The sequence below is a fragment of the Burkholderia sp. Ed8 genome, from assembly GCF_040761425.1.
Classification (GTDB): Bacteria; Pseudomonadota; Gammaproteobacteria; order Burkholderiales; family Burkholderiaceae; genus Burkholderia; species Burkholderia seminalis.
The window spans coordinates 1-56,022 of record NZ_CP142887.1; the positions used below are offsets into that span (position 1 = coordinate 1).

Consider the following 56,022-nt stretch of genomic DNA (forward strand, 5'->3'; position numbering starts at 1 on the left):
CCCATGTTTCGAACCGTTCACTTCCGCTATGCAGCATTTGCGTTGAGTATCGGATGGATACCGCCCGCCGTTGCGCAAAGCAGCGTGTCGATCTCCGGTGTGCTCGGCGAGGGCGTTGCGTACACCAGCAACGTGGGCGGCCATTCGAGCGTCTACGCACTGCCGGCCGGGGTGCTACGCCCGAACTCGCTGATATTCAGCGGCCAGGAAGACCTGGGCGGCGGATACAAATCGCTGTTCATGCTCGGCACGCTATTCGGCATGAACAACGGCGCCGTACTGGGCGCGTCGGGCAGCCTGTTCTCGCGCGAATCGTATGTCGGCCTCGTAACTCCATACGGCACGCTGACCTTCGGACAACAGCGGGACTTCATGTTCGATACGCTCACGCTCCAGCAGTACTCCGGTGCGTTCTATCAGGGCATCTGGGGCGCGCACATGGGGCCGTTCGCCTCCTTCGGCGTGCCTTACGTCGTCCGGCAGGCGTACGACTTCGACCGACTCAACGGAGAAGCCCTCAACAACACGGTGAAATTCAAGAGCATGCCCTTCGACGGATGGACGTTCGGCGCGATGTACAGCTTCGGCGGCGTGCCAGGGCAATTCGCGAATTCGAGCGGTTCGAGCTTCAGCGTGGCTTATCAGTTTGCGAACGGCAGCATCGGCGCAGCGTATACGTACGCCCGCTCGCCGCTCATCGAGCACGGCAACGCGGGCATCCGAAATACCGGCATCGGCGGACGCTACCGGTTCGGGCGCACCCAGGTCGCGCTGCTCGGCACCGTTTCGCGCGACACGAGCACCGGGGCGCAGATCGACAGCGTGGACACGAGCATCAGCTACGCAATTTCGCCGTTCTGGAACATCGCCGGCACCTACACGTACATGGGCGGCAATGCACCGCTCGACAACAACCACGCGAACCAGCTGGCCGGAACGCTGACATACAACCTGTCGAAGCGCACGTCCGTCTACGCGACACTCGCATGGCAGCGCGCCTCCGGGCGCAGTGCGTTGGCTCGCATCAACTCCACACTGGCCGAGCCGTCCGGTTCCGCCGTGCAAACGTCCGCTGCGCTAAGCATTCAACACGCCTTCTGAGCCTGACATGACCCACCCTCTTTCCGCATCGCCAGGCGCCACGGATAACATCCGCGGTCCGCGCAGAACGTGGCTCGCCGGCATCACGGCCTTTTCGATCATGGCTGTCGACGGTTTCGATACCGCCGCGATCTCGTACGTGGCCCCGACGGTCGCCGCAAGATGGAGCCTTCCGCCTGCTGCACTGACTCCCGCGTTCATGATGACGAGCCTCGGCGCGGTGATCGGCTATCTGCTGAGCGGGCGAGCGGTCACCCGGTTCGGCCGCCATCGGCTCGTGACCGCATCGATGATCGGCTTCGCGCTGCTTTCGCTGGCGAGTGCCGCTGCGGGATCGATCGTGGAAATGTCCGTGCTGCGGCTCCTGACGGCGCTGTTTCTCGGTCTCGCGGTGCCCGCCACCATTGCGGGCGCCACCGGGCACGCGAGCGCGGGCCGCCGCTCCGCGGTGGCGGCCGCCGTGGCGACGGGGATTTCGGCGGGAGGCGCCATCGGTGGCGGCATGGCAGCGCTCCTGATTGCGCATTTCGGCTGGCAGGCCATCTTCATCGTCGGGGGTATCCTGCCGTTGCTGCTCTTGCGCGCTGCGCACGTGCTGCTGCGGGATCCGCCGAATGCGATGCCCGCCACGCGCGCTGCGACCGTCGTCTGCAACGGCCGCGCAGATGGGCAACCGTTTCTGCGAGCGATGGTGCGTACGCCGTACACGCTATCGAGCTATCTCCTCTTCGCTCTTGCATGCCTGGGCTTTCTCCTTGCCTATGCGTTACTGTTCTGGATTCCGACCTTCCTCGTATCTTTCGGATTCGCGCCCGCCACGGCAGCGCTTGGCGCGATGGCAGCGTCGGCGGGCGGCATGGTTGGCAGTGTCGCGCTGGTTGCGTCGGCCGGGCGCATAGCCGAGGAAACGGTGCTTATGTCGCTGACGGCTCTCGGCATTGCGTGCGTGGCGGGGCTGACATTGGGCGGACTCCACGGCGAAGTGGCCGCGCTGCTGTTCGTCGCCGGCATCGGCGCCGCGACGGGAGCCATCTGCGTTGGACAAGCCGCGCTTGCCGTGCGCATCTATCCCACCGAATTGCGTACGGCCGGCATCGGATATGCCGCCGCATGCGGGCGAGCCGGCTCCGTGATCGGGCCAGCCGTCGTAGGTGCGTTGCTTGCCCGCGGTTGCAATGCGCTGACCATCCTCGGATGGGCGACGATGCCGATGATTGCGCTATTCGTCTTGCTCGCGATGCTCAAAAGGCGGGGCGCGCCCTTTCCGCGCTAACGAACTCCGTTGGCCGCGCCGTCAGTCACGGATGTGCCGGGCGGCATCCTGGTCCGCATCGCTTTGCGATGCCGATTCGCGGTCCAGGCCGAGCTTGGCCAGAACCACCTTCATGAACTGGGCGAGCGCGGGCGTCGGCGGCTTGTCGGCCCTCGTGACGGCAACGAGCGGCCCCAGGTGAAAAGGCAATCGGCAGTCGACGGGACGCAGACCGTAGGAGTCGGCCAGATCGGTCGATACGCATCCCGGCACAAGCAGCAGCGCATCGCTTTCCCCAACGGTCCTGAGCATGAGGTGGGAGATGTGCGATGAAACGATGTCGGCTTTCACGCGCATCCCCATTTCCCGTACCGCGAACTCCAACTGTTGGCGAACGATGTTGGGCTGCGCGGGCAATATCAGCGGAAAATCCAGCAGATTTTCAAGCGTGGCGGGCCCGTCCAGAAGACGATGCTCCTTGCGGGCAACGAAGCAGGGATGGTCGTCGCGCAGTTTCGCAGCCTGATAGTTGTCGCTGAAGTGTCCGCTTGCAAGTCGCCCGATGACGACGTCCAGCGTGTCCTGATCGAGGCGTTCGATCATATTTTCCATCGCATCCTCGCGTAACGACACGCGTACACGAGGGAACGCCGCGCGAAACGCATTGACGCAATCGGCAAGCGCGCCCCACCAGCCGAGCGGCAGGAATACACCGACAGAGATCGCACCGGTATCGCCGTTGAGAAGCGCTTCCAGTTCTTCCTGCGCGCGCTGAACGTCTCCCAGAATCAGATGGCCGTGACGGACCAGCACCTGGCCGAATGACGTCGCACGCATGCCGGACGGCGTGCGCTCGAACAACTGCGCACCGATGATGGATTCCGTTTCCGCCAGCGATTTCGACACCGCCGACTGGCTAACCGAAAGCACATCCGCCGCTTTGAGCAGGCTGCCTTGGCGGGCGACCTCGATAATAATCGCGACGTGTCGCAGCTTCAGTCGATGATGTAACGGTGTCATGGAAGAAGGATGGCGTGCCCGAAACGATGTGATTAGCCAGACCGATGGCCGCGCTACGGAGTCTCGCGGCGGACCGAAGTAAGCCGCAGTCTAATAGGGCCATTAAAATGGCGGCATCGGTAAAAGCCCCTCATGGTAAAACGCGTCGATAGAGTGATCTAGCAAATCCGGACAGCGAGACCACCTCTAGCCGACCGAGCATCGCGCCTGAGAAGCTGGTGCGGGCGATGTTGCTGCAAGTGCTGTACAGCATCCGTAGCGAGCGGCAACTGGCTGAGCAGATCTCGTACAACCTGCTGTTCCGTTGGTTCGTCGGCCTGCCGATCGAGGAAACGGTATGGAATCACTCGGTGTTCATCAAGAACCGGGATCGGCTACTGGACGTGGCTGCTTCGAATGGCGGTAGGGGAAAGGCGTCAGGCTGAGAGGTATTTCAACGGCCTGCAAAATACCGACAGCTGTACCGTGCCGTCGAGCCCGTGCGTCGTTATTACGACGTCCGCTCCGGGTCGCCCATGATCGATTGCGTTTTCCAGCAGGTTTGTTAGCAATTGGCTACACGAAACGTCAGGTCAGACATACGAACGGTTGATTTTTGAGACGAATGGTCTATTATTCGAACATGGACGTTCGAACTGATCCGCCTCGCCGCCGCGGCAGGCCCCCGAAGCAGCACGAAGACCTCGTCGCCACGCGCGACATGCTGTTGCGCACCGGGCTCGAGATCCTCACCGAAAAAGGCTTTTCCGCCACCGGGCTCGACGAGATCCTTGGGCGCGCCGGCGTGCCGAAGGGCTCCTTCTATCACTACTTCGACAGCAAGGAAGCGTTCGGTCTCGAACTGATCGACCACTACGCCGAGTTCTTCGCCCGCAAGCTCGACCGCCATTTCAGCCAGCTGGACCGCTCGCCACTAGCGCGCGTGCGCGCGTTCGTCGACGACGCCCGCGACGGTATGGCCCGCCATGCGTACAACCGCGGCTGCCTGATCGGCAACCTCGGCCAGGAAATGGGCACGCTACCGGAAAGCTTCCGCGCCCGTCTGCGCGCGACGTTCGAAGACTGGCAGCGCCGTCTGACCGAATGCCTGGACGCCGCGCAGCAGGCGGGCGAACTGGCGGAGTCCGCCGACCCCGCCGCGCTGGCCGCGTTCTTCTGGATCGGCTGGGAAGGTGCGGTGCTGCGCGCGAAGCTCGAACGCAGCGACGGGCCGCTCGCGCTGTTCGCGCAGTTTTTCTTCAATGGATTGCCTCGCCGCTGAATTTTTTTACGATTAATTAGACGATCAGTCTAGAAAGGAGGACGCATGTTCCAGGGCATCGTGATCGACAAGGACGAAACCGGCCAGCACGCACGGCTGCACACGCTGGACGACGCGCAGTTGCCCGCCGGCAACGTGACGATCCGCGTGGGCTATTCGACGCTGAACTACAAGGACGGGCTGGCGATCACCGGCAAGAGCCCGGTCGTGCGCAAGTTCCCGATGGTGCCGGGCATCGACCTCGTGGGCGAAGTCGAAGCGAGCACGCACCCGGATTACCGCGCCGGCGATCAGGTCGTGCTCAACGGCTGGGGCGTCGGCGAAACGCACTGGGGCGGCCTCGCGCAGAAGGCGCGGGTCGACGGCGACTGGCTGGTGCCGTTGCCGTCCGCGTTTTCGCCGCAACAGGCCATGGCCATCGGCACGGCCGGCTACACCGCGATGCTGTGCGTGATGGCGCTGGAACGGCACGGGGTGCGCCCTGGCGACGGCGAGATCGTGGTGACGGGCGCGGCCGGCGGCGTGGGCAGCGTCGCGACGGCCCTCCTCGCGCGGCTCGGGTATCGCGTCGTCGCCGTGACGGGCCGCCCGGCCGATGCCGACTACCTGCGGCAACTCGGTGCGGCGGAGATCCTGGATCGCGGTCAATTCAGCGCACCCGGCAAGCCGCTCGGCAAGGAACGCTGGGCCGGCGCCGTCGACGTGGCCGGCAGCCACGTCCTCGCCAACGTGTGCGCGGCCACGCGCTATCGCGGCGTAGTGACGGCCTGCGGCTTGGCCGCCGGCATGGACTTCCCGGCCACCGTCGCGCCGTTCATCCTTCGTGGCGTGACGCTCGTCGGCATCGACAGTGTGATGTGCCCGCGCGCCGACCGGCTGGAAGCATGGCGCCGGCTCGCATCCGACCTCGATGTGGAGAAGCTCGGCACGATCAGCCACCAGGTCGGCCTCGGGGATGTCATCCCGCTCGCCGAAGAACTGATCGGCGGCAAGGTGCGCGGGCGCATCGTCGTGGATGTCGGCGCATGAATCCAGCAACAGTACTCGGTCGCCCCACGTCGTTCATCGATGCCGACGAGGTGAAACCAGTTCTTGCCGAGATCAAGCCGATGACGCGGACGCGGTGATCGGTCGCGGCAGTCCGCAGGACATCTTCGATGCCCAGCTGGACGTGCGCGAGTTGCTGCGCAGTCAGCACGAGACCGAGTGAGTCATCATCTCGACCGGCATGTCCACGGTCTACCTGTTCGAACCGGACTTCGGTGCCATTGATCTTCAAAACGACGCAGTCCACGCGCTGGGCAGCCTCGACACCGCCGTGACGCTGACAACGCCCGAGGATATCGGAGCGCTGACTGCCGCGATCGTGTTTGCCAAACCCCGCATCCGGAACGAGATCGTCTATCTGGCCGGCGACACCGTGACTGACGGGGAGGTCGCAGACAAGCTGCAAGCGGCCCTCGGCCGCCCTTTCTGTCGTTCGGAGTGGACCGTGCAGTATTTGTTCGATGAGCTGGCGCGCGACCGGCACAACATGAGGCGGAAGTATCGTGCGGCGTTTGCTTTAGGACGGGGGGGCGCATGGGACAAGAGTGGGACGTTCAATCAACACCACGCCATTCCGGTCACCGACGTGACATCGTGGACCAATGCAAACCTTATTTCGGGCCGCAGCGAGTAATCGCAAATCCAACCTGGCTCACATCTCGACGCTCTCAGGAGTGCTGGTCACCGCTTATGAACGACCGAATCGAGCACGAAGCTGGTCGTCATATTCTGCACACCATCCATCGCACTGATCGTCGCCCAGATATCGCTGATGCGCTCGTGCGTGGACGCCTCTATCTGCACCAGCAAATCGACCTCGCCGCTGAGGACCGCGCAATCGCGCACCTCGGCGATCCGCTCGAGTGCGGCCAGCACGTCCGCGCCGCGCATCCGGTCCTTGCGATACACAAGCATCACGGCGCGCACCGGCACGACATCGTCGGGCAATGCGAGCCGCACCGTATAGCCTGAAATGATGTTCAGCGCTTCGAGCCGGTCGATCCGGTTCCGGACCGCCTGCCTGGACAGACCGATCCTGTCGGCCAGCACCGCGAGCGGAATCCGCGCATCGGCACACAACGCGTCGATTATCTTCTGGTCCAGGCCGTCGATCTTCATTCGCCGAACCCGGTATGCCGGGCACCGCGTGCATCGACCGCGTCGCGTAATGCCGCGATGTGGTCGGGGCCGATTCCGCAGCATCCGCCGACGATCTGCGCGCCCAGCGCAAGCCACTGCTCCGCCCATCTTGCATAGCCGGGCGGATCGATGTCGCCGCGCAAGCCGTGGAGTTCCTCGTTCGCACGCGCATCGGCGCGCTGAGGCGGAAACGCGTTCGCATAGGCACCGATCACGAGCGACGTCCCCGTTCGCGCAAGCTTGCGCTGCACCGTCTCGATCGCCGCACCCATCGTCTCCGGCTGGCTGCAATTGAACAGCAGCGCGGTCGCGCGCGCGGACACGGCGGCGTCGATCGCTTCGTCGAGCGTCTGCCCCGATCGCAATACCGGCGTGGCGCCTGCTTCGACGTCATCGCGCAGCGTGAACGAGACCCAGAGCGGCTTCGGATTCTCACCCAGCGCCCGCCGAACCGCGCCGATCTCGTCGGTCAGGCTCTGCGTCTCGGCCAGCCAAAGGTCGACGTACGGATCAAGCCCATCGACGAGCGTCGCCAAGATGGCATCGGCGCGCGCCGCGTCGAACAGGTCGGGGCGGTAGGAGCCGCCCGTCGGCGGAAGCGATCCTGCTACGCGCACGGGCCGCCCTGCACGGTCCGCCGCTTGCCGCGCGAGTTGCCCGGCAAGGGCCGCGAGCGCGGCTCCGTCGCGACGGAACCGCTCGTCGCCGATATGGAACGGCACGACCGCATAGCTGTTCGCGGTGATCACGTCGGCACCCGCCGCGACGAATGCGTCGTGCGCAAGGCCGACGTAATGCGGCGCTTCCATCAGCGCGAGTGCCGACCACTCCGGCTGCCTGAACGGCGCCCCCATCCGCGCCAGTTCGCGCCCCATGCCGCCGTCGAGTACTGTGATGTCATGCATAGTCCGTGCTCCGTCGTTGCAATCCGCGCATCTCGTGCCCGAATCGATTCAAAGGTCGGCGCGACGCGCGCGAGTCGTCGATCGAGCGTGCGCGCTGGTCCGTGTCAGATCTGCTCCAATGCTTGCGCGATATCGCTTTTCAGGTCGTCGATGTGCTCGATGCCGACCGAATAGCGGATGAAATTGAGCGGAATGTCGGCAGCACGCATTTGCTCCGCCGACATCGTGCCGGCCCACATGGATGCCGTATGAATCGCGAGCGAATCGACGCCACCCAGATTGCCCGCATTCAGCGGCAAGCGCAGCGCCTCGACAAAGCGCTGTGCTTCGCCGTAGCTTCCGCGTACACCGAACGCAACCACGCCGCCAAAACCGCGCATCTGCCGGCACGCCAGCCCATGCTGCGGATGGCTGCGCAGGCCCGGATAGAACACGCGCTCGATCTTCGCGTGCGCTTCCAGGAATTCGGCGAGCGCCTGAGCGTTCGCGTTGATCCGCTCGACCCGCATCGGCAGGGTGCGCAGCCCGCGCAGCAGCAGCCACGCGTCCATCGGGGACAGCACGGAGCCGAGCGTGATGTGCGTATGCCAGATCTGCTCGGCGAGCACGCGGCTCGTACAGATCACGCCGCCGGTCAGGTCGTGATGGCCGCCCAGATACTTGGTCGCGCTATGCACGACGATGTCGACACCGAGCCGGTGCGGCTGCTGGTTGACCGGCGATGCGAACGTGTTGTCCGCGAGCGTCAGGATGCCGCGCGCCCTTGCGATTTCCGTCACCGCGGCGATGTCGGTCACGAGCAGCAGCGGATTGACCGGCGACTCGAGCACGATCAGCCGCGTGTTCGGCCGGATCGCACGATCGAACGCGCCCACGTCGGTCTGGTCGACGAACGTCACCTCGACGCCGAACCGGCGCAGCATGTCGTCGAGCATTTTCGTGGTGCTCATGTAATGACGCGTCTGGCCGACGACGTGATCGCCGGCCTTCACGACACTGAGGATCGCGGTCGCGATCGCGCCCATTCCGGATGCGGTGACGAGCGCGGTCTCGGTGCCTTCGAGCTCCGCCATGACCGCCTTTACGCGCTCGTGAACCGGATTGCCGTAGCGGGTGTAGTTGCGCGGATGCTGCGGCACGCTCGACATCTCCGCAAACTCCTCGCTGCCGGCTGCCTTGAACACCGCCGAATAGTGAATCGCCGGCGCGACCGACTTCTCGTCGGTCACGTCGCGGTCCGCAGCCAGCGCCAGCGTTTCAAGCTTGTATCCCATGTCGTCCTCGGATCGTTCGTAGTGTCGCGTTATGCAGCGTCCGTCACGCACGCGCGCTGCCCAGATGGCGATTCAAGAGTCCTTCGACACGTTTGAGCACGGTCGAAAGTACCGCGGTGATACCGACGTACACGATGCCGGCCAGCATCAGCGCGTCGGTCGTATAGGTTTCGATGGAGATGCGGCGCGCGACACCGGTCAGGTCGAGCACGGTGATCGTGCTGGCCAGCGCGGTCGACTTCAGTTGCAGCACGATCTCGTTGCCGAGCGTTGGTGCGACGATGCCGATCGCGCGCGGCACGATCACGAACCAGGTGAGCATGAAGCGGCTCATTCCGAACGCGAGCGCGGCTTCCTTCTCGCCGGCGGGGACGCCCGCGATCCCGCCCCGGATGTCTTCCGCCATGTAGGCCGCGAGATTGAGCGTCAGCGCGCACAACGCGCATGAGAACGATCCGCCGACCAGCAGCCACAGAGGCGACGCACGCACGACCGAGAACTGCGCGAGCCCGTAATACAGCACGAAAATCTGCACCAGCAGCGGTGTGCCGCGAAACACCGACATGAACAGACGGCTCGGTGTCGACAGCCACGGGCGTGCCGACGTGCGCGCGACAGCCAGCGGCACCGCGAGCGCGAATGCAAGCGTGCACGACAGCACCAGCAGTTCGAGCGTGATCCATATGCCGCGCGCGATATCCGGACCGGACTGCACGATGAGGGAAAGAAAGTCGTTCATCGCATGGCCCTCCTCAGGTGCGTTTTGCGTAACCGCGGCCCGCGATGCGCTCGAGCCACGCGAACACGGGGTTGGATGCGGCGAGAAAGCCGAAATAGACGATGCCGACCGTCACGTAGAAGACGAATGGCTGCTTGGTGAACTGCGCGGCGATGTTGGCCTTGCGCAGCATGTCCTCGAGCCCGACGATCGACACCAGCGAGGTGTCCTTCAGCAGGTTCTGCCACATGTTGTTCAGGCTCGGCAGGCAGATGCGCCACGCCTGCGGCAGGCGCACATGCCACAGTGTCTGCAGGCGTGTCATTCCATACGCGCGCGCCGCCTCGATCTGTCCGGCCGGCACCGCGATGAACGCGCCGCGGAACATCTCCGACGCGTAGGCGCCGAACACCACGGCGAGCGCGATCACGCCGGCGGAAAACGGGCTGATGACGATGGCGCCATCGAATTGCGCGTTGAGCAGATGCGACAGCCCGAAGTAGCAGATCAGCAGGATCAGGAACTCGGGAATGCCGCGCAGGAAATTGGTCAACGCATAGGTCGCATGTCTGAGCCACCCCAGGCTCGACAGCTTTGCCGATGCGCCGGCGATGCCGAGCAGCATGCCGACGCACAGCGCGGCGACTGCGAGCTCCAGCGTGACGAGCGCGCCAGCCGCGATCTGCGCGCCGTAGTTCACCAAGATGTTCATCGTAAAATCGCTCCTTGTGAGCCCGGATCGCGCAGGCCGCCATCCGGCGACCGCGCGGTCCCGATGCGCGATTATTGCGGCGCGATGCTGAACGGGAAATAGCGCTTGTTGGCTGCGGCGAACGTGCCATCCGCTTGTACTTGCGCGATACCCTTGTCGAACAGCGCCTTCAGCGGCGCGTCGCCCTTGCGTACCGCGATCGCCGTACCGTCGCCGAAGATCTCCGCATCGGCGATCGGCTTGCCGACGAAGTCGAAGCCCTCCTTCCTGCCGGCCTTCGTCAGCCAGTCGTACGCGACCGTGTTGTCGGCGAATACCGCATCGACGCGCCCGGCCTCGAGATCGAGCCAGGCCTCGTCGAGCGTCTGATAGACCTTCACGTTGATCCCCGACTTGCTCGCCGGCAGGCGGCGGCGCAGATAGGATTCGTGCGTCGACGCCGTCTGAACGCCGATCGTCTTGCCACGCAGCGTGGCGGCGTTGTCCGTGATGCCCGAGCCCTGCTTCGCGACGAGTTGCACGGGTGCCGTCGTGAAAATACGCGTGAAGTCCACCGACTGCTCGCGCTCCGGCGTCTTCGACATCTGCGCGAGCACCGCATCGATCTGTTTCGCCTTGAGCGCCGGAATCAGCGCGTCGAAATCCATCGTCACCCACTGGCACTTGACCTTCATCGTGTCGCACATCTTCTTGCCGATGTCGATCTCCATGCCCTGCAGCTTGCCGGATGCATCCTTGTATTCGAACGGCGCGTAATCGGCGAGCGTACCGATCCGCACGACCTGCTCGGCATGCGCGACCGATCCGAGCAATGCCGCGCCCACGCACAGCGACTGAAGCAGCTTCTTCATGGTTTCCTCTCCCGTTGACAACGAATCCGCATCAGATGATGCTGGACAGAAACTTCTGGAAACGCGGCGATTTCTGGCTCGCGAACACCTCATCGGGACTGCCGTCTTCCTCGATTCGTCCCTGATGGACGAACACGACGCGATTCGCGACTTCGCGCGCAAATCCCATCTCGTGCGTGACGACGAGCATCGTGCGTCCCTCATCGGCCAGCGAGCGCATCACCTTCAATACTTCGCCGACGAGCTCGGGATCGAGCGCGGACGTCGGCTCGTCGAACAGCATCACGTCGGGGTCGGTCGCGAGTGCACGTGCAATCGCGACGCGCTGCTGCTGGCCGCCCGACAACTGATTCGGATAGTGTTCGCACTTGCCGGCGAGCCCGACCCGTTCGAGCATCGCGATCGCCTTGTCGCGTGCGCCGCGCTTCGGCACGCCGAGCACGCGCGCCGGCACGAACATCACGTTCTGCAGCACGGTCATGTGCGCCCAGAGATTGAACTGCTGGAACACCATCGCGAGCTTGCGGCGCACGCGCATCACCTGCTGAGCGTCGGCCGCGACCAGCGCGCCGTCGCGGCCCGCCGGCTTCAGCGCGAGCGTTTCGCCGTTCACGCAGATCCGGCCACGGTCGGGCATTTCCAGCAAGTTGATGCACCTGAGGAACGTACTCTTGCCCGACCCGCTGCTGCCGAGGATCGACACGACCTCGTGATTCCTCGCGGTCAGCGAGATGCCCTTCAGCACCTCGACACCGCCGAATGATTTGTGAATATCCTCGACCACCAGCGCGTCCGCCGCCGGTTTGCATGCAGGAATTGCTGCTGGCATCCTCGACTCCTTCTTCGATACGTTGCTCACCACACTGCTCCGGTTCGCGCCGCGCCGGCCCGCCAGGCGCCGGCGCCTGCGCATCAGCTCGACAGCCGCCGGTTGCGCCTGAAGCAGACCACCTTCGGCTGCGTCATTTCCGTCATCGCGAACCGAACGCCTTCGCGGCCCAGCGACCCATGCTTGAATCCGCCGAACGGCATGCCGTCGAAGCGGTAATCGGACGAATCGTTGATCATCACGCCGCCCGCCTGGAGTCGCTCGGCCGCGCCGAGCGCCACCTCCAGCCGGCTGGTGAACACGCCAGCATGCAGGGAGCTCTCCGACGCGTTGGCCGCGTCGAGCGCCTGCTGCAGGTCGGTGAATTTCTCGATCGTCACGACCGGCGCGAACACCTCGTCGGTCCATACGCGCGCGTCGTGCGGCACATCCGCCAACACCGTCGGTTCGTACAGCGCCCCGCGCCGCCGATGGCCGGTCAGCACCGTCGCACCGCGCGACACCGCTTCGTCGACCCAGCGTTCGACGCGGATCGCCTGTTCCTCGCCGATCATCGGCCCCATGTCGGTCGCATCGTCCAGTGGATCGCCGACGACCATCCTGCCGGTCAGCTCGACGAAATACCGGACGAACGGCTCGTATGCGGCCTCGGCGACGAAGATCCGCTGCGTGCCGATGCAGTTCTGCCCCGCCGCCCAGAACGCACCCGACACGCAGGATTCGGCGGCGTCCTTCAGGTCGCAATCGGCCATGACGATCACCGGCGCATTTCCGCCGAGGTCCATCGCGACCTTCTTGAGCCCCGCATCGCGCGTAATGGCTTCACCCGTCTGCGGGCCGCCGGTAAAGGTCACCATCCGAATCCGCCGATCGCGCACCAGAGCCGACGCGATATCCGCGCCGCCGTGCACGATCTGTAGCGCGTCGCGCGGCGCCCCGGCTTCCCAAAAGACCTCGACGAGGGCCTGCGCGGACAGCGGCGCGAGCAACGAGGGCTTCAGGATGACCGCATTGCCGGTCGCGAGCGCCGGCCCCAGCTTGTGTACCACCAGGTTCAGCGGGTCGTTGAAGGGCGTGATCGCGAGAATCACACCCAGCGGCTCCAGCGTGTAGTAGCCGCTGCGATCCTCGGAGCCGGGATACCCGTCGAACGGGATCGTCTCGCCGGCCAGTCGTTTCGCTTCCTCACCCGACAGACGCAGCGTGTTCACGCAGCGCGCGACTTCCTTGCGGGCCTGCCGCAGCGGCTTGCCCGCTTCGAGCGCGATCGTGCGTGCAAATGTCTCCGCCTGTGCTTCCACGCTCGCGGCCGCGCGAAACAGGATGTCGGCCCGCCGGCTGCGTGGCAGGGTTGCGGCCGAGCGCGCGCCGTCGAGCGCGCGCTCGACAAGGGCCGGTGCCGCATCGGCTCGCGACAGTCGAACCTGGCCGACGATCGAGCCGTCATAGGGCGACCGGACATCGGCCACGCCGGCTCCCGTGCAGTCGGTCATCACCGCATCGCGCGCGCTCATGCCGCCACCTCGTGCGAGGCTGCGCCGATTCTGTCCGCGAGTTCGATCAGGTCGGAGAGGATCGCGAACGCCGTTTCCTCACGGCCGGCACCCGGCCCGCTGATCGTCACGCCGCCGAGCACGTCGGTGTCGAACGTGATCGCGTTCGTCACGCCGCTCGCGGCAAGCAGCGGATGGCCGGCCGGGAGCTTGCGCGGTTCGACGCTCGCGGTCACGGTGCCGTCCGGATGACGGACGGCAGAACCGATCAACCGCCACGACATGCGCTCCGCCGCCGCCGCGCGCACGTCGTGCTCGGTCAATTCCACGATGCCGCGGCACGTCACGTCGCCACGCTTGAGTCCGGCATTCCACAGTGCATTGGCCAGAATGACGACTTTCAGCTGTACGTCCGAACCGTTGACGTCGGCCGCCGGATTCGCCTCCGCATAGCCGCGCTGCTGCGCATCCCGGATCGCCGCATCGAAGCTCGCGCCGGCCTCGACCTCACCGAGCACGTAATTCGACGTGCCGTTCAGGATGCCGGCGAAACCGTTGATGTCGCACCCGCGCAGCGAGGTCGCGAGCTGCCGCAGCACCGGCGTGCCGCTCATCACCGTGCCCTCGTACATCACGCAGGCACCCGACTGCGCGGCGATCCGCGCCAGTGCCGGCTGTGCGAGCGCGATCGGCCCCTTGTTGGTCGTGATCACGTGCTTGCCGCATTCGAGCGCGGTACGGCAATGCGACAGCGCGGGCTCACCGGTGTTCGGATCAGTGAAGGTTGCCTCGATGACGACATCCACGTGTTCAGACGCGATGGCCTTCAGCACCGCACCGAGGCCGACGTCCGGCGACACCAGCGTGCCGGGATCGCGACGCAGCGCTTCGGCATCGACGCCCCGCCGAGCGGTTTCGTCGAGGACGTCCAGCGCGATACCGCGAGGATTCGTCGCGATCCCGAGCCGCAGGTCGGCGACCATCGTCACCGATACGTCGAGTCCCGCCGCACCGAGCATCGCACGCTTCTTTTTGAGCAGTTCGACCAGTCCTTGATTGACTCCGCCGAAACCGACCAGTGCCAGTTTGAGTTCCATCTTGATCATCTCCTGTTCATTGACTACACGACACAGGTTAGTCATGCGAATTGATTTTCAAATTAGGCGTTTTGCCCGATTCAGGTAGTCATCCGTTGCGGTTTGTCATGCGGGACGGGCGGATCGCCCGTCCCCGCGCGAAGCAAGCAGGTCAGGTGGCCGGCGGTCCATCTTCGCCGTCCTTGTCGACCGGCACGAACAACCCGACCTTGACCGCGCTCAGCACGACATTCGTGTTGATCCGGCGGATCATCGGGTTGCTCTGCATGATCCGCGCGGACAGCCGGTCGTACGCCTCGACGTCGCGCGCGGTGATGATCGCGATCAGGTCGACGGAACCGGTCACGTAGTAGATCTGCTGGATTTCGTCATGCGCCTTCGACCACTCGCGGAACCTGGCAACCGTCTCGTAGTTTTCGCGCTCTATCTCGATCGCCGCGATGAACGTCATCGGCCTGCCGACCGCCGCGCGATCGACAACGGCGATTTCCGAGGAAATGATCTTTTCGGTGCGCATGCGTTTCAGCCGCTTTTGCACGGCCGACGTGGACAGGCCGATCCGTTCGGCGATGGTATCGGCAGTCGCAGTGCAATCGCGCTGGACGATATTCAGGATCTTGCGGTCGAAGGAGTCGAGTGCGTCGGTCATGGCGTGATCTGCCGGAAAACGGGTGCTTGCGTCAAAGATAGAAAGGGCGGGCCGATCTGAGCCCGACCAGATGCCGGACACGGTCGAACGCGGTGACGAGCGTTTCGCGCCACTGCGCCACCGGCCCGCAGATACAAACGGGCGCGAAATGGATCGTATCCACCCCCGCGGGAATACGGAACGGACGCTCGATGCCATCGTCCGATTCGGTCACGAGAGCAGTGCCGTCGACTTCGGTCAGGCTCATCAACAAATGGGTTGCGACAGTCGCCCCAAACAGGTCACGCAAGGGCGAATCGTTCGCGGACAGCTGCTCGAGCAACGGCAGTTCGTATGCGCCGGGCCACCAGGTATCGTGCTCGTCGAGCCAGGGGCCGACGCCCGGCATGCCGACCATCTCGAGGATCCGGTCCGCGCCGAGATGCGCATAGGCGCGACACCGGCCAAACCCGTCGGTCGAAGAGCGCGCCAGCCAGCCGTCGGCGTTCGGGACGGGGTCCGTCAACACGACGTTCGCAGGCTTCAGCCGACCCAGCATTCCAGCCGCGCTTGCAGCGGGTCGGTACCCTTCTCCGGGCGCGCGCGCGTGGTCCGGGACGATCCGGCACACCCACTTGGGCCCATCCTGCAACGCGGCAGGAACGTCGCTGGCCCGAACTCTAGCGGTTCGCCTGCGGGCGTGTTCAACGATGACGAATGGCGTGTCCGGCATACAACTCTCTCATGCTTGCGGGGCCGCGTCACGGTAATGCTGACGCGCTTCATGGATTTGCCGACCGATGTGGGGCTGGAGAAATCATATCGCCCCGATGCGCCTGAAAAAATCTCAACATCCGCCATTTTCGACGGAAAACGTCGAATAACGAGAGAAACTGGACGTCTGGCATCCAACCATGGGCTCGGTAGGTGCGGGCGGGAAGATGACAACATCCGGATGCGGGCCAACATGCTAGGCTGGCGCCCGATGGCGCGAGGCGAATCCCCCATCGGCCACGGGGGCTCACACCAGGAAGCCACCCCGCCGAGCATGGTGTCTGCTTGAGCATCGGATCGCGGAGAAAGCCCGCGATCATGAAGGAAAGGGGCCGGCGTCGGTCGCCGATATCGACTCGCGCCGACTGCCGCGCTCAGATATCCGATGACCGGGGCCTGATGGTAAACGATCGAACGAACACGCGCATCGGCGATGAATGGGTGTCTTATTCCATTGATTTACATCGATACGCTGAGTTACACGCCTTCCTGCAGTTGCAAACCCACGATGCCCAAGACGACGAGAGCAATGCAGAACAGCCGCCCGACGAAAGCGGGCTCATGGAACCAGACGATGCCCTCGAGGGCATCGACTGGCGACAGCCGCGCCGTACCGCCGCTCTGTCGATGTTGTAAACCGCATCGAAGGCTCGTAAACTGCGACGCATGTCCAAAGATGCGCCGCTTCCCGCTACCGTCGCTGAGCTCCAGACCCTGGTGCTCGCGCAGCAGGCGTCGCTGCTTGAAAGGCAGGCATCGATCGCGAACATGGTGCGGGAGATTGCCGCCCGAGACGACGAAATCGAGCGCCTGAAAGCGCAAATCGACAAGCTCAGGCGAATGTACTTCGGGAGCAAGTCCGAGAAACTTGCACGACAGATCGATAAACTCGAGGCGCAACTCGAAGACCTGACCGCCGGCCAGGGTGCGGCGGAGGCGCGAGGACAGCGAGACAAGACGTCGACTGCGCCGCCCGGTCGGGCGCCCACGCGAGAGCCACTGCCACCGCACTTGCCCCGCGACGAAATCGAACTCACGCCGCATCCGGCCTGCCCCACGTGCGCGGCAACGATGCAGCGGCTTGGCGAGGATGTATCCGAGCAGCTCGCCCGCGTGGCGGTTGCGTTCAAAGTGATCCGCACGATCCGTCACAAGCTGTGCTGTCCCGAGTGCGGTCACATCGAACAGACCGCGATGCCCAGCCTGCCGATCGAGCACAGCATCGCCCATTCGAGCCTGCTGGCCGATATTGCAGTATCGAAGTACGCCGATCACCAGCCGCTGTACCGCCAATCGGAGATCGCTGCACGCGCCGGCGTGACGCTGGATCGCGCCAGCATGGGCCGCTGGATCGGGCAGATCACCGAGCTCTGCGGACCCCTCGTTGAAGCGATCCAGCGCTACGCGCTGCTCCCCGGCAAGGTGCACGTCGATGATACGCCGGTCGCAGTGCTCGCGCCCGGCAACGGAAAGACGATGACCGGCCGCTTCTGGGTCTACGTGCGCGACGACCGCCGCTCCGGTTCGACCGACCCGGCTGCGGTGTGGTTCGACTTCTCCTCGGATCGCAAAGGCGTCCCCCCTCAAACCCGTCTCGCCGCATTCCACGGCATCCTGCAGGCCGATGCCTACTCCGGGTTCGATCAACTGTACGCGAGCGGCGAGATCCACGAAGCGGCATGCTGGGATCACGCGAGGCGGTACGTCTACGATGTTCACGTGCGCACGCCGACTCCGGATACCCAGCAACTGCTTGAGATGATCGGCGAGCTCTACAGTATCGAGGCCGACATCCGTGGCAACGCGCCTAACGAGCGTCTGCGCGTGAGGCAGGAAAAGACCAAGCCGCTGCTCGTGAAGTTCGAAACGACGATCAGGGCGAAACTCGCGACGCTGTCGACGAAGTCCGCGCTCGCCAAGGCGATCAGTTACTCGCTGAACCACCGGGCAGCCCTCACGTTCTACTGCGAGGACGGTCGAGCCGAGATCAGCAACGTGCTCGCCGAAAACGCCTTGCGCTGTGTCGCGCTCGGACGCAAAAATTATCTGTTCGTCGGCTCCGACAGCGGGGGCGAGCGGGCCGCCGCGATGTATAGCTTGATCGGGACGTGCAAGCTCAACGGCATCAACCCGCGTGCCTACCTGGAATACGTCCCGACCGACATCGCTGATCACAAGATCTCTCGCATCGACGAATTGCTGCCCTGGAACGTGGCTGACAAACTGAACCCCGTCACCCCGCCCACACTCTCAACCAAGTAGATCTGGATAGATTTAGATCGATCGTGCCCACGATCGCCGATCATGGACACGATCGCTCGTGATCAACACGGACTCCTCCACGACATCACCATCATGCCTCACGCGCGCGCGAAAGGGTAAACGGTCGGGCCGAGCCACTTACCGATTCTGGGTCGTCTACAGCGAGCAACACGACGGCCGATAGGTTTGTATCTACGTTCACCGTCCGTCGCAAGGGCAGACTACTCCTTGGTGACACGACAGTTGAGTTCCCAGAGAGCTGTCTTGTTTGAATCTCAGCGCAGTAGCGCATTAATCTCTCGATATGTTCCCCAACGCACGTCCACGTGTTCGCTTGATAGAACAAGCTCCTTGTCTGTGCAGTCCAGCCCGAAGCAATATTCGGGGATGACAAACATGTCAGTCGGCCAATGTCCGCGGTCGGTGAAGTGCTCAACAGGGATCGACGCCCGACTTTTTAGCGATCGAACCCTGCTGCGTGAGCCAACGCCGACTTCTTCCTGGCATTCCCTGACTGCCGCCTGGAACGGAGTTTCACCAACTTCTCCGCCGCCAGCGACACCCTGCCAATGTCCATCGTCAGAACGTTTGAGGGCGGCGAACGTCGACCCTTTACAGCCGACACGATAAGGAATGGCAAGGATCTGAAACGGGGCGCGCATTGATCTCTCCTCCCCAAAAAACTCGCAGTATAGGACGTGTTGGTGGAGCGGGAGTTTGCTTACGCTAGCAAGTCGCGAACAGACGCCGCACAGATCGCGATCTTCGTCGACGCGCCGGTTCCGTTGTTCGGCCCTCGCTAGATCGATGGTCAGCCCCATCGCCAGACAGGCATCAGCGAGCGCGACGTGATGAATGAGCATCGGTCAACTGCATCGATGAACCGCTGCCTTGGGATGTGGCCGCCAAGTTGGCCACGCGATCCGCTCCGCTCTCAGCGATAACCTGATCTCCGCAACGTCTACCGAGTACTCATCAACGCGCTATCAATAGCTTGCCATCCGCGAGCGAGCGATCGCGAACGGTCGGCGTGAGGCGCTTACGAGTTGGATCGCCGTGCCGGTGGCCGAATATTGCGAACCGTCCGCACCCCTGATATATATACAGTGCCTACGGCAATGTCAGCTGCAATGCGGCGCGGAGACCAGAATGGATTATCTGTTTCGAGTGGCCGGCTTTCGCGATGGCGAAGCCTTGACGCGTCCGATCGACGAGCGTGGCGGCAAGCACGCGAACCTGACCAGCGCACTGCGGAGTCGCGCATGATTGCCGCGCCGATGCTCGAGCAGCGCGACACGATGGTTGCGCTCGGGTGGGCCGTGGTGAGCGACTACGGGTATTCGCATACCAGCGGCTGGACGATCGGTGTCTGCCGCGTGCGCGACAAGTGGGTCGTCGAGCTATGGGATGGAACGTCTCTCCATGCCACCGTCGACTCGCCGGTCGCGGCCGCTCGGCTTCATCGGGAAATCGTCGCTGGAGCGAACTCGAACACACGCGACGACGTCGACGATCGGCACGAGATTTCTAGCTGATGAGGTCGAGGGCCCGGCAGCGGCCGGGCGCGGCACGTCAATTTCTGCGGTGTTATTCCGTGTCCGGAATCAGAAACCGATTGCGATTCTTCGCATTAGCAATCCACTGCGGAGCCTTCCCACGTCCGCTCCAGGTGGCACCGGTCTTCGGATCACGATACTTCGGTGCGATAGGCGCGCGTGCGCGCGGCGCTGCAGAACGACGACGCCCGAAGAGTTGGTCGGGCGTGATGCCGTATTCGGCGATCTGTTCGCGCATCGTGGTGATGACGCTGTCAAGCTCAGCAAGCCGCGCTTCTTCGGCTTGCTGTGCCAGTGCATCTGCTTGGGCCTTCAGCTCGAGATAGGTAGCCATAAATATGGAAGAGTTTCCTTTGAGAGATAGCTCAAGAGAGAGCAGGTCATTATATCCGCGCGCCACATTGCAATGACGCTCCGAGATTCCAATTCCATGATGCCCACTCAATTCGAACGCAATCCTAACGATTTGACATAACAGATACTAACGTCGGCTTTGATTGATGGCGTCGTCGCTAGAATGGAATGTGTACTCTCGTGTCCCCAGCTTTTCGACTATCGGGTGTCACCGGCTTCATAAAATCGAACTTCAACGTCATCTAGTCTCGTCCCGGCGACATTCGGCTGCCGGGCGTTCGTCATTCGTAATGGACACACCCGTTTAAATTGGAGTATTAAGGAACGGTATCTTCGGCGGCGCAAGCTGTCGCAGGATCGTCAAGTGAACATCCAGTTTGACCTTCTTCAGATGATCGAGATTCATTTGACCGCCGACAATCAGGGCAGGCTCAAAGCCATACATCTCATCCGGTTCAATCGGTCCAAGTTTGCCTGCAGCGCGCTTGAATAGCGGCTGCTTCGCCTCGTCCTTAAGATCACATTCGCTTGGCGTCTTGGCACCAAAGAAGGTCTGTACACGAAAGTCCGGATTTCTCAGCGGGCCTTTTAAATCCTTCTCCAACGCGATAAGCGAATGCATCGGGCATGACACCGTCAAGCTCGGCCCGGTCTTCTCGCCCCAAGCATACAACTTTCCGAACGCGGTTCGAGCGATGACGTGGTAGCTATCGACCTCTTCGAAGATCGTGTCCTCTAGCCACATATCCAGTACGTCTTCGTACTCGTTGGGATTCACGATCGAGAACAAGCCGTCTGCGTAGCTCGCCCACCCTTCTTCGGACCAGTATTTCAGAAGCTGAGCAGGCAGCTTCTTGTCGAATTTTTCGAAACTGCCTTGAGGCACTTCGACGCGGTTCGTCGCCTCCCCAAAATGCTCGATAAACAACTCAAAATCTTCGTCTCTCATCTCATTCGCTTTCCGTGACAAGGACCTAGCTTGACGTACATCAGCGCGCCCCTTGCCGTTCGAAATCCAGCGCCGAAAGCGTGGATGGCTGCAACGGCAGCGGATCAGGATAGTCGTTGCAATCGTCTTACCGTCGAACAACTGAAGTCAGGTGGTTACTTCTTCCCGCTCAGTTTCTCAATGACGCTGTCGATGTCAGAAGGGAGAGTCGGGGATGCAAGCTGACGCAGGATCGTCAAATGCTGGTCTAATTTGACCTTCGCAAGTTTGTCGACATTCATATTGCCACCAGCTATCAATGCGGGCTCGAAGGCATACATTTCATCGTGTTCCAACGGGCCCAGCTTCTTGAGCGCACGCTCGAACATCGGGGTGCCAGACTCGTCACTGAGTTCACACGCATCCCTGTCCAGACCAAAAAAGGCCCTGATAGATGAATCCAGTTGCTCGGGATTCTTTCGGGTCAAATTGCGCACGAAGATGCTGTTGAGAAGCGGAACAACTTTGACGCTGCGCCCAGTGGTCTCACCGCACAGAAACAGCTCTCCGAACGCCGTGCGCGCAATCGCATGGAAGGCGTCCACTTCCTCAAGCGGCGTGCCATCAAGCCATTCGTCAACCAGATCTTCGTAGTCGTCCGGATTTACGATCCAGAATAGGCCATCACCGTATCCGCCCCAACCCTCCTCTTTCCAGTATTCGAGGAGCTGCGCTGGCAGCTTTCCACGCCAACGCTCTATGGCGGATTTTGGCACCTCAATGTGACGAGTCGCTTCGCCGAACTCCTCGATGAAAACTTCAAAATCTTCGTCCCTCATCTCATCCCCTTTCCTCGGCAAGGCTCAAGTTTAACGTTCATTTTCGCATTTCCTTGACCGTTCGCAACAGCCTCTCTGGAGGTCGAGTCCATGCTCGCTATTCTGTCTTGCTGGTTCCAACTTCCACCAACAGATGAGTTGACATCTGCGCGCCCCATATGTTTCGGGACCGGTTGCATCCATCCGGCGGCGACCTGATCGGGCTCATGCAACGCCGCCAGGTTGGCCATCAGCTCCTTAGTACGTTTCGCCGCTTCAAGTTTTGCTGCCTTCGCACCCATCGTGCTGCGCAAGCTTTCACGCATACTTTCCTGTACGTCCTGCGCGAACTTCTTTCGGAACTCAGCCTGTGCTGCGTCGGCCAACGGGTTACGCGTAAATTTCCCAGTCAACGGGTCCAGCCCTGCATCCCGAGCAGCCTTAAATTGCGCGGCTGTCAAGTTATTAATCTCCTCTTCCTGCCGCCGCAACTGCTTGGCGTATTCCGCCAGATAGGCCCTCTGCTCTTTGGCTGTCATCATTGCGAAGTTTTTCTTGTCGTACGGATGGAAGCAAGGCAACTTCTTCTCGGGCAACCGCTCTTTCGGTTTGACATGCACACCGGCGTCTTCTTCCCCCTTCTTTGGGGCGTCCTCTCCCGCCTTCCTCGGTAACTCCCCATCTGGCGTGTGCGGCGTTTCGCCTTTCGGTACTGTAGGCCTCTCTGCTGTGGGCGAATGCGGCGACCCCGCCTTTGGCGTGCCAGCAACGTCGGACCCCAACGCCTTCGCAGTTTGCCCTGCCTCCGACTCGACGACTGGAGCGAGCTTTACGGTTCCGGCAAACTTACCTGCGTCCGCAATCTTCGCGCCTTCATTTACAACCTTAACCCCTCGCCCGACCTTCGCTGCGGTCGCCACTCCTTTAACTGCACCACCGACGGGAATAAACGCGGACGCTAGGACACCCGCCTTCTCGGCATCAGTCGTGGCTGGCGCTACATCGCCTACGTGACCGAACTGCATCATCTCGTCTGCATCACTCGCCAGCTTGTTTGCCCTGCAAACATCGCCGGCCTGGTAAGCAGTCATTGCAGCGCGATTCATTTCATCTGCTTGAATTGCGATGGGCGTCACCATGCCGGTCTCATCGCCAGAGTACTTACTCGCAGAGACAAAAAGGTTCCACATATCTCCGGGAAGATTGACGATCCCCTTCCCGATGCCCTTTGCGAACTCCCCGGGATGCTCGCCGGACGCGACATCTAAACGATGGAATGTGTCTACGGCCGATGAGGCCGCATCCTTAGTCCTTTGCCACCACGTTCGTTTATCGTTCGCTTCAGCTATCAGCGCTTGGAGTGCCGCGTTTGGTTGGCAAGTCTTCGATTGAACCGGAACTGTCTCAGTGGTGATTTTTCCGGGAGCACCGCCGTTACCAGACGCGTCGCAATTTATCTTGCAAGCACTGCCATCCCTCGCCACCTTCTGACCGTTGACGATCACATTGCTTTGACCGGACAGAATCTTGACGTAGCCACTGCCGAGCGACGTCCCCGAGACAACGTGCTGTCCCGCGTCTCCCAAGACGCCATGATGCAGATCGCCGACTCGGTAGACCGGCTTTCCAGCTGCAAAGACGTTAGGTGAGGCGGTCTGCTTGTTATTGATGATCGCATAGCTGTCGAAGGGAACAACGCTATTTCCGACCTTGCAAAAATCGGGCGAAGTGGTGAAAGCCTTCCAGCGATCTTCGTTGGCTATGTGTCGCGATGTGCTGTTGACGGTAGAGGAATTGGCTTGAGCTCCGCCCATTGAATCGCCGGAGCTCGATGAGGTCTGATCAGCCATGTGCGTGCTCCGGTATCGAATTCACGAACGCTGTCACGCCCAATCTCAAAAAATTGACGGGATCGGTCCGATCGAATCGTTCCCTCCATATCAGCGAGACTTGTCGTTCATCGAGATCAATAGCAACGGTATCTAGGTTGAGCGCACCGACCCGCCCTTCACCATCCCAAGTCGTCATTGCCATCATGACGCGTACACTTGGCAAGCACATGGTCACGCGCCCTTCCGGCAGAAGTCCCGCCAAGATGATTATCTCGTCACCGGCCAGATAGCCCGGGTAGATCAAATCAGGCGGTGCACTCTGGTAAAAGCGGGGGTTGAAATCATTGGGAACGTTTGGGTACACCTCTGCACGCCAACGATCATCGTACGTTCCGGCGTAGTCGATGCGCGGCGAGCACCAACGCGCAACTGGGCCAAAGCCCTGAGTAGCACACTGCTGCGACGGGTGGCGTACGGGCTGCATGGGGTCCTCAATTTGTGGCGCGGCAAGCACCTTGAGCTTGCCAATCTCTGCAGCAATCTGACTACGTGCATCCTTCGACAGGGTCTTCAGTGCCTCGTCGTCTGGCAACCAACCGCAACCAGCCGGGTTGTCGCGCTTGTACACATACTCCACCGCGGCTTCTTCAGACTCACTTGCAAAAGTGCCACCAAAGGCCAATCGGTAGTCGAGAGGAACAGCGTTCGTTGGCGTGGCCCTGGTCAGACGCCAACCGAGCAGTCCTCGAACAAATTGTCGAGGCCCATGTAGCCGCAGGATCTTTTGCATCGACCCCACCTGCAATCCGGCCATCCACTCGGCGCCCATTTCGCCATGCGCGCTGCGAGCGGTGCCCGTCAGATAAACATCGGTGGCAGGCTTATAAAGTACCCGGTCACCCTCGCGCTTAAGCACCGCTTTCAACGGAGCGCTATCGACTTCCCCGTCAAATTCATCACCATCGACGATCGGCTTTTGCTCCGTCGCCAACGTAATAGGCTTGCCGTCCCGTGAGAAATCAAACGTGCCGCGCACAGCAAGCACGTCGTACACTGCTCCACCCTCTCCGGTTTTCTCGAACCAGGCGTACGGGAAACCACTGTCATTTGTGATTACAGCCATTGCGCCCCATCATGCAAAGAGTCAATTTCTCGAGCACGCTCACGCTCCGCGACATCCATACTTCTTCACCCGGAAAGATATTTAGTCTTCCTTTTTAGACTCGGGCGCCTTTTGGGCAGTACCAGTGTTTAGGTACACGTCGTTAGGGGCATCCGCATGAATCTTGTTTGCTGCCGGGAGGTGAATTTCTTTCGCTTCAATATGGACTGCGTCGGGCAGTAGAGTAATCTTGGAGGTGCCGCAAATAAGTTCAATACGGTCGCCCGCCTGCATAGTTAGCGTCTTGCCAACTTTCACTTCCCACGACTTTCCGACCACCGTGTTTTTTGACAATCCGACTTCTTCGGCCTTCGCCAGCCCTACCATCGTATTCATTGCGCCACCGACAGCGATGTTGTACCCGGCGCCGATTGTGAGAGCCTTGGCAAGCCCGATCGTCTCGGTTGAGGCGAGCGCGATCAGAAGATTCTGCAATCCTTCGATCGTCTCGTCTCGATTACCTCCGACCGTCAGCGTCTCGTTGTTGCCGACGCGCTCGGTGCGATCCACGCCGATCGTGATGGTCTCGTTGTTGTCGACCGTCTCGGTTCGGTCATGACCAACATGCACGGTCTCGTCGTGATCGATGTTTTTCTTTCGATCGTTCCCGACCCAATGCGACTCGTCGTGCTCGACCTCGATACGCTGATCCTTCTCGGCGTGCAACCACACCTCTTCGGCACCCTTCTTGTCCTCGAAGCGGATTGCGTTGGCCGTATTGACGTTCCCGGTCTTCGTCGAGCGTGTAAGAATCCCGCTCTGCGTTGCGTTCGCCGGCAAACCCCACGGCGGCATGTTTGCCGAGTTGTAAACACTTGAGATGATCAGGGGACGGTCCGGATTCCCATCGAGGAAAATGACGACCACCTCGTCTCCGATCCGCGGGATCTGAATCATCCCAAATCCGCGACCGGCCCACGGCTGCCCGACACGGACCCAGCATGAGCTGCCTTGGTCGCGCTTGCCTAGTCGATCCCAATGGAATTGCACCTTTACGCGGCCCAGACTGTCCGTGTAGATTTCCTCGCCCTCGGGCCCGACGACGACAGCAGTTTGCGGCCCAATGATCGATGGCTGCTCGATCGTGAACGCCGGACGATAGGGAATCTTCTTGCGAATGCAGGTGAAACTGCACTGATAGGTCGCGGTACCCTCTCCGGCCTGGTAATTATTCGTACCGCTATGCGTCACCGTGGTCAGCAGAAACTGGCGATCTTCCGGCTGGGTGCTACCGTGGTCGTAGTGGTCGTCGAGCTCGAAATAAAGGCAAGGCGACAACCGGCGGCTCGTGCTCGTACCGATGAAAATCTTGCTGTGCGCAGCTAGCGCTTGCGTCCTGAAACGCGTCAACGCTTCGCCGCGATCGCTGTCGGGAAAGCCGTGCTCGCCCAGGTAGTCGTAGACCTCGTACGACGGCACGTCACCCTGATCGACCTCCGTGCCTCCAGACACATACCTGCGCGCGTGCGGCACCTTGTAATCGAAGGTCTTCAGTCCGACATGCGTGGACTCGAGCTGCCGGCTCGCCTGAAATGTGGTGACCACCGCCAGATTGTCGAGGGCCTCGCCCTTCGTGTACTGCAGCACTGGACTGCGGCCGCCGATCGGCTTTGCGGCAACCGAGTTATCCGTGACGATGAGCTTGTGATCGTCCTTCCCATGCTCGAAGTAGAAAAACAACCCGTCTTCCTGCATCAGGCGCTCGACAAATTCAAGGTCGGTCTCCCGATACTGCGTGCAGTAGCTGCGGTTCTTCGTCGCCTTCGACAGGCGGAATTCGAACGACGCAATTTTCCCGTATTCGCGAAAGACTTTCGAAAGAATTGCTTCGGTATTCTCTTCCTGAAATATCCGGATATCGCGGCTGCGCGAAAGCATCCAGAGCCAAGGGACGATGGTCGCACTGTAGACCGTGAAGCTGCCGTCATGATCGAGGTGCGAGAAGTTAGCCACGTACCCGTGGAAGTACCGCTCTTCCGAACTCGCCAACGCATCGGTCAGCTGTAACGTAATCGTCACAGGTTGGCCGATCAGCTTTTTCAGTTCGATATTCGGATCCTGGGACGCAAGCCGAACGTGGAACTCGAAATTTTGAGATAACCCCTCTGTTCCCTGAAAATCGACGAGCACCAGATCAGACCGCCCTTTCATTGGCGTCTGGATGGTGAACAGCCGGTTGCTCTGTAGCCCAAAAAAGCCTGGAATATCTGACAGTTGCATGGCGCCCTCGGAACCCCGCATCGGAACGGCAGGATATTATTCGTCGTGGGATTTTAAACTGCCTGCCCCGGGAGGATCAAGTTTTGCGTTTCTTCTTGTACCTAGAATATGGGGACTGAGCCGTACGGAAGGTGAATGGATAACCTGCTGCCCCACTACGAATACGAAGTCGGTCTACTCTTGCGCGGCGTCGCGGAATTCGCCCGGCGTTATCCGAAGATTGGCGCTCGACTCGGCATCGCCAACGGCCAGGGCGACCTGCATGTCGACAGAATGATCCAGACGTTCGGGCTCCTGGCCGCCCGTATCGACGCGAGGCTGGAGGACGCCTACCCCGAGTTCACCGAGTCCTTACTCGAAATGTTGTACCCGCAGTACTTGCGCACCGTGCCGGCCTGCGCGATCGCGCAATTTGACCCAGCTAATTTATTCGGTCAGCTGACGGTGCCCTTCACGATGCAGCGTGGCACTGTGCTCGATGTCAATTCGGCTGCCTGCCGATTTCAAACGGTCTACGACGTGACGCTCTCGCCGCTTCGCGTCCACTCGGTCCGCTTTGGTCCAGCGACGATGGTCCCTGCGGCGGTCCGGCTACCGGCCAATGTCTCTGCAATCCTCTCGATTACATTCGCGAGCGCAACGCCAACCGAGACATTCAATGAAGCGATACCGTCCGGCAAGGTTCGCCTTCATCTGGCAGGTAGTCGCGCCCGTGTCGCCGCGCTCGCCGACGCGCTGCTGCTCCGCACGACCAGCGCATATGTCGAGGTCGATCATGGCGGTCGCTGGACGGCATTATCAAAAGCCCCGATCGAATCAGCCGGATTTGGCGAACATGAGAGGCTGCTCCCGAAGGAATCGTTCAACACGTCGGATGCATTCGACACGCTGATTGAGTCCTTCGCTTTCCCCGAGAAATTCGATTTCGTCGACATCGACCTGGGGCGGATCCGGCGCGCGGCGCGCGCGCCGCAAGCACGACAATTGACGTTGCACCTGGCCATTCGCGACGCATCAGCGGAATCGCCTGCCGCCCAGGCGCTGAGCGACCTCGACGCCGCATCGTTCAAACTGTTTTGCACGCCCGTCGTCAATCTGTTCAAGCGAGATGCGACGCCGATCCAGCTCACGTCCACGGATCGGGCCTACCCCGTGACGCCCGAGCCCCTCGAGACCGGCACGCCGCTCGACGTCTACTCGATCGACGCCGTTCATCTGGACGATCGGACGCAGTCCGAACACGAGAAAGGGGCCTCGTCGGCCAGCGCTGCGCCACGAACGGCCGTGTTGCCCTACTGCGCGTTGAGCCATGGCCGGCAACCCGACCCTACCGTCGCTTATTGGACGGCGTTTCGCGATCCGTATGCCGCGGCGGGAAATGCGCGTGCGCCAATTCTCCTATCGCTCATCGGGCTGGACGGGGCCGCCGCCCAGGTGAGGCATCCCCAAATCGACGTCGACGTCACCGCCACTAACGGTGAACTCCCTTCGCGGCTGCCGATCGGCGCGCCTGATAGCGACCTGGTTCATGAAGGTGCAGCGCTGGCGTGCCCGATCCGGTTGCTGACGCAGCCTACCCTGCCATGCTCGCATTCGCGCGGACACGGAGTGCTGTGGCGCGTCGTGGCGGGCCTGTCGTTGCACCCATTCGATCTCACCCAGACAGGACTGAAGGCGTTCAAGGACTTCTTGCGCTTGCACGCGCCGCGCACGAACATCGTCGCTCAACGCAGCATCGACGCAATCGTCGGACTGGATTACCAACCCGCAATGAAGTGGATGTCGCTCGACGGCCAGTTTCCGTCGTTCGTGCGTGGTATCGAAATCGTGGTATCGCTCGAGGAGGGCGCGTTGCGCGACGTCACATTGCATCTGCTTGCTCGAACGCTCGACCGGTTTTTCGCGCCGTATGCACCGACGAACAGCTACGTACAGCTCATCATCCGGTCGTCTCAAACCGGGCAGGAATTGCATTGCTGTCCGGCCCGATCCGGAACCAGGCCGGTCATTTAGTCAGTGCAGATAGCCGACCAGGATCCCGGCGCCGGCACCCGCTTGCAAACCAACCGTCGTGCCGCCCATCAACAAGATCGCAGGCGCATGCGCAATCGCTATCTCGGCGAGCCACGTCATCGCCGGGTTCGACAGTCCGAGGGCAAGCTGCGCGGAATTGATCCCGAGGATCATTGCCGAACCAGCTTTGCCATAGCCGATGCCCACACCACCGTCGAGGTAGACCGTAGCCCCTTGAAAGTCGCTCTTGGTCAGCTCGGTGCCGCTGAACGCTGGCGCCATGTAGATGAGCCCCGCGCTGTCGAACGATTTGGCAGAGCCGGCGCCTCCGACCTCGCGGCCGGCGATCTTGGGTATCTTGAGCTCCGGCAAGGAAAACCGCGGAAGTTTGATCTTCGGAACACGCAGGCCGAAACCGATACCGACGCCTACGCCGCCGTAGTAGAAATCGGTTTCCGTGCCAGCGGGGTCGGCCAGAACGATCGTGCCGCCCGACGCGACGACGAATTCGATGCTGACGCCGCCTGTCGCACCCGTCTTGTAACTCCAGTTGCTTGGTCTCAGAATTGACACGGCCGATCCTCTCAGATGCTGTTATTTTATGGACGGGAGATTCATCAACGCGAAGAGAATGAATCCGACGCCGAATATGGCGGCCATCAGCGTCCAGTTCCACACGGCGCCAATCCTGTCGATCGTGGCCGTCCGTGCCGGCGCCTCCGGCTGATACAGCACCGTGACCTTATCGCCGACCTTAGTGCCGTAGATCATCCCGCCCTGCGGATACGATATGCGTTCGCCCGTTCTTGTCACGAATTCGATCTGGGGGTGGCTACCACCAGCATTGAGGCTGACCACCTCACCGGGGACCGCAATCGCCGTCTGCAGAAAACCTCGGGTAGACCATCCAATGATCGCCGCGATGATGAGAAATGCGATGCCGATCGCTATGCCTGCAGTAGCCTTGAACATGTGCCCTCTCGATCTCTCTCATTTGCAGACCGAATCCAGCCGGCCTATTGATGGAGAATTTTAGCGTAAAGCTCACCATAGAACGCTCGCGGTCTACGTAGGCGACACGTCTAATACGTCGCCGATGAGTATATTGAGCGGCACGGCACTCACGATGCTGGGTGAATCGAAACGCGATGTAGAGGTTGAGGCGAGGACTGCCCCTATGGCCCTTGTAGCAGTCCTCTGGGTCTCGCGAGGTTCGGTTGCCCATCGCCAAGCGAGCACAAGCGATGGGCACCCTCTTGAAACTTGCCCGAATCGTAGCAGATGCCAGCCCTGTGTTCGATGTTTTCGTAGAGCAAAATAATTCCGTCACTCCGGAATTCCCATGATTCAAGGCCTCCGGGCTGCGAATTGATGATTTATTTTGGCTTACGATTGCGCCTCGGATTCGCTCACGCTTTCAACATTACTGCGGCGGACGTCGACCACCGCGTGACTGCGTCAGTAGCCGCACCAGCTCATCACGCAACGACGATACGTCGAGCAGATGCCGTGCGCGCGTGAGCGCCACATAGAGCAGACGCATTTCGTCGTCTTCCAAGGTCAGGCGGCCGTCGATCATCTGGAAGCGGAAATCGTTGACCACCTTCACGCGTTTCCACTCGAGCCCCTTCGCCCGGTGAATCGTCGAGACCAGGTAATCAGCGTTCGCCTCGGGCGTCGCGCGTTGCGCGAGCGCCCTCAGATAGCCGGTCCCGCATACGTCAACCATCTGCACGATCGGGAGCAAGTCGCTACCGACCGCGCTGCGCGCGTATGACTGCACCTCCTGCCACGACTCGAACAGCGCGAACGCGGCCGGCCGATACGCACGACGGCCGGCGAGCAACTGGTCGGCGCCGTCCGCGTACGCGGTGATTTCCGCCGCGCTCATCCGAATCGCCGGCCGATGGCCGGATTCGAGGCCGACGGCAAAGTGCCCGATCGCACTGACGTTCTTTCGGCACAGCACCACATCGACCGGCGGGGCGATTGTCGGATCCTCGACCAAGAGCGAGCCGATCGCGTCCTGGCCGCGCACCGGCGTGCGTTCGCCGAGCAGCTCGAGCACGCGACTGGCGAGCACCGCCAGCGTCGGACCGAACCGGAACGACTCGGTCAGCGCATATTCCGGGGCGGCGATCTGCGTCATCGCGTTGACGGCGCCGCGCCACTCGTAGATCTGCTGGTACGGATCGCCGACGTACACGATCTGCGCGTGCCGCTGGCGCTGCAGCACCGACAGCATCACGCCGTCACTGTCCTGCGCCTCGTCGAACAGAATGAAATCCGCATCGATATGCGGGTGACCTTGTGCCCAGACTTTCAACAGCACGTCGGGCGACACGGCGCCCAGCCCGCGCGGGTCGATGCTTTCTTCCCACAGGCGGACCACCGACGGCAGCAGCCAGTCGCGCAGCGCCGCGGCCGCCGCTTCCGGAATTTTCTCATCGACCGGAATATGCGCCGCCAGCAGGTACGGGTCGGCCGAGCGACAGAATCGACCGAGGCCGTCGATGACCATCAGACCGAGATCGAACGGCTGCAGCTCTACGGGTTGGTCGACCACGCTCGATACGCGCACGGGACCGAGCCCGTACCGATCGGCCAACAGGTGGGGTGGCTCGCTCGGGACCCGCAGGCGGCGACGCAACGTCGCCGGTGCCGCGGCGTACGCCCGTGCGTGCATCGTGCTGGACAGCACATGTGCTGGGAAGCGTCGGCGCGCGTGCTCCGCGATGTCGCGATTGAACGCGAGGTAGACGCCGCGCCGACCCATCAAACGATCGGCCACCAGCTGGAGCGTCGAAGTCTTGCCGGCGCCCGCATAAGCCTTGATCTTCAGGCCGGTGCCAAGCGCAGCGGCGTCGAGAATGGCCATCTGCTCGGCGGTCGGTTTCAGGAGACGGGGCATTGGCGTCGCACTTATCAGTACAGGCGCTCGCTGGCGACGTCGGCCCACGCCTCGGACTCGGACACGCAGCGGTGTTGTTCGGCGGTCAGCGCGATCGCGACAAGCAGATCGTCGACGCGCCGGTCGAATGCGTCGGCGTTCTCGAACGGCACGTGCAGCACCGTCACACCGTCGCGGGTCGACGTGCGCGCGACGTCAGCCAGCACCTCGCGTTCGATGCGCTCGGGCACGCGGCCCCGGCCGCGGCCGCCGGCGCGCTTCGGCTCGACGCGCAGCGTCACGTGCACGTCGACCAGCTGGACCGCGGGGCCCAAGTCCGGCCCGCGTGTTGAGATCGCCCGCGCCGACGACGCACCGGTCACGGCCATAGGTGGCGGATCCGCGCCATCAAGCGCCGCGTTGAAGAACGCCTCGACCGATTGGACGTCGCCCGCGCGCGGACATTCGGTTGTCCAAGTCAACGCGGAAGCGGCCACTGGGATCTGGTAGTTTCAGACTGTTCGATTCCGGAATCCATTTAAGGGCCCACCTGTACTAGAAGGCCATCGATAATGCCGTTGTCAGCAAGGTGGATACGCCAAGTGGAAGACCCCAACTCATGCGTAACTTGGTAGATGTCCCAACCCTGGTTGCCAACACCCACAAACCGAACGCTTTCAATAGCACCTATTCTATTCATGTCCTCTTTAAGTCTGGGCATTTGCTCGCGTGTAGCCTCTTGCAAATCTGGTGACATGTCGGAATAAATCGGATTTCCAGACTGCAAGCCGTCAATGTTCCGGTGAAGCGCGGCTTCGCTCCCCGAAGTGGCAACCTGACTCTTCACCTTCGCCGCGACGGTCGCCGCAATTGCTGCCGCATCGACAGAATCAATGCGTGGCAATGTGAAATCGCGACCGTTCTGGTGATGGAGCAAAGCAGTTACATGCCCTTGATCATCTACTTGAAACGTCTGCGTCGCTTTGACGGACTTTGAAAAAAATTCCTTAGAGGCCAGTTCAAAAAGGCTGCTCGATACGCCTGAAGATGTTCCAACAGACAAGCGAGCAGCCGAGTTTGAGAAATGCTTCGTGAATGTCAGCACGTCGCTCGAAGCGAGTGCGTAGACGTCGAAAATTGTGGAGCCATGAGTGCGTGCGTTCGACCACCCAACGATACTTGCCGAGTCCGCTACCGTGTTCGGTCCGGCGCTTGGCAATCACCGGCTCGATACCGCGATTTCGCAATGCTTGCCGATGTCGCTCAGAGTCGTAGCCGCGATCGGCATAGACCACGCGAGGCCGTTGAATCGGGTGGCCGCGTAGGCCGCGAATCGATGGAATTGCGTCGATAAGCGGCAGCAACTGCGTAACATCGTTGACGTTCGCGCCAGTCAGGATCGCGGCGAGAGGTGTGCCATTGGCGTCGGTGACGATGTGATGCTTGGAGCCGGGTCGCGCGCGATCGGTGGGGTTCGGGCCAGTTTTTGGCCCGCCCCAACGGCCCGTACCGATGATGAATCGACGGCGGCACGCGAGAAATCGATCTGGTCGGCTGCCCGAAGTTTGGCGAGCAACAGTTCGTGGAGGCGATCCCACACGCCGGCCTCGTGCCAGTCGCGAAGCCGGCGCCAACAGGTCGTCCCCGAGCCGAAGCCGAGCTGCGTCGGCAGATGGTTCCATCGAATACCGGTCTTGAGCACGAACAGGATGCCGTTTAATGCTGCTCGATTCGGAACCGGAAACCGTCCTGGGTTCTTCGTTCGCCGCGGTTTCGGTGGCGGCAGTAATGGTTCTATGAGTATCCACAATTCGTCATCAACGATCGGCGATTGCATTCCTCATGATCCCGTTGCTCAGATGCGTGAGGTTAACAGGTCGCCGGTGAAGTTAACAGCCCCTTCGGGGTCTTTTTGAACTGGCCTCTTATCGCTCATGGGAAAGAAATCGACCCATCCTTGCCCCGTAAGTTGCGTAGCCAGATGGTCGCCTTCGAGTCGGACTGTCATTACCGCTGTACCGGTGAATTTGTAGGTCCCAACATATCGTCCCAGAATTTGGGCGGACACGGGCACTTGAGTATGTTCTTTCGAAGCGTCGTTCATGATAGGTGGGCTCACTTGTGCGGCCAGACTGACTGGCGCTGTTGACACACATCCGAGATCTACAGGTGCGATTCAGGTGTCGCGAGTTAGCCGAGCATGGTACTTCGCCGCCTCGCGGCGCATCCGCGCCTCTTCCGGCGACACATAAATCGACGTGGTGCCGAGCGACGCGTGACCGAGCGTACGCTGTACGACCTCGAGCGCGACGCCGGCCGCCAGCATTTGCGTGCCGACCGTGTGCCGGAACGCATGGGGCGACGTACTGGCGAGTTTGCGGCGCTCTGGCTCAGTCAGATCGGGCATCGCCTCGAGCAGCTGCATGATAGCCCACTGCGTAAGTCCATGCGCGCCGCGCACGGAGTAGCCTCCAGCCGACGTGCCCGCGGTCGATTCGCCGGGGACGGCGGGTTCGCCGAATTTCTCGCGCGCCCGCGGCGTCGGCGGAATCACCAGCGGCGCCACCAGCGGCAATCCGGGCGGTCCGGTCGCGGCCGCCGCGTCGAGATCCTGGCCGCGGTCACGCCAGTGCGCGCGCAGCGCGTCGACGCACTCGTCGCTGATCGGCACGTAACGCTGCTTGTTGCCCTTGCCGATCACCTCGAGCAACCAGCTGGCCGGCGTGTCGTCCTCCGCCGGCATCCAGACGAGCGCTGCACGCGTCACGGCGGCCGCCTCGGCGATCCGCAGGCCGCCATCCCCCATCAGCAGCAATAGCGCACGCGCGGCGCGCCAGCGCGGCCCGCTCGGGCCCTGCCAGCGTCGCGCGTACGCGCGACCAGAGTGTGAGCGGGAGCGCCCGCTCGACCTGCAGCTTTCGCACGCGCCTGACGACACTTGGATCCGAAACCGCCTCCCATGGATTTCCCGCCAGGTAACGGACCGCCACCAGCCACGTGAATGCCGCGCGGATCGTGCGCACCGCGTAGCGCTGGCTTTCCGGAGACAGGCCGCCCGGCGCGAACGGCCTCCACTGGCGGCTCGTGCGCGCGACCGGCGGCCCCGTAAAGCGCTCGGCCGGCGCGGCTAGAAATGCCTTGTACGCTTCGCAATCCTCGACCCGCATTGACGACAGCGCGACGCCGCGTTCCGCCACGCACCACAGCACGAGGCGCTCCAGCTCCTTCTTGTAGACCCGTTGCGTCGCGGGCCGATCGTCGTAGCGGTGCAGGTACGCGCGTGCCGCATCCAGATCGTGCTCGGCACCCAAATACGCGAACACGGGTGCCCGGTTGGCACCGTGTGCGCCGGACAGCGCGTCGGGCAGCGCGAGGCGCTCGAGCGGGGCCAGCTGCCCGGCGCTGGCGGTGACGCTCGCCGCAGTCGGCGCGAGCGCGTCGCCGACGTCGACGTCGACCTCGACGGCCGTGCCGATCGAAGACGCGTGACGCCTCAGCCAGGCGGCCAGCACGCGGGCGCGGCCGACGCCGATACGGGGCACCGATCGCCACCACTGGCCGCCGCGGCGGTTCACGAAGGCGACGAGCTCCCCAAGCGTGCGGATCCCCTCGCCTTCCAGGCGCGCGGCAACGAGCGGCCGGAACCTGCGACCGACAGGGTGATCGCCCTGCGGCAGTGCGATCGCCCACTGCCCGGCCACCTGCTCGATCAGCTGCAGCGACACAGGCGTCAGGCGCGGCTCGCCGTATTTCTCGATCGCCGCCTGCAGGTGGGATTTCAATACCGGCGAACCGTCGCGCAAGGCGGCCGCGACCAGGTCGTCGCGCATCGTGCGCAGCAGCTGCGCGACGTCGACCGGTTCGGCGGCATCGCGATCGAAGTACAGCCGCTCGATCGTCTCGATCGGCAGGCCTTTCACGCGCGCGCGCAGCGCCGTGAATTCGGTACGGCTGTAGCTGCGCAACGGCATCTGGGCCAGCTGCTGGGGGCGGTTCGCCATGGTTCAGCCTGCAGGAATGGGTGATGCGACCGTGTCGGCCGTTGTGACGCGCTGAAGCCGCTCGAACGCGGCGACATAGCGATGCATCGGTACCGCGGCCAGCTGCGCGTCCAGACGCGCGAGCGCATGCTCGACCGCGGCGCGCTCGAGGTCGCTCAGCGCACCCGGACCGCCGCGCTCGGCGCGGTCGATGCAGTTGTGGATTGCCGCCTCGGCGCGCCGACATGGTGTCGGATCCGCCGGATCGAGGAAGTACGCGAGGTAGATCGCATTGAGCAGCGTCGCCAGCTGCGCGACGTCGGCGTGCGCATCGCGCAGCGCCGCGAGCGCCAGGTGGTGCTTCAGCTGGATCCGGCGCAGCTCAGCGGCCGAGAGCGGCAGCAGCTGCGCACGGGTCAGCGGCCTGCGAGTACGAGAGGTAGCTTTTCTCATCAGCTTTCATGACTCAGCGAGTCGTCACTAGACCAGCGCGGGTCGAGTGACCCCGAAGGCGTCGGCCCAGCTTTCGTCCGTGACTTTGTCTAGCGTGGCAATCGCCGCCGCGCGCGACGCGTCGATGTTCGACGCCTCACTCTTCGGCACGTGCATGCCCGTCAGCACGTCGGAAACCGCATAGCAAAGGACATCATCGTGCCCAACGATCGCATGAACGGCCCATGTCCGTCCGCGGTGCTGGAACGGTATACCGATCACTTAGACCTCGCCCGCCCGCATGGCGAGCGAGAACACCACGCCCTGGACATACTGCGGCGCCGGCCTGGCCGGCGGCTTTTTGCTAGTGGTACGAGCCACGACGTCAACTCCAACTCGGAATGGGATGTTCGATCAATTACGCGCGGTGGCTGCTGCTTCGCTTTCGCGCAGCAATATCCTGAGGCGATATCAACCCGTCGTCGGAGAACGCCCAGCCGAAAAATCCGACCAGCGATATCGCTTGAAGCGAGAACAATTCGCTACCGTAATCCAATTGCCGCCCGTGCAGCACTTGGTGCCTGCTCAGAAAGCCGGGCCGTGGCTTTGCCATTGGGTGGCTCTCCATCAGCGCCGAAAGAAACGTGATCCCGTGATGGCGCTCGGGGTTCTTTTCGATCCAGCCTGCAATTTCTGGGCGGTTTTGATGAACATTGAACAACGACTTACCTGTGTCGTCCCACCCTATCCCTTCGGCTGTTGCCAGCATGAGCGGAATGCATGCCAGATAGCGGCCTGCTCTGTGGAGTTCGAAAGCCTCGCTGACAATATCGGCACGCGGCGGATAGTCGTGGGGGCACTGTCAACTTGGCGGCTGCAAGTAGCGCTTGCGAGAACGTAAATGACTCCCTCAGACTGCAGACAGATTCTGGGCGTCACTGGTGAATTCTCTCCAGATTGCGAAGCGTTCGGTAAGCTGTTTGCGATAGAGCGATGCGCGCAGCAGATGCCGCTTCAGGGCGAAGTGCTGGCGGATCGGCCCGAAGTTCGACAGGAAGGCCTGAGCGCGCTTCGGGTCGCGAAAGCCCTTGAAGCGCCGCTCGCGTTCGCGGGTCGGCTGATGACTGTTCTCGGCGCGGTTGTTCACGCGAGCAGCGGCCTTCACGAACACGTGCTTGACGTTGGCGAGTGCGGGGATGCCAGCCTTGGCAGCCAGGTAACTGCGTAACTGGTCGATGACGATCTTGCGCGGTTCCGGAAAGGAACGCAGCACACGCTGGAAAAAGCGCTTGGCTGCAGCCTTGTCGCGCCGCTTCTGCAGCAGGATATCCAGCTCGGCACCGTGTTCGTCGACCGCCCGCCACAGCAGCCAGGGCTCGCCGCGCAGATTCACGAACATCTCGTCCAGACGCCAAGTGCGGCCTGGCTTTCGCTGCGCAGCCTTGACCCGCTGAGCGAAGGCCGCACCGAATTTGTCGCACCACCGGCGGATTGTCTCGTAGCTGACGATCACGCCGCGCTCGAACAGCAGTTCCTCGATGTCGCGTAGGCTCAACCGGAAGAGTAAATACCAGCGGACCGCCTAGCTGATGACTGCTGCGGGGAATCGATGGCCGTGGTACAGCGCTTTTGGTTTCATCGCATCATCTTACGCGACCACAGCCGCCAACGTGACAGTGCAGGGTCAGCTCCTGGGGGCGATTCGCCATGGATCAGCCTTCAGGAATGGGGGATACGACCGTGTCGGCCGTCGCGACGCGCTGCAGCTGCTCGAACGCGGCGACATAGCGATGCATCGACACCGAGGCCAGCTGCGCGTCCAGCCGTGCGAGCACGTGCTCGACCGCGGCGCGCTCGAGGTCGGTCAACGAGCCTGGCTCGCCCCGCGCTGCGCGGTCGGCACAGTCCTCGATGGCCGCCTCGGCCCGTCGAAATGGTCCTAGGTCGACAGGGTCAAGGAAGTACGCAAGGTAGATCGCATTCAAGAGCGTGGCCAGTTGCGCGACATCGTTGTTCACGTCGCGCAGTGCGGCCAGCGCCACGTGGTGCTTCAGCTGGATCCTGCGCAGTTCGGCGGCCGGGATCGGTAGCAGCTGCGCCTTCGTCAGCGGCCGGCGGTTACGAGAGGTGACTTTTCCCATTCTTGCTGCCCCTCAGCGAATCAAAGAAAGGATTCGCGCGAGCGATTCCGATCCGTAATCTCGTCGGCCGTCAGTCGATGCGCCGAATTTCCTGCAATTCGCCACTCGGAACCGTCAGCGAGTTGTGCGAATAGGACGCCCTCACTTCCAAGCTCAGGCACCGCAAAGCTACGGTTGGCCGACACCACCGTAGCCGCATCCGGATCAACGTCGAGAATTGCAGATTCTGCCTCCGCGATCCACTGTTGATTGCGTATGAAATGGTCAGCCATCGGTTTTCCTCCTTCCTTTATCGTGCTGCATCGAGGGTGGTAACGGGTGCGGCGCGCGCCGCGGTGAGCACGATCTGCCGGCATTGCTCGGCATCCGCTTCTGCACGATGGCTGGTCGCTGGCGCGGTCGCACCGCGCATCAGTGCGGCGTCGGCCAAACTGAGCCAGCGACCGGCCCAGCCGTTCAGCAATTCCGTCGTGCATTCAACGCGCAGTCCGTGCGGCGCGCGCTGCTCGAGGCGGATCACGTTCGCGTCGACGCCTGCGGCACGCGCACGGTGAGCCCCGGTAGATCGGCGAAATCCGCCACGTTCAGCGTCATCAGCGCGTAGCCGTGCTCGATCGCCTGGGCGGCGATCCACAGGTCGTTGTAGCGCGGGCGCGGCGAGCGGCCGCCCTGCTTGACCGCGGCGGCCAGCACACCAAACGCGGCCGCCGTGTGGCGCGTGATGTCGAGCACGGGGCGTCGCTCGAGCTGACGCAGGTGCGCGGCCCGGCGCGCCCGCTCGGCGGCATCCGCGCAGGACTGCACGCCGAATGCCAGTTCGCCCAGCGAGATCGTCGAGATGAACACCGGTGCGTCGCCCGCGGCGTCGATCACCGCGCATGATTCGACAGTGCCGCCCGCGAGCCCGACCCATACGCAGCTGTCGATGATCACGCCCACGGGTCACGCACCCCGTCTTCGAAGCCGGCGCGGCTGTCGTGCAGCCAGCGGGCCGCGTCTTCGGCGCCGATCATCGGCAGGCCGGCAAGCGCCTGCGTGGCGTTCATGGCGGGTTCGGCGGGCACCAGGCGCGCGATCACGGTCTGGTTGCGTTCGACCACCATGGTCTCGCCGTGTCGGGCGACCTGGTCGAGGATCTGGCGGGTGTGGCGCGCCAGATCGGTGGCGGTGATGGTGGGCATGAGGGCCTCCGGATACGCTGAATACGCATTATACGTATTCTGAGTAACTGAAGGCAAGGTGGATTCCGGCCCTTTGGGTTTCTCAGGCATTGAACGCAATGCCGCTAAGGAGAGTAAGCGGCAGCGCCCTCTCTGGGCACGCAGGTTCAGACAAATTGACATCCAAACAAAAAGCATGCAGCATGCATTTGAATTATGTTGTCGACCAAAACAACCGCAATACCGAGAGAGGGCCGCATGACTCATATCGTCTTCGTCCATACTCCCATGGCGACCGTTCCGGTGCCTGAGCGGGAAAATTTCTGGCGACATTTCGACATCCGCTACCACGCGGCCCATCCCGGCTTACGACATATGAAAAATGTCCTGTGGGAGTTGCCACACTGGATGACGTGGCTCGCGGGCGTGCTGGTCGACGCGGGCTATCGCTCGATGGAGGCGCTGGATCTGTATGCATCGGAATGCACGATGACGGGGATCGACACCCATCGTCTGGAGCGCGTCATCCGCGCCACGCCGGGCGACGTCTATCTGCTCTCTCCGATGACGCCGAATCTACCGTTCGGATTGCAGATTGCCGATCTCATCAGGGAAATCTATCCCCGCGCCAAGGTCGTCCTGGGTGGCGTGGTCGCGACGCCGCTGCACAAGCAGATCGCCGCGCACCCGAGCGTCGATTACGTCGTGTTTGGGCGAGGCGAACGGGCGCTGCCGGACCTGTTGCGTGCGATCGAGGGAAAAATCCCGCTGGACGACGTCGGAAACGTGTCTGCTCGGGATCGCGACGGAAAAGTACAGTCGTCGTTCTTTCAATATCCGTGGGTGCCCGTCAACGATATTCCGCCGCCCAAGGTGGATCTATTCGATGCGTCCGTCGGCGAGGACATTCGCTACCTGAGGCAAGTATATGCCCTCGGTTGTCCCTTCAAATGTTCCTTCTGCACGATCCAGACAATTGGGCAGAAGGCCGACTACTTCAATCTCGACAGGGTGATCGCCGAGATCCACTCATATCGGAGCCACTACGGTAAGCATCACAATGTGTATTTCGGTGATGAAACGTTCACCGTCAACAAGGAGCGCACCCTCGACATCTGCAGCGCGCTCAAAAACGACGGATCGATCCAGTACGACATTCAGACGCGGCTCAATTGTCTGACTGACGACGGGGTATTGAAGGCACTCAAGGACAGTGGATGTCGTTGGGTCGAGATCGGCATCGAAACCATCAATCAGGACAGCCAGAACGTCCACAAGCAGCGCGTGAAACTGGCCGAGCTCGAAAGTATCCTGGCACGTGTACAAGACGCAGGCTTGCCGGTTTGTTCGTTCCTGGTGAACGGCTTTCCCGACCAGACGGTCGACGACATGAAGGAGTCGATCGATTACGTCTGTGACCTGATCGACAGGGAACTGCTGCAGACCTCTTATCTGTTCGGCCTCGTTCCTTACCCGGGCAGCAATCTCTACGCCGATCCGCAAAAATTCGGCATGAATCTGTTACACCACGATTTCCGCTTCTATCACGAGGAACTGCCGCCTGTTTACGAGACGGAATACGCGAAGCCAGACGACATGCACAAAATGTTCCTGTACGGCGTAGAGCAACTCGGCGAGGCGATGGGACGCAGTTCCAGGTGCCTGGATACTGCGAGCATGTCGTTTACCGAACACTATGGAAAGTTTTGGGAAGGATCGCACGTCTGACGTTCGAATCCGTATCGTGAGGTTGGGACTTGTTACCGGAGAAAACATGATTAACGAAAGCCAGTACCTGCAAGTTAAGCATGTCGTTGACGAATTGTTGGCGAGCCACGACGGCAACTACACGCGCTTCGTTCCGCGGCTCGAAGCGATCATCAGCGATACGTACGGGGCACTACGCACCGATCTGAATCCGGTTATCACAAATCTTCCGAACTGGGAGGTCGACGACATCAAATTCCTGATCAAGGAATATTCCGGTTTCACGAACGAATCGATCCACATGTTCCACGACGCGGCAATCCGACTTACATGGGGCGGCGTAAAAGACGAAATCGCCCGTAACGTCTCGGAGGAAATGGGTGCGCTGACGGACGGTGTGCCGCATCTGGAATTGATGCGGCAAGGCTATCGAGACGAGTTGGGGGTGCAAACAGAGGACGTCGATTATTCGGCTTGCACGCAAGGTTTTCTCAAGAAGATGAAGCAGATTTTCAGAAGCACGAATAATGCCTATACCTGCGGTGCGTTACTTGCTTTCGAAGCCACCGCCACCTTCGAATTCAAGGCGGTCGAAAGGATCTTGCGTACGCTCAAGTCGCGGCTCGACAACGGCGTGATCGCCGACGATTCGATCACCGGCAAATACATCCTCGGTCACGTTTCGGACGCGCCCCCGGGAGAAAACCCCGAAGACGATCACTATGACGGCATGCGTCGCGCCATCGGTAACTATATCGACCGTGGCAATGCGAAGGACGTGATTCGCGGCTTCGTCGCGGTGTGCACCGCGCTCAACGCGTGGTGGGAGCAATTGTCCATCGAGGTGTACAGCCATCAGATGAACAAATTCATCGAAAACCGAGCATAGGCCCTGCGCGGTACGTGGCCAGTAGACGAATACGATGTCGATCCGGATTCAATATGCAAATTTCTGGCGAGAACGGCGCGAGCTCTGGTTATGGCTGGAATCCGTCCATCGTGGCGCTGGGCAGCGGCACGGTGTTCGGGACGGTCGGAGAAGGGATCTTCGGTCTGGCGACCATCGTGGCGGTGCTGCATTTGAAGGGGTCCGCGCTGTCGATCGGCTCGATGATGGTGTTGATGACCCTGCCGTCGATTCTTCTTGCGCCGTTTCAGGGCGTGTTCCTGGACCGGTTCAATATCCGCAGCCTCGCGATCGCATCCAATCTTCTGCGGGTGGCGATCGTCCTTGCCTTCGCTTTCGTGGTGTGGGGACGCGCGTCGAATCTTACCGAGCTGTACGTCGCGATTACCGCTTACTACGTCGTCTGGTACTTCATGGTACCGCTGAGCGAGACCATGGTGGCACGCGTCGCGAGCAAGGATGGTCTGCATAGTGGGATGGTCGTGCTGCAGGGGGCGTGGCAGGCTGGCGCATTGGGCTCCGCGTTTCTGGCCGGTGTGTTGCTGACGGTGCTGCCGCTACACGGCGTGCTGATTATCGTCGCGGTGCTGGATGCGGTGAGCGGGGCGTCGTTCCTGTTCGTGACATTGCCCGCGACCGGACGCACCGAGACCGCCGGGACCTCCATGCCTCGCAATGTACGGCAGGCGATCGGCGGGCACTTGAGATCATTTCGTACCGATTTGACGGAGGGGTGGCGCTACATCGCCGCGGACAACACGATCCTGTGGCTCGTGCTGATCACGGCAACGCTGCATCCGTTCTATCAGGCAATCAACACGCTGTTGGGCCCTTTTAACCAGAACGTGCTGCGTGGCAATTCGATGTCACTAGGGTTGGTCGAAGGTATGGCCGGGGTGGGTAGTTTCCTCTCCGCGCTGTTGTGCATGCGAGCCACGGCATTTTCCCGCTCATTCGTCTATCTAATCGGGTCCCAGTTACTGTTGATCGGCAGCGTCGCTGCGTTCCTGAGCATCTCGTCGATCGGGGTCGCCGCAGGCCTTTATTTCCTGATCGGCTTGTTCTCCGGAAACGCGAAGATTCTTTCGAAATCGATGTTGATTCAGGTTACGGAGTCAAGCTATTCCGGACGCGTGCTGAGCACCAGCTCACTGCTAGCGCTGATCGCCGGCGTCGCTTCCGCACTGCTGTCCGGGTTGTTCGCGCTAAGCAGTATTCCCCTTGCCTATCTCGTCGCCATCTCGCTGATTGTCGTGGGGGTCGTACTCGCGTGGCGTCTGAAAACAACGGTAGCCGGCTCGGTCGAATCCAGTTCCCAATCTTGAGGAAAGCATCGTGAAACCCATCATTATCGTCGAGAGCTCCTGCGTCGGAGCAAGATACACGGGACAGGCAGCCCAGGCGATCGGATATCGGCCGGTGTTCATGACGGACCCGGGATTCGGACAGGGAGAAACGCACGAGCAGATGGCGGAGTTCGAGGTCGTCCATTGCGACACGGGTGACGCGTCGGCCATGCAAACGGCGCTGAGAGAGCGCGGTATCGACGACGCCGTGGCGGCGATCTCGATGTGCGACACCAATATCATGTCTGCTGTCGAACTCGCCGAGCGCCTCGATATCCTATCGATCAACAAGCATGCGAAGGCGCTAAAGGACAAAGGCTACGTCTACGATCTGATTCCCGAATACAGCCCGCCTTCGGTCGTGTTGGACGCGCAGCAGATTCCATTCGACGCCATCGCACATCTGCTTGAAAAGCACGGCCGTGTGCTGTTCAAGGCGGCCTGTTCGGCTGGCGGCCACGGCTCGTTTTTCATCGATGCGATCGACGAAGAGGCAATCGCCGCGAAGATCCGTGATTCGGGGATCCCCGCGCACCTTCATCCGAATAGTTGGCTGGCGCAGGCTGCGATCGATGGCCGCCTCGTCAGCCTCGAAGGCTATACGCACGAAGGACGGATTCGTTTCCTCGGTTTTTCCGGCCGCCGCAAGATCGGCATGACGGAGTCCGTGGTGATCTTTCCGGTGGACGACGAATTGCCGGCGCCGCTTGCCGATCAGGCGAAGGCGGCCGTTACGTCGCTGCTGGCGCGATCCGGTTTCACCAACGGATATTTCCATGTCGAATTCATGCTGGGCGGGGACCGGGCGTATTTGATCGACGCGAATGTCGGTCGGATCGGCGGCGGCGGCCTGTCAGAGCAGTTTGCCGTAGCCTACGGCACAACGCCCGAGGAAGTCTACAAGCACATCCTGCTGCTGAGTCTGCAGGGAACGGATGCCGGAGGCGCCGCGCTTTATGCCGAGCGCGGCAGAAAGACTTGGTCGGCGATGTACGGCATACCGGTTCAGGCGAGTATCAGGAACATCACGTTACCGGACGGCTTTCCCAATTACCACATCCGGATCTTGGAGTACGGCACCTCGGTGTCGCCGATGGGCGTGGACAATTATTCGTGGATCGGGATCGTCAGCGGTGAAGCGGAGCAGGTGGAGAAATACACACCCGAGATCGAGATCGAAACGTCGGAAGGCCGATATCACGCGGTCTTTTGAATGGGACTCTTGTGCGCCGCAGCGAGCTCGGTCACGGATGCTGCGTGAAATGGACGGGACAGACGTCGTCGGGGCAATTTCGCATGTCGCACATCCGACAGACATAGTCGCTTTCCGTTTTGGTGGCGGCCAGGTTGGTCATCAGTTTTTCGAGAAACGCGCCGAATTGCACCTGCTCCTGTTCATTCAGCAGATCAAGGTGATCTTTGATCACGGATTCTCGCACCGCAAGAATCTTGTTCATGACTTTCGTCCCGCGGACAGAAAGGGACAACACGGCTTTCCTGCCGTCGGTCACGTCGGTCTTTTCGTTGACGACAAACCCGGCGTGTTCGAGGCGCTCGATCAAACGGGTGGCGGCGGACTGGGTGAGGCCCAGTGCGTGCCTCAGCGATTCGATCGACTGGCCGGGATACAGACCGATCTGAACGATGCCGGCAGGACCCGCCCCGCTGCAACCTGCCACTGCCTCCGCCGCGTTGCGGATCCGGTCGGTGAGTGCCAGCGAGTACGCGCCAAGCAAGTTTCTTGTTCGCGCCGTGGAGGCACAGTGAGTCAGCTTGGGCATTTCGATGCTCATCATAAATGTTTCAAAGATATAGCAGTTACATTAATGTATCAAGCATATTTCTCGCGACCGACTTTCTCTTCGGGAGATCGCCACCATGCATGCGGAACGCCTATTGAGCTGTGTCACCCTGTTTTGCTGCTGTGTGATGTCGGGCCTTCTGCAGGCGGCCGAACCGAAGACGCTGCGATTCGGCGTCGAGGCCTCGTATGAGCCATTCGAATACAAGACACCGAGCGGCGAACTGGCTGGATTCGACATCGATATCGGCAATCTGGTCTGTCGGAAGCTGAAGGTAAGATGCGTCTGGGTCGAGTCCACGCTGGACGGTCTGATTCCGTCGCTGATTTCGCGAAAATTCGACGCGATCAATTCCGACCTGACTATTACCAGCCAGCGTTTGAAAATCGTCGACTTTACCGATCCGATCTACAGCGTCCAGAACAAGCTCATCGCCAGAAACGACAGCCAGCTCGCACCGGAGGCGGTGGCGCTGAAGGGCAAGCGAATCGGGGTGCTTCAGGGCTCGATTCAGGAAACCTTCGCACTGAAGCGTTGGGCGCCCGCCGGCGCGCGGATCGAGTCGTACCAAACGCAGGAACTGGCCTACGAGGATCTGAAGAACGGTCGTCTGGATGCAACGTTCCAAGAAGCGGAGGCCGGCGCGACGGGCTTTCTCGGCAAGCCCTACGCGCGCGAGTTCGGATTCAAGGGGGACGCAGTGGAGGACCGGGACACGCTCGGCGGCGGTACCGGTTTCGCCGTGCGGAAAAGCGATCTTCGTCTGAAGGCGCAACTGAATCAGGCGCTGCGCGAGCTCAAGCAGGACGGCACGATCGGACGTCTCGCAAGCAAGTACTTTACCGTGCCGGTCAAGGTGGAAGCGTCACCGTAATAAGATGTTTGGGCGCTGTCACGTTAGCGGAGTATGTTCACAACGGCCGCAAGCTCGACCCGCATGTTTCATGCGGCAGACCGATTCTGGGTGACCTCGGTCAATTCACGCCACGTCGAGAAGCGTACGGCAAGGTGTTTGCGATAAAGCGAGGCACGCAGCAGATGCCGCTTCAAGGCGAAGTGCTGACGACTGTTTTCGGCGCGGTTGTTCACGCGGGCAGCGGCCTTCACGAATACGTGCTTGACGTGGGCGAGTTCGGGAATATCGGCCATGGCTGCCGGGTAACTGCGCAATTGGTCGGTGACGATCTTTCGCGGTACCGGGCAGGTACGCAGCGCTCGCTGGAAGAACCGTTTGGCAGCAGCCTTGTCGCGCCGCTTCTGTAACAGCACATCAAGTTCGACACCGTGCTCGTCGACGGCGCGCCACAGCAGATAAGGTTCGCCGCGCAGGGTCACCGCCATTTCGTCGAGATGCCAGGTGCTGCCCGGCTTGCGCCGGGCAACCTTGACGCAACAGGCGAAGGCCGGACCGAACTTGTCGCACCAGCGGCGGATCGTCTCGTAGCTGACGATCACGCCGCGCTCGAACAGCAGTTCCTCAATGTCGCGTAGGCTCAACTGAAAGCGGAAATACCAGCACACCGCCTGGCTGATGATCGCTGCGGGGAATCGATGGCCGTGGTAAAGCGATTTCGGTTTCATCGCCCATCTTACGCGACCACAGCCGTCAACGTGACAGCGCCGCCCCGGCTGCTCCACTTATCCGACTGTCCGAATTTGCGCGGCCACCTCTCAACCCCGAAATCAGTCATCTTGTAGTGGTCTAATGAACCCGGACACTGATTTAGGCGAGAATGCTCGCCATGAAGAGGTGTCTAATGACCAAGCGACGTCGTACGTTTTCCCCGGAGTTCAAACAGCAAGCCGCGTGTCTGGTGCTCGACCAGGGCTATAGCCATATGGAGGCGAGTCGCTCGGTCGGCGTCGGCGAGACGGTACTGCGCCGCTGGGTGCACCAGCTTCAAATGGAGCGTCAGGGTGTCACGCCGCAGGGCAAGGCAATCACGCCGGATCAGCAACGCATTCAGGAACTCGAGGCGCGTATCGAACGCCTCGAGCGTGAGAAGGCCATTTTAAAAAAGGCTACCGCGCTCTTGATGTCGGAAGGCATAGAACGTACGAAGTAATTGATCAGATCTGCGCAGGCGAATCAGTCGAACTGATGTGCGCGGTATTCGACGTATCGCGGTCCTGTCTGTATGCGTACCGGGAGCGTGCCCAGCGCGTAGATGCCGAGCGTATGGCGTTGCGCCACCGGGTGCACGAACTGTTCGTCGAGAGTCGAAGCTCTGCTGGCAGCCGCAGCATCATGGGCATGATGCGCGAGGAAGGCACGGCGATTGGCCGCTTCAAGGTAAGTCGCTTGATGGAAGAGCTGGGGTTGATCTGCAAGCAGCCCGGCAGCCATGCGTACAAGCAAGCTACGGTCGAGCGGATCGATATTCCGAACCATCTCAACCGTCAGTTCGAGGTTGATGCGCCGAATCAGGTCTGGTGTGGCGACATCACGTATGTCTGGGCGCAAGGCCGTTGGCATTACCTGGCCGCCGTACTTGATTTGTTCACGCGCCGAGTCGTCGGCTGGGCGTTCTCGACACGCCCGGATGCCGATCTGGTCGTGCAGGCGCTGGACATGGCCTATGAGCAGCGTGGTCGGCCACAAGGGTTGCTATTCCACTCGGATCAGGGCGGTCAGTATGCGAGTCGGAAATTCCGTCAGCGCCTGTGGCGCTATCGGATACAGCAGAGCATGAGCCGTCGCGGAAACTGTTGGGACAATTCTCCGATGGAGAGGCTGTTCCGCAGCTTCAAGACAGAATGGCTGCCGTCAGTGGGTTACATGTCGGCGCAGGAAGCACACCGGGATATCAGCCACTACCTGATGCATCGGTACAACTGGATACGGCCGCATCAGTTCAATGACGGACTGGCGCCGGCTGTTGCGGAAGAAAAACTTAACGCAGTGTCCGGGGTTGGTTGACCACTACATCTAACACCTTAGTTGTTTAGTTATTCAACCTCGATTCCACACTTACCGCACACACCTTAGCCGCATAACAAGCAATCCAGATGGCGGCGCAAAGAGACGAGAACTTTAACCCAATTGCTGAATCCAACAGATCAAATCGCCAAACCCCGCCGCCTGGCTAACAGTGAATCGATTCCCTCATGCCGATCTGCGTAGGCTCGTTCCAGGCCTAGTGCGAGCTTCACTGCCGCACAATCCGGGGACGGATTTGAATGTATGCACCCAGTATTTTCTTTCACACTGTTCATCTATACAGCACTTTGGGTGGCAAACGAGGATAGACCTGATCAGTAGCCGCCACCTACCAAGACAACGGAGCGGCGAACGCCATGACTTCACGGCCCCATAAAGACGGCGACGTCTTGCTCGACGACGGCGTTTATTTCATCGAAAGTGATCCAAATATAGGCCTGAGCGGCATGGCCGGGTGCCTGATGCGCCGGTGCGATCGCGAATCGCCCAACGCTAACGCAGCCGAATGTGTCGGCACATACGCGTTGACGGAGGACAGTAAATGGCAGGTGTCCATTAGGTCATATTATGACCCTCGTATTCATTCGGATATGCGCGAGATCGGCGCCTTCGAGGAGCGACTGGATGCTATCTGTACGCTCTGGAAAAGTCGGCACAATGCAATCGGTAGGTATGCAAACTGAACTGTAAGCGGTTAGGTAATGACACCGCTCCTATGAATGGAGCTTCTTGGAGAGTCGCTGGCCGCCCCTCGGGAAACCATGTCGCTCGTAGAAGTGATGAGCAGCCCGTCGGTGGTCGCCGCTCGTCACTTCCAACTTTACATATCCGACCTGCCTAAACCAGTGTTCCGTAGCGTCAATCAGCGCGCTACCAACTCTGTTTCCCCGATATCGCTCGTCGACGACCATCCATTACCATTCCTTCCTTATTGCAATTTCTCGGCAACGATCGTGACGACTGAACTACAAAACCTACAGGCGCAGCTCCGCGAATTGAATATTCGACTCGCAGACGTGAAGAAGGACGAGAAGCAGGCGTTTTTGGCCGGCGTCCAGGAGCACGTTGCGCTCTACGGCATCACCGAAGAGGAACTACTGCGCGCGGCGGGCTTTCGGAATTCGCGCAAACCGCGGGCGCAAGCGAAATACTACGACCCCTCTTCGGGTAAGACATGGTGCGGATTCGGGCGGCGACCGAAATGGCTGGAAGGCAAAAATCTCGACGACTACCTGATCGAACGCGCGGCGAAACCGTGGTGGCCCGGAGAGAACGCCTAATGTCCCGTCCCCGCGACGATCTTGCGGGGACAATGTTCGGTGGTTCGCCGAACCTGGCGCCGACGCTGGGCCCATGCCCGAGACTTGCGGTACCCCGTCCTATGGAAACACTGATTAATAGGCGATTGCGCGAGGTGGTCGGCAACGTGGGCGGAGAATGGCCGGATACCAATGCGAAGCGCCGCCCATCCGGAGAAGTTTGACCCGAGCAAGCGTCGTATTTCTCGCATTTCTCACACGCATGACGGACTTCTCCGATGAACCGACCGCAGCCGGTCTCGCACGATCACCAAATTCGCCAAGGCGAACAGACTGAACAGGTGCGCCGTGTTCTTGGCCAGCCCCTTGTAGCGCACCTTGCGACGACGGAACAGATTCTTGACGACATGAAACGGATGCTCGACCCGCGCACGGATTTGCGCCTTGGTTCGCTCGAGCGCCCTCACCAGATCCTTCAGCGGACCGTCCTGCATCGCCTTGATCTTTCCGCGCTTGGCCACCACGTGCCACTTCACCGACTTGCTCTTCATTTCGTCGCGTTTGTCTACGCCGATGTATCCCGCATCGCCGAATGCTTCCTCTTCATGCCCGTGCAGCAGCGCATGGGCTTGCGAAACATCCGACACGTTGGCGGACGTGCCGACCACGCTATGAACCAGTCCCGAATCTGCATCAACGCCGATGTGCGCCTTCATGCCGAAGCGCCACGCGTTACCTTTCTTTGTCTGATGCATTTCGGGGTCGCGACTCTGCTCGGCGTTCTTGGTCGACGGCGGTGCTTCGATGATCGTCGCATCGACCGGTTCTGTCGCAATAAGGCTGTCTGGTAGAGTGACGAGACAAGAGCGAACGAGTCGAGAAATGGTCCCGAAGCTGAGTCCCGCGCTGGCAAAAGTGTTCAAGCGTCTGCATTATCCATTCGATGTGATGTTGTTGTGCGTGCGCTGGTACGTCGCTTACCCGTTGAGCCTTCGGCATCTTGAAGAGATGATGGCAGAACGCGGGCTGTCGGTTGACCACTCGACGGTCCATCGCTGGGCGATCAAAATGTTGCCACGTCTGGAGAAGACGTTTCGGCGCCGTAAGCGGCCGGTCGGCAGAAGTTGGAGAGTGGACGAAACCTACGTGAAGGTCGGCAAGGAATGGAAGTACCTGTACCGGGCCGTCGACAAGGCGGGCGACACCGTTGACTTCCTGTTGCGAGCCAAGCGGGACAAGGCTGCGGCCCGCTGCTACTTCGAGAAGGCGATCGATCAGAACGGCGCACCCGAGACGATAACGATCGACCAGAGCGGAGCCAACCTGGCCGCCCTGAAGGGCATTAACGCCGAGCGCGAGCAGCCGATCAAGATTCGTCAAGCGAAGTACCTGAACAATATTGTCGAGCAGGACCACCGTGTGATCAAACGTCGAACTCGCCCGATGATGGGCTTCAAGAATTTTCGGTGCGCGCGAATCGTGCTCGGCGGGATCGAGGTGATGCACATGATCCGAAAAGGTCAAATGAAGGCGATTCGTAAGAACCGGACAGCTGCCGAGCAATTCTATTCGTTAGCCTTCTGAGGATTCCTGATCATCATGGAGTCATCTGCCGACCATCGTCCTTATCGCGACAGAACCCCTCGGAGAGCCGTTGGAGCATGGCCAAGTCGATGGGCTCGCCAATCGCACCGTCGGGGTCGCCCTCAAATGCCAATCCGAACTTCGAAACGTTGAGCAGCTTCAACGCTAATCGCCGCCCGATTTTCATCTGTTTCTCTTCGAACGCAGTGTCTGCTCCCGGGCGCCCAAGCGCGGCCCAATAGCGAACGCCGTCCGAGCCGTATTGTTCGAGCAGGGCCTGCGGGGTGACTACGTTGCCCTTGGATTTCGACATTTTCTTCCGGTCCGGATCGAGGATCCAGCCGGACAGGCAGGCGTTCTTCCAAGGCACGCAGTCATGCTCGAAATGACTGCGCACAACGGTGGAGAAGAGCCAGGTCCGGATTATGTCGTGAGCCTGTGGGCGCATGTCCATCGGAAAGACCTTCGAGAACATTTCCGTGTCTTCTTCCCACCCACAGGCAATCTGCGGCGTCAGTGAACTAGTCGCCCAAGTGTCCATGACATCAGGATCACCGACGAATCCGCCAGGCTCCCCGCGCTGGGATGCGGCAAAGCCCGATGGGACGTCGGTCCGAGGATCGATAGGCAGCGAGGCCTCGTCAGGACATATCACGTCCCCATAGTCGATCTCGCCGGCCGCATCCACCCGATACCAAACAGGAATGGGCACACCAAACACACGCTGTCGACTGACGAGCCAGTCTCCATTCAGGCCACCTACCCAGTTTTCGTACCGCGAGCGCATGTACTCAGGCTGCCAAGTAAGCTCCGTTCCGCGCTTGAGCAGGCGATCGCGCAGGACGCCATCACGCCCGCCGTTCCGCACATACCACTGCCGGGTTGCAACAATTTCGAGCGGGCGATCTCCCTTCTCGAAATACTTGACGTAATGCTGGATGGGTCGGGGCTCGCCGATGAGGTCGTTCGTCTCACGCAGTGCGGCCACGAGGATCTTTCGCGCCTCGCCGACGTACTTCCCCGCGACGGCCACGTACCGAGAGCGAGCCGCCGGGCTCGTCAGCCACTCCGGAGTATCCGAGGCAAGCCGTCCATCCTTGCCGATGAGCGATCGGGTCGGCAGGTTAAGTTCGCGCCACCAGACGACGTCAGTCAAATCGCCGAAGGTGCAGACCATGACCGCGCCACTGCCCTTCGCCGGATCCACGAGATCGTGGGCTAGCACGGGCAACGGGACGTCAAATAGCGGCGAGCGCACCGTCGTGCCGATCCGTTCGGTGTAGCGCGCATCTTCCGGATGCACCAGAATAGCCACGCAGCTGGGAAGCAGCTCAGGTCGCGTCGTCTCGATTACAAGTGGATCCGTGCCGTCCGCGACGAAGCGCAGACTGTGAAACATGGACGAGGATTCACGATCCTCCAGCTCCGCTTGAGCCACCGCCGTCTGAAAAGTGATGTCCCAGAGGCAGGGGGCCAACTGCGTATACACCTCCCCGCGGTCGAAATTGCGCAAGAACATACGCTGGCTAACGCGCTGGGAACGCTCGTCGATGGTGGCGTAGGTCAAGCCCCAATCGACGGAAACCCCGAGCCTCTCCCAGAGTTGCCGGAATGCCTGCTCGTCTACGTGAGTCAGCTTGTGACACAACTCGACGAAATTTCGGCGATTGATCCGTACGAAATCGCTGCGCCTCTCCGCCGCCTTTCCCGGTGGAACGAATTGGGGTTCATACGGGAGATCCGGATCACTCAACACCCCGTAGAAATTCTCGACGCGCCGTTCGGTCGGCAATCCATTGTCGTCCCATCCCATCGGATAGAAGATCGTCTTCCCTCGCATTCGTTGGTAGCGGGCAATGATGTCCGTGTGTGTATAACTGAAGACGTGGCCGACGTGAAGTGAGCCGGAAACGGTCGGCGGAGGTGTATCAATCGAGAAAACGTCGGCGCGGTCGGCATGCCGGTCGAATGCGTAGACACGCTCCTGCTGCCACACCTCCGACCATTTCATTTCCAGCGATTCGAGCGCCAGCCTTTCCGGGAGGATGGGCTTGATTCGACGAACGAGATTGCGTCCGGAAATACCTCTTTTCTTTTGCGATGAATCGAGCATGGGATAGGGGCGAGTTAGTCAGCGATGAGATACGGCCGCCATGTATGTTTCGAAAAATGCAACACTGCGCTTGTGCGGTACTGATATTCGTCGCTGAGTGTCCGTGTAAGCACACCAATTCCGCGAAAACATCTTTCTATTAAGTTATCATAAAATCTTAGGATATCCACAAGTTTTGTGTATACGGACTTTGGGTCGCACTGGCGATAGCAAATGCAGCATAGGACGTTGATTTATAACGGAGCTAATCTCGGATCTGGTGTACGGCGGCAGGCGGGTAGTATGAGGAAGGCGGTGGCGGTTGGCTGAGAATGTTGCTTTCTCAGGGTAACAAACCAGCAACCGAGCTCCACCACCATGGCGAAACGTACGCAGGAAGAGAACAACAGTCAAGCAACAGAGACGGAACTCAAGGCGCTGCCGGGCCTGGACGATCTGATCCAACAAGGCGCGCGGCAAATCATCCAACAGGCGATCGAGGCGGAATTGGCGGCATTGCTCGAACGGTATTCGAACGTGAAGACGCTGGACGGCCGGCGTGCGGTCGTGCGTAACGGCTACCTGCCCAAGCGCGAGGTCGTCACGGCCATCGGCCCGGTGCCCGTTCAAGTGCCGAAGGTGCGCGATCGCTCGGGCTCGGGCGTGAAGTTCAATTCGAGCCTCGTGCCGCCGTATGTGCGCCGCTCGCCGCGGGTGTCGGCTGCGCTGCCGTGGCTCTATCTGCGCGGCGTCTCGACGGGCGACATGAGCGAGGCGTTGAGCGTGCTGGTGGGCGAAGATGCCAAGGGGCTCTCGCCGAACGTCGTGGTGCGGCTTAAGGCGCAATGGGCCGAGGAGTTTGAGCAGTGGAACAGGCGCGATCTGAAGCAAGCGCGCTGGGTCTATTGGTGGGCCGACGGCATTCATACCGGCGCGCGCAGTGAGGACAGCGACGGCCAATGCCTGCTGGTGATCATCGGCGTGAACCCCGACGGCAGCAAGGAGCGTGTAGCGATCGCCGACGGCTATGGGGAATCGAAGGCATCCTGGCGGGATCTGCTGCTTGATTTGAAGGCGCGTGGCTTGCAGACCGGCCCGTTGCTGGCAGCGGGTGACGGCGCGATGGGCTTGTGGGCCGCGCTCGAAGAAGTGTTCCCGCAGACCAGGCAGCAACGCTGCTGGTTCCACAAGATCGGCAACGTGCTCAACGCCTTGCCGAAGGCACAGCATGGCCGTGCGAAAACAGACCTGGCGCAAATCTGGAATGCCGCCACTCGTGCCGAGGCACTGGTTGCCTTCGAGCGATTCGTCGCGACGTATGGCGCCAAGTATCCGAAGGCCGTTGAGAAGCTCACGAAGGACCGCAATGAACCGCTCGCGTTCTACGACTTCCCGGCGGAACACTGGCAGCACCTGAGAACGACCAATCCGATCAAGTCGACGTTTGCCACCGTGCGCCATCGCACGAGCCGCGCCCGAAATTGCCTGTCGCGCGCAACGTTCCTCGGCATGGCATTCAAGCTCGTTGAGTCGGCCGAGCAGTCGTGGCGTCGCATTCGCGGCGCAGAAAGAATCGAACAGCTTCTGAAGGGCATTCCCTTCGAAGATGGCATCCCGGTGATCGAAAGCGCACCGGCTCAGCAACCGCTTGCCGCCTGATCATGCACGCGGTCGCGCGTACACCAGTCTTGACATTAACTCTTTATAACGTTGTATAGACTGCAATTCGCCGGTCGATCATGGCGGCGATAAGTAGTGACCTTCGAGCTGCGGAAAACTCGGCTCTCGATGATTAGAGCGTACACGTGGCAGATATCGCGCGAGTGTAGAAATATGACTCAATCGAACTGGAGTTCAACAGGAAAACCAGAGTGTGCGAGAGATTCCGGATTCATGCATGGACAGCTGGCACTAGCGTGCGCGCCGATGGCGCATCTAGGCCTAATTGTTCATGGGAGCACGGCCCACACGAGCGCCCACCTAATCTGTTCCAATGGCGGGAGAGAACAATCAGCATAGACGTTATGCAAAATCCGTCATTCCTTCGCAGCGGCGCGCTCCGAATGAACACCGTACCACGTCTTGTCAACGAGCTGCGATACGATTGGTTTCGAGCGATGTTTGGAAACGCGCCGGGCCACGCGTGGTCAGCGTCGACCTCAAGCCTTGTCGTACGTTTTGCATGTCTCGCTAACAGGTCGGCGTACGTGTGCCCAGTTGACTCGTTCGTCCCGAGAACGAAGGTCGACGCGTCCGCGCTACGACTGCACCTCACACGGCACTTCTGTATGCTACATGGCAGCAATGATCCGAAGCGGGTGCAGCCTTGAGCGCGCCGGCGGCAGGTGCGTTTCGCGCGCTTTACGGCTTCAACTATCGTGTGTGGGCGATCGGCTCGCTGGTGTCGAACATCGGCACATGGATTCAGCAGATTGCGCAGGACTGGCTAGTTCTAACTCAGCTCACCCATCACGACGCATCAGCCGTCGGCACGGTGATGGCACTGCAGTACGGACCACAGCTCCTGCTGTTGC

Annotated in this window: 55 protein-coding genes and 7 pseudogenes (1 of these 62 only partly in view); 20 read left to right on the forward strand and 42 right to left on the reverse strand. The window is 61.1% G+C overall.

Going from position 1 to position 56,022, the window contains the following annotated elements; genetic code table 11:
* Positions 1–3: 3 nt before the first annotated feature.
* Complete coding sequence (locus VXM69_RS31510; protein ID WP_367190302.1) at positions 4–1,101, forward strand: porin; 1,098 nt, start codon at positions 4–6, stop codon at positions 1,099–1,101.
* Positions 1,102–1,108: 7 nt separating this feature from the next.
* Positions 1,109–2,374, forward strand: a complete 1,266-nt coding sequence (locus VXM69_RS31515; RefSeq protein WP_367190303.1) for an MFS transporter — start codon at positions 1,109–1,111, stop codon at positions 2,372–2,374.
* A 21-nt stretch (positions 2,375–2,395) separates the two neighbouring features.
* Here VXM69_RS31515 and VXM69_RS31520 read toward each other — a convergent pair whose 3' ends face one another.
* Positions 2,396–3,373 (reverse strand): LysR family transcriptional regulator, encoded by a 978-nt coding sequence (locus tag VXM69_RS31520; protein WP_200098398.1) that lies wholly within the window; start codon positions 3,371–3,373, stop codon positions 2,396–2,398.
* 191 nt (positions 3,374–3,564) lie between these two features.
* Between VXM69_RS31520 and VXM69_RS31525 the strand changes: the two are divergent.
* From VXM69_RS31525 to VXM69_RS31540, 4 genes and pseudogenes are all read left to right on the forward strand, one after another.
* Positions 3,565–3,756: pseudogene (locus VXM69_RS31525) on the forward strand (transposase); the annotation flags it as partial.
* A 239-nt stretch (positions 3,757–3,995) separates the two neighbouring features.
* Positions 3,996–4,634: a TetR/AcrR family transcriptional regulator gene (locus VXM69_RS31530; protein WP_059463699.1), complete on the forward strand. Its 639-nt coding sequence runs from the start codon at positions 3,996–3,998 to the stop codon at positions 4,632–4,634.
* Positions 4,635–4,679: 45 nt separating this feature from the next.
* A complete protein-coding gene (locus tag VXM69_RS31535; RefSeq protein WP_367190304.1) occupies positions 4,680–5,663 on the forward strand; it encodes an MDR family oxidoreductase in 984 nt (327 codons plus the stop codon).
* A 94-nt stretch (positions 5,664–5,757) separates the two neighbouring features.
* Positions 5,758–6,315 (forward strand): annotated as a pseudogene (locus VXM69_RS31540) (aromatic alcohol reductase); the annotation flags it as partial.
* A gap of 47 nt (positions 6,316–6,362) precedes the next feature.
* Here the strand turns inward: VXM69_RS31540 and VXM69_RS31545 are convergent.
* The 12 genes and pseudogenes from VXM69_RS31545 to VXM69_RS31600 all read right to left on the reverse strand — a co-directional run.
* A complete protein-coding gene (locus VXM69_RS31545) occupies positions 6,363–6,800 on the reverse strand; it encodes an Lrp/AsnC family transcriptional regulator (protein WP_367190305.1) in 438 nt (145 codons plus the stop codon).
* Complete coding sequence (locus VXM69_RS31550; RefSeq protein WP_367190306.1) at positions 6,797–7,726, reverse strand: homocysteine S-methyltransferase family protein; 930 nt, start codon at positions 7,724–7,726, stop codon at positions 6,797–6,799. The genes VXM69_RS31545 and VXM69_RS31550 overlap by 4 nt, the downstream gene beginning before the upstream one ends.
* A gap of 104 nt (positions 7,727–7,830) precedes the next feature.
* Positions 7,831–9,000: a PLP-dependent aspartate aminotransferase family protein gene (locus VXM69_RS31555; protein ID WP_175903406.1), complete on the reverse strand. Its 1,170-nt coding sequence runs from the start codon at positions 8,998–9,000 to the stop codon at positions 7,831–7,833.
* Positions 9,001–9,043: 43 nt separating this feature from the next.
* The gene (locus VXM69_RS31560) at positions 9,044–9,739 is read right to left on the reverse strand and encodes an ABC transporter permease subunit (RefSeq protein WP_021157540.1); all 696 of its coding nucleotides are present in this window, start codon (positions 9,737–9,739) and stop codon (positions 9,044–9,046) included.
* Positions 9,740–9,752: 13 nt separating this feature from the next.
* A complete protein-coding gene (locus VXM69_RS31565) occupies positions 9,753–10,430 on the reverse strand; it encodes an ABC transporter permease (protein ID WP_367190307.1) in 678 nt (225 codons plus the stop codon).
* Positions 10,431–10,501: 71 nt separating this feature from the next.
* On the reverse strand, positions 10,502–11,281 hold the full coding sequence (locus VXM69_RS31570) for a transporter substrate-binding domain-containing protein (protein WP_200098395.1): 780 nt from the start codon (positions 11,279–11,281) through the stop codon (positions 10,502–10,504).
* Between the two features lie 31 nt (positions 11,282–11,312).
* Complete coding sequence (locus VXM69_RS31575) at positions 11,313–12,110, reverse strand: ABC transporter ATP-binding protein (protein ID WP_367190308.1); 798 nt, start codon at positions 12,108–12,110, stop codon at positions 11,313–11,315.
* 83 nt (positions 12,111–12,193) lie between these two features.
* Positions 12,194–13,624: an aldehyde dehydrogenase family protein gene (locus tag VXM69_RS31580; RefSeq protein ID WP_367190309.1), complete on the reverse strand. Its 1,431-nt coding sequence runs from the start codon at positions 13,622–13,624 to the stop codon at positions 12,194–12,196.
* Positions 13,621–14,700 carry a homoserine dehydrogenase gene (locus tag VXM69_RS31585; RefSeq protein WP_126225774.1) on the reverse strand — a complete coding sequence of 360 codons (1,080 nt, stop codon included), beginning with the start codon at positions 14,698–14,700 and terminating at the stop codon, positions 13,621–13,623. Before VXM69_RS31585 ends, VXM69_RS31580 begins: the two co-directional genes overlap by 4 nt.
* A 151-nt stretch (positions 14,701–14,851) precedes the next feature.
* Positions 14,852–15,349, reverse strand: a complete 498-nt coding sequence (locus VXM69_RS31590; RefSeq protein WP_175903570.1) for an Lrp/AsnC family transcriptional regulator — start codon at positions 15,347–15,349, stop codon at positions 14,852–14,854.
* 31 nt (positions 15,350–15,380) lie between these two features.
* Complete coding sequence (locus VXM69_RS31595) at positions 15,381–15,887, reverse strand: hypothetical protein (protein WP_367190310.1); 507 nt, start codon at positions 15,885–15,887, stop codon at positions 15,381–15,383.
* 692 nt (positions 15,888–16,579) lie between these two features.
* Positions 16,580–16,690, reverse strand: a pseudogene (locus tag VXM69_RS31600) (QacE family quaternary ammonium compound efflux SMR transporter); the annotation flags it as partial.
* A 78-nt stretch (positions 16,691–16,768) separates the two neighbouring features.
* Between VXM69_RS31600 and VXM69_RS31605 the strand changes: the two are divergent.
* The gene (locus tag VXM69_RS31605; RefSeq protein WP_367190311.1) at positions 16,769–18,364 is read left to right on the forward strand and encodes an IS66 family transposase; all 1,596 of its coding nucleotides are present in this window, start codon (positions 16,769–16,771) and stop codon (positions 18,362–18,364) included.
* Positions 18,365–18,639: 275 nt separating this feature from the next.
* Here the strand turns inward: VXM69_RS31605 and VXM69_RS31610 are convergent, their stop codons facing one another.
* Entirely contained in the window at positions 18,640–19,026 is a 387-nt protein-coding gene (locus VXM69_RS31610) for an NUDIX domain-containing protein (RefSeq protein ID WP_367190312.1), read from the reverse strand.
* A 600-nt stretch (positions 19,027–19,626) separates the two neighbouring features.
* On the opposite strand from VXM69_RS31610, the gene VXM69_RS31615 reads away from it, so the two are divergent.
* A complete protein-coding gene (locus tag VXM69_RS31615) occupies positions 19,627–19,899 on the forward strand; it encodes a hypothetical protein (RefSeq protein ID WP_367190313.1) in 273 nt (90 codons plus the stop codon).
* Between the two features lie 52 nt (positions 19,900–19,951).
* Here VXM69_RS31615 and VXM69_RS31620 read toward each other — a convergent pair whose 3' ends face one another.
* The 6 genes from VXM69_RS31620 to VXM69_RS31645 all read right to left on the reverse strand — a co-directional run bounded on the left by VXM69_RS31620 (position 19,952) and on the right by VXM69_RS31645 (position 27,234).
* Positions 19,952–20,254, reverse strand: coding sequence for an H-NS histone family protein (locus VXM69_RS31620; protein ID WP_367190314.1), 303 nt, complete (start codon positions 20,252–20,254; stop codon positions 19,952–19,954).
* A 324-nt stretch (positions 20,255–20,578) separates the two neighbouring features.
* Complete coding sequence (locus VXM69_RS31625; RefSeq protein ID WP_367190315.1) at positions 20,579–21,223, reverse strand: GAD-like domain-containing protein; 645 nt, start codon at positions 21,221–21,223, stop codon at positions 20,579–20,581.
* Positions 21,224–21,378: 155 nt separating this feature from the next.
* The gene (locus VXM69_RS31630) at positions 21,379–22,041 is read right to left on the reverse strand and encodes a GAD-like domain-containing protein (RefSeq protein ID WP_175905973.1); all 663 of its coding nucleotides are present in this window, start codon (positions 22,039–22,041) and stop codon (positions 21,379–21,381) included.
* Positions 22,038–23,870, reverse strand: coding sequence for a polymorphic toxin type 15 domain-containing protein (locus tag VXM69_RS31635; RefSeq protein WP_367190316.1), 1,833 nt, complete (start codon positions 23,868–23,870; stop codon positions 22,038–22,040). Before VXM69_RS31635 ends, VXM69_RS31630 begins: the two co-directional genes overlap by 4 nt.
* Positions 23,863–24,975 carry a DUF2169 domain-containing protein gene (locus VXM69_RS31640; protein WP_367190317.1) on the reverse strand — a complete coding sequence of 371 codons (1,113 nt, stop codon included), beginning with the start codon at positions 24,973–24,975 and terminating at the stop codon, positions 23,863–23,865. The genes VXM69_RS31635 and VXM69_RS31640 overlap by 8 nt, the downstream gene beginning before the upstream one ends.
* 81 nt (positions 24,976–25,056) lie before the next feature.
* Positions 25,057–27,234, reverse strand: a complete 2,178-nt coding sequence (locus VXM69_RS31645) for a type VI secretion system Vgr family protein (RefSeq protein ID WP_367190318.1) — start codon at positions 27,232–27,234, stop codon at positions 25,057–25,059.
* Between the two features lie 135 nt (positions 27,235–27,369).
* On the opposite strand from VXM69_RS31645, the gene tssF reads away from it, so the two are divergent.
* The gene (gene tssF, locus VXM69_RS31650) at positions 27,370–29,247 is read left to right on the forward strand and encodes a type VI secretion system baseplate subunit TssF (protein ID WP_367190319.1); all 1,878 of its coding nucleotides are present in this window, start codon (positions 27,370–27,372) and stop codon (positions 29,245–29,247) included.
* Here tssF and VXM69_RS31655 read toward each other — a convergent pair whose 3' ends face one another.
* The 17 genes and pseudogenes from VXM69_RS31655 to VXM69_RS31735 all read right to left on the reverse strand — a co-directional run bounded on the left by VXM69_RS31655 (position 29,248) and on the right by VXM69_RS31735 (position 39,871).
* Positions 29,248–29,820, reverse strand: a complete 573-nt coding sequence (locus VXM69_RS31655; RefSeq protein WP_046543915.1) for a hypothetical protein — start codon at positions 29,818–29,820, stop codon at positions 29,248–29,250.
* A 21-nt stretch (positions 29,821–29,841) separates the two neighbouring features.
* Positions 29,842–30,219: a DUF3592 domain-containing protein gene (locus VXM69_RS31660; RefSeq protein ID WP_367190320.1), complete on the reverse strand. Its 378-nt coding sequence runs from the start codon at positions 30,217–30,219 to the stop codon at positions 29,842–29,844.
* A 451-nt stretch (positions 30,220–30,670) separates the two neighbouring features.
* Positions 30,671–32,158, reverse strand: a complete 1,488-nt coding sequence (locus VXM69_RS31665) for a 3'-5' exonuclease (RefSeq protein ID WP_367190375.1) — start codon at positions 32,156–32,158, stop codon at positions 30,671–30,673.
* Positions 32,159–32,172: 14 nt separating this feature from the next.
* Positions 32,173–32,526 (reverse strand): hypothetical protein, encoded by a 354-nt coding sequence (locus VXM69_RS31670; protein ID WP_367190321.1) that lies wholly within the window; start codon positions 32,524–32,526, stop codon positions 32,173–32,175.
* A 149-nt stretch (positions 32,527–32,675) separates the two neighbouring features.
* Positions 32,676–33,242, reverse strand: a complete 567-nt coding sequence (locus VXM69_RS31675; RefSeq protein ID WP_367190388.1) for a hypothetical protein — start codon at positions 33,240–33,242, stop codon at positions 32,676–32,678.
* Positions 33,157–33,974 (reverse strand): IS5 family transposase gene (locus VXM69_RS31680; RefSeq protein WP_175902521.1). Its coding sequence is split into 2 segments (ribosomal slippage): positions 33,157–33,626 and positions 33,626–33,974, totalling 819 coding nucleotides; the frame shifts between segments, so codons are not numbered across the junction. Before VXM69_RS31680 ends, VXM69_RS31675 begins: the two co-directional genes overlap by 86 nt.
* A gap of 18 nt (positions 33,975–33,992) precedes the next feature.
* Positions 33,993–34,241 carry a hypothetical protein gene (locus tag VXM69_RS31685; RefSeq protein ID WP_367190322.1) on the reverse strand — a complete coding sequence of 83 codons (249 nt, stop codon included), beginning with the start codon at positions 34,239–34,241 and terminating at the stop codon, positions 33,993–33,995.
* A gap of 72 nt (positions 34,242–34,313) precedes the next feature.
* Positions 34,314–36,138 (reverse strand): annotated as a pseudogene (locus tag VXM69_RS31690) (phage integrase family protein).
* A 3-nt stretch (positions 36,139–36,141) separates the two neighbouring features.
* Positions 36,142–36,570 (reverse strand): hypothetical protein, encoded by a 429-nt coding sequence (locus VXM69_RS31695; RefSeq protein WP_367190323.1) that lies wholly within the window; start codon positions 36,568–36,570, stop codon positions 36,142–36,144.
* Positions 36,571–36,597: 27 nt separating this feature from the next.
* Positions 36,598–36,831 carry a hypothetical protein gene (locus VXM69_RS31700; protein ID WP_367190324.1) on the reverse strand — a complete coding sequence of 78 codons (234 nt, stop codon included), beginning with the start codon at positions 36,829–36,831 and terminating at the stop codon, positions 36,598–36,600.
* Positions 36,832–36,967: 136 nt separating this feature from the next.
* Positions 36,968–37,318 (reverse strand): hypothetical protein, encoded by a 351-nt coding sequence (locus VXM69_RS31705; protein WP_367190325.1) that lies wholly within the window; start codon positions 37,316–37,318, stop codon positions 36,968–36,970.
* A 141-nt stretch (positions 37,319–37,459) separates the two neighbouring features.
* A pseudogene (locus VXM69_RS31710) lies at positions 37,460–38,188 on the reverse strand (IS6 family transposase).
* 73 nt (positions 38,189–38,261) lie between these two features.
* Complete coding sequence (locus VXM69_RS31715; RefSeq protein ID WP_367190326.1) at positions 38,262–38,690, reverse strand: hypothetical protein; 429 nt, start codon at positions 38,688–38,690, stop codon at positions 38,262–38,264.
* Positions 38,691–38,710: 20 nt separating this feature from the next.
* On the reverse strand, positions 38,711–38,962 hold the full coding sequence (locus tag VXM69_RS31720) for a hypothetical protein (RefSeq protein ID WP_367190327.1): 252 nt from the start codon (positions 38,960–38,962) through the stop codon (positions 38,711–38,713).
* Positions 38,963–38,979: 17 nt separating this feature from the next.
* Positions 38,980–39,210: a hypothetical protein gene (locus tag VXM69_RS31725; RefSeq protein WP_367190328.1), complete on the reverse strand. Its 231-nt coding sequence runs from the start codon at positions 39,208–39,210 to the stop codon at positions 38,980–38,982.
* Positions 39,207–39,629: a type II toxin-antitoxin system VapC family toxin gene (locus VXM69_RS31730; RefSeq protein ID WP_367190329.1), complete on the reverse strand. Its 423-nt coding sequence runs from the start codon at positions 39,627–39,629 to the stop codon at positions 39,207–39,209. Before VXM69_RS31730 ends, VXM69_RS31725 begins: the two co-directional genes overlap by 4 nt.
* The gene (locus tag VXM69_RS31735; protein ID WP_367190330.1) at positions 39,620–39,871 is read right to left on the reverse strand and encodes a type II toxin-antitoxin system Phd/YefM family antitoxin; all 252 of its coding nucleotides are present in this window, start codon (positions 39,869–39,871) and stop codon (positions 39,620–39,622) included. Before VXM69_RS31735 ends, VXM69_RS31730 begins: the two co-directional genes overlap by 10 nt.
* Before the next feature lie 237 nt (positions 39,872–40,108).
* Here VXM69_RS31735 and VXM69_RS31740 point away from each other — a divergent pair, with 237 nt between their 5' ends.
* The 4 genes from VXM69_RS31740 to VXM69_RS31755 are packed head-to-tail and all read left to right on the forward strand — an operon-like array spanning position 40,109 to position 45,023.
* Positions 40,109–41,578, forward strand: coding sequence for a radical SAM protein (locus VXM69_RS31740; RefSeq protein WP_367190331.1), 1,470 nt, complete (start codon positions 40,109–40,111; stop codon positions 41,576–41,578).
* Between the two features lie 46 nt (positions 41,579–41,624).
* The gene (locus tag VXM69_RS31745) at positions 41,625–42,446 is read left to right on the forward strand and encodes a DUF3865 domain-containing protein (protein ID WP_367190332.1); all 822 of its coding nucleotides are present in this window, start codon (positions 41,625–41,627) and stop codon (positions 42,444–42,446) included.
* Between the two features lie 53 nt (positions 42,447–42,499).
* Positions 42,500–43,789, forward strand: a complete 1,290-nt coding sequence (locus tag VXM69_RS31750) for an MFS transporter (protein WP_367190333.1) — start codon at positions 42,500–42,502, stop codon at positions 43,787–43,789.
* 10 nt (positions 43,790–43,799) lie between these two features.
* Positions 43,800–45,023 carry an acetyl-CoA carboxylase biotin carboxylase subunit family protein gene (locus tag VXM69_RS31755; RefSeq protein WP_367190334.1) on the forward strand — a complete coding sequence of 408 codons (1,224 nt, stop codon included), beginning with the start codon at positions 43,800–43,802 and terminating at the stop codon, positions 45,021–45,023.
* A gap of 31 nt (positions 45,024–45,054) precedes the next feature.
* Here VXM69_RS31755 and VXM69_RS31760 read toward each other — a convergent pair whose 3' ends face one another.
* On the reverse strand, positions 45,055–45,606 hold the full coding sequence (locus VXM69_RS31760) for a MarR family winged helix-turn-helix transcriptional regulator (protein ID WP_367190335.1): 552 nt from the start codon (positions 45,604–45,606) through the stop codon (positions 45,055–45,057).
* Between the two features lie 133 nt (positions 45,607–45,739).
* Between VXM69_RS31760 and VXM69_RS31765 the strand changes: the two genes are divergently transcribed.
* Positions 45,740–46,486 carry a transporter substrate-binding domain-containing protein gene (locus VXM69_RS31765; RefSeq protein ID WP_367190376.1) on the forward strand — a complete coding sequence of 249 codons (747 nt, stop codon included), beginning with the start codon at positions 45,740–45,742 and terminating at the stop codon, positions 46,484–46,486.
* 68 nt (positions 46,487–46,554) lie between these two features.
* Here VXM69_RS31765 and VXM69_RS31770 read toward each other — a convergent pair whose 3' ends face one another.
* On the reverse strand, positions 46,555–47,193 hold the full coding sequence (locus VXM69_RS31770) for an IS6 family transposase (protein ID WP_367190336.1): 639 nt from the start codon (positions 47,191–47,193) through the stop codon (positions 46,555–46,557).
* A gap of 176 nt (positions 47,194–47,369) precedes the next feature.
* On the opposite strand from VXM69_RS31770, the gene VXM69_RS31775 reads away from it, so the two are divergent.
* Together VXM69_RS31775 and VXM69_RS31780 are read left to right on the forward strand one after the other, a co-directional pair.
* Positions 47,370–48,532 (forward strand): IS3 family transposase gene (locus VXM69_RS31775; protein ID WP_175907396.1). Its coding sequence is split into 2 segments (ribosomal slippage): positions 47,370–47,625 and positions 47,625–48,532, totalling 1,164 coding nucleotides; the frame shifts between segments, so codons are not numbered across the junction.
* A 377-nt stretch (positions 48,533–48,909) separates the two neighbouring features.
* Positions 48,910–49,236 (forward strand): hypothetical protein, encoded by a 327-nt coding sequence (locus VXM69_RS31780; RefSeq protein WP_367190337.1) that lies wholly within the window; start codon positions 48,910–48,912, stop codon positions 49,234–49,236.
* 30 nt (positions 49,237–49,266) lie between these two features.
* Here the strand turns inward: VXM69_RS31780 and VXM69_RS31785 are convergent, their stop codons facing one another.
* A complete protein-coding gene (locus VXM69_RS31785; protein ID WP_367190338.1) occupies positions 49,267–49,464 on the reverse strand; it encodes a GNAT family N-acetyltransferase in 198 nt (65 codons plus the stop codon).
* 42 nt (positions 49,465–49,506) lie between these two features.
* Here VXM69_RS31785 and VXM69_RS31790 point away from each other — a divergent pair, with 42 nt between their 5' ends.
* Positions 49,507–49,833, forward strand: coding sequence for an H-NS family nucleoid-associated regulatory protein (locus VXM69_RS31790; protein ID WP_367190339.1), 327 nt, complete (start codon positions 49,507–49,509; stop codon positions 49,831–49,833).
* A gap of 233 nt (positions 49,834–50,066) precedes the next feature.
* Here the strand turns inward: VXM69_RS31790 and VXM69_RS31795 are convergent.
* Positions 50,067–50,633 (reverse strand): annotated as a pseudogene (locus VXM69_RS31795) (IS5 family transposase); the annotation flags it as partial.
* 61 nt (positions 50,634–50,694) lie between these two features.
* Here VXM69_RS31795 and VXM69_RS31800 point away from each other — a divergent pair.
* Complete coding sequence (locus VXM69_RS31800; protein WP_367190340.1) at positions 50,695–51,396, forward strand: IS6 family transposase; 702 nt, start codon at positions 50,695–50,697, stop codon at positions 51,394–51,396.
* A 61-nt stretch (positions 51,397–51,457) separates the two neighbouring features.
* Here the strand turns inward: VXM69_RS31800 and valS are convergent.
* A pseudogene (gene valS / locus VXM69_RS31805) lies at positions 51,458–53,509 on the reverse strand (valine--tRNA ligase); the annotation flags it as partial.
* Positions 53,510–53,866: 357 nt separating this feature from the next.
* Between valS and VXM69_RS31810 the strand changes: the two are divergent.
* Together VXM69_RS31810 and VXM69_RS31815 are read left to right on the forward strand one after the other, a co-directional pair.
* Entirely contained in the window at positions 53,867–55,147 is a 1,281-nt protein-coding gene (locus VXM69_RS31810) for an IS256 family transposase (RefSeq protein ID WP_367190341.1), read from the forward strand.
* Positions 55,148–55,814: 667 nt separating this feature from the next.
* On the forward strand, positions 55,815–56,022 hold the 5' portion of the coding sequence (locus tag VXM69_RS31815) for an MFS transporter (protein WP_367190342.1). The gene runs 1,016 nt beyond the window's last position; the window shows 208 of its 1,224 coding nt (coding positions 1–208); its start codon is at positions 55,815–55,817; its stop codon lies off the right edge, out of view.

Excerpts from the sequence above, each read along its gene's own strand:
- VXM69_RS31570 (WP_200098395.1), bottom strand. The coding sequence starts at position 11,281 with ATGAAGAAGCTGCTTCAGTCGCTGTGCGTGGGCGCGGCATTGCTCGGA.
- VXM69_RS31670 (WP_367190321.1), bottom strand. The coding sequence starts at position 32,526 with ATGGCCGTGACCGGTGCGTCGTCGGCGCGGGCGATCTCAACACGCGGG.
- VXM69_RS31745 (WP_367190332.1), top strand. The coding sequence starts at position 41,625 with ATGATTAACGAAAGCCAGTACCTGCAAGTTAAGCATGTCGTTGACGAA.
- VXM69_RS31555 (WP_175903406.1), bottom strand. The coding sequence starts at position 9,000 with ATGGGATACAAGCTTGAAACGCTGGCGCTGGCTGCGGACCGCGACGTG.
- VXM69_RS31785 (WP_367190338.1), bottom strand. The coding sequence starts at position 49,464 with ATGGTCGTCGACGAGCGATATCGGGGAAACAGAGTTGGTAGCGCGCTG.
- VXM69_RS31760 (WP_367190335.1), bottom strand. The coding sequence starts at position 45,606 with ATGATGAGCATCGAAATGCCCAAGCTGACTCACTGTGCCTCCACGGCG.
- VXM69_RS31625 (WP_367190315.1), bottom strand. The coding sequence starts at position 21,223 with ATGAGAGACGAAGATTTTGAGTTGTTTATCGAGCATTTTGGGGAGGCG.
- VXM69_RS31535 (WP_367190304.1), top strand. The coding sequence starts at position 4,680 with ATGTTCCAGGGCATCGTGATCGACAAGGACGAAACCGGCCAGCACGCA.
- VXM69_RS31580 (WP_367190309.1), bottom strand. The coding sequence starts at position 13,624 with ATGAGCGCGCGCGATGCGGTGATGACCGACTGCACGGGAGCCGGCGTG.
- VXM69_RS31635 (WP_367190316.1), bottom strand. The coding sequence starts at position 23,870 with ATGGCTGATCAGACCTCATCGAGCTCCGGCGATTCAATGGGCGGAGCT.
- VXM69_RS31685 (WP_367190322.1), bottom strand. The coding sequence starts at position 34,241 with ATGAACGACGCTTCGAAAGAACATACTCAAGTGCCCGTGTCCGCCCAA.
- VXM69_RS31560 (WP_021157540.1), bottom strand. The coding sequence starts at position 9,739 with ATGAACGACTTTCTTTCCCTCATCGTGCAGTCCGGTCCGGATATCGCG.
- VXM69_RS31750 (WP_367190333.1), top strand. The coding sequence starts at position 42,500 with ATGCAAATTTCTGGCGAGAACGGCGCGAGCTCTGGTTATGGCTGGAAT.
- VXM69_RS31615 (WP_367190313.1), top strand. The coding sequence starts at position 19,627 with ATGATTGCCGCGCCGATGCTCGAGCAGCGCGACACGATGGTTGCGCTC.
- VXM69_RS31800 (WP_367190340.1), top strand. The coding sequence starts at position 50,695 with ATGGTCCCGAAGCTGAGTCCCGCGCTGGCAAAAGTGTTCAAGCGTCTG.
- VXM69_RS31530 (WP_059463699.1), top strand. The coding sequence starts at position 3,996 with ATGGACGTTCGAACTGATCCGCCTCGCCGCCGCGGCAGGCCCCCGAAG.
- VXM69_RS31695 (WP_367190323.1), bottom strand. The coding sequence starts at position 36,570 with ATGAGAAAAGCTACCTCTCGTACTCGCAGGCCGCTGACCCGTGCGCAG.
- VXM69_RS31545 (WP_367190305.1), bottom strand. The coding sequence starts at position 6,800 with ATGAAGATCGACGGCCTGGACCAGAAGATAATCGACGCGTTGTGTGCC.
- VXM69_RS31660 (WP_367190320.1), bottom strand. The coding sequence starts at position 30,219 with ATGTTCAAGGCTACTGCAGGCATAGCGATCGGCATCGCATTTCTCATC.
- VXM69_RS31565 (WP_367190307.1), bottom strand. The coding sequence starts at position 10,430 with ATGAACATCTTGGTGAACTACGGCGCGCAGATCGCGGCTGGCGCGCTC.
- VXM69_RS31550 (WP_367190306.1), bottom strand. The coding sequence starts at position 7,726 with ATGCATGACATCACAGTACTCGACGGCGGCATGGGGCGCGAACTGGCG.
- VXM69_RS31605 (WP_367190311.1), top strand. The coding sequence starts at position 16,769 with ATGTCCAAAGATGCGCCGCTTCCCGCTACCGTCGCTGAGCTCCAGACC.
- VXM69_RS31740 (WP_367190331.1), top strand. The coding sequence starts at position 40,109 with ATGACTCATATCGTCTTCGTCCATACTCCCATGGCGACCGTTCCGGTG.
- VXM69_RS31780 (WP_367190337.1), top strand. The coding sequence starts at position 48,910 with ATGACTTCACGGCCCCATAAAGACGGCGACGTCTTGCTCGACGACGGC.
- VXM69_RS31590 (WP_175903570.1), bottom strand. The coding sequence starts at position 15,349 with ATGACCGACGCACTCGACTCCTTCGACCGCAAGATCCTGAATATCGTC.
- VXM69_RS31585 (WP_126225774.1), bottom strand. The coding sequence starts at position 14,700 with ATGGAACTCAAACTGGCACTGGTCGGTTTCGGCGGAGTCAATCAAGGA.
- VXM69_RS31595 (WP_367190310.1), bottom strand. The coding sequence starts at position 15,887 with ATGCTGGGTCGGCTGAAGCCTGCGAACGTCGTGTTGACGGACCCCGTC.
- VXM69_RS31575 (WP_367190308.1), bottom strand. The coding sequence starts at position 12,110 with ATGCCAGCAGCAATTCCTGCATGCAAACCGGCGGCGGACGCGCTGGTG.
- VXM69_RS31770 (WP_367190336.1), bottom strand. The coding sequence starts at position 47,193 with ATGAAACCGAAATCGCTTTACCACGGCCATCGATTCCCCGCAGCGATC.
- VXM69_RS31645 (WP_367190318.1), bottom strand. The coding sequence starts at position 27,234 with ATGCAACTGTCAGATATTCCAGGCTTTTTTGGGCTACAGAGCAACCGG.
- tssF (WP_367190319.1), top strand. The coding sequence starts at position 27,370 with ATGGATAACCTGCTGCCCCACTACGAATACGAAGTCGGTCTACTCTTG.
- VXM69_RS31610 (WP_367190312.1), bottom strand. The coding sequence starts at position 19,026 with ATGCGCGCCCCGTTTCAGATCCTTGCCATTCCTTATCGTGTCGGCTGT.
- VXM69_RS31620 (WP_367190314.1), bottom strand. The coding sequence starts at position 20,254 with ATGGCTACCTATCTCGAGCTGAAGGCCCAAGCAGATGCACTGGCACAG.
- VXM69_RS31810 (WP_367190341.1), top strand. The coding sequence starts at position 53,867 with ATGGCGAAACGTACGCAGGAAGAGAACAACAGTCAAGCAACAGAGACG.
- VXM69_RS31720 (WP_367190327.1), bottom strand. The coding sequence starts at position 38,962 with ATGGCTGACCATTTCATACGCAATCAACAGTGGATCGCGGAGGCAGAA.
- VXM69_RS31705 (WP_367190325.1), bottom strand. The coding sequence starts at position 37,318 with ATGCTGGCAACAGCCGAAGGGATAGGGTGGGACGACACAGGTAAGTCG.
- VXM69_RS31715 (WP_367190326.1), bottom strand. The coding sequence starts at position 38,690 with ATGGGAAAAGTCACCTCTCGTAACCGCCGGCCGCTGACGAAGGCGCAG.
- VXM69_RS31520 (WP_200098398.1), bottom strand. The coding sequence starts at position 3,373 with ATGACACCGTTACATCATCGACTGAAGCTGCGACACGTCGCGATTATT.
- VXM69_RS31510 (WP_367190302.1), top strand. The coding sequence starts at position 4 with ATGTTTCGAACCGTTCACTTCCGCTATGCAGCATTTGCGTTGAGTATC.
- VXM69_RS31735 (WP_367190330.1), bottom strand. The coding sequence starts at position 39,871 with ATGCCCACCATCACCGCCACCGATCTGGCGCGCCACACCCGCCAGATC.
- VXM69_RS31630 (WP_175905973.1), bottom strand. The coding sequence starts at position 22,041 with ATGAGGGACGAAGATTTTGAAGTTTTCATCGAGGAGTTCGGCGAAGCG.
- VXM69_RS31665 (WP_367190375.1), bottom strand. The coding sequence starts at position 32,158 with ATGCCCCGTCTCCTGAAACCGACCGCCGAGCAGATGGCCATTCTCGAC.
- VXM69_RS31515 (WP_367190303.1), top strand. The coding sequence starts at position 1,109 with ATGACCCACCCTCTTTCCGCATCGCCAGGCGCCACGGATAACATCCGC.
- VXM69_RS31765 (WP_367190376.1), top strand. The coding sequence starts at position 45,740 with ATGTCGGGCCTTCTGCAGGCGGCCGAACCGAAGACGCTGCGATTCGGC.
- VXM69_RS31640 (WP_367190317.1), bottom strand. The coding sequence starts at position 24,975 with ATGGCTGTAATCACAAATGACAGTGGTTTCCCGTACGCCTGGTTCGAG.